The sequence below is a fragment of the Corynebacterium sp. HMSC077G07 genome, from assembly GCF_001809225.1.
In the GTDB taxonomy this organism is placed as follows: domain Bacteria; phylum Actinomycetota; class Actinomycetes; order Mycobacteriales; family Mycobacteriaceae; genus Corynebacterium; species Corynebacterium jeikeium_D.
Genome location: NZ_KV796535.1, coordinates 1 through 57,671 on the forward strand (window position 1 = coordinate 1; position 57,671 = coordinate 57,671).

The following is a 57,671-nucleotide window of genomic DNA, read 5'->3' on the forward strand; positions in this document are numbered from 1 at the left end:
AAAGTCAGACACACTTTTTGCTACTTAACCCCAGGGTTCGGTCACTTATCGATGGTTTCTCGTGGCCTGTCGATGGTTTTGCGCCACTTATGCGCGCGCTGTGGGTGCTACGTGTGCACTTGTCGATGCGCTGTTCACTTGTGGCCAGGCTATAGCGAATCGATAGGTGAACTATGCATCGATAAGACAACGAACCAGCTCCCTTGCTCCAGCAACGCGCAGCAACAGGTAGCAAAGCGCAGCAACAGGCACCAACCCGGACCTGCCGACCGACTCGCCACCTCCCTGAGCCGCCACGGCCGTACCTCCAACACCCCCGCGCAGCCTTTGCCCGGCTGAATCCGATTAGCCTGGCCTTGTACTTGGTCAATCGGGGCTTCCGCCCCGCGCCGCCTCGCGCCGCCTCGCACGCCGGGGGACATTTTCCTATCCTGAACAGTTGCAATAGACTTAGACCCCGGTTGCCCTCCCCGTATTTCGATAGGAGCCTTGATGGACGCCCGTCTAGCCGTTCGCCGTAAGCCCGAGTTCCGCAATGAGGAAGCTACGCTGCTGTCCTCGATCGGCCAGGACGGCGAGGTGGCAATCTACTATCTCTACGATGCTTTCGATGCGACGGAGGAGGATCTTGTCGCGCTGCGTGAGTCGGTAGTTGCTGATTCGCGTGTCGACGAGCTGGTCGAGCTCCCGGCCCCCGCCGAGCTGGGGAACTACCTTGCTGTCGAGCCGCTGCCTGGCCAGTACGACCAGCGTGCCGATGCCGCCGAGCAGGCCCTGCGCCTGCTCCGCCCGGAAACGCAGGCGCAGATCACCTCGGCAACGCTGTATGTTTTCGATGCTCCGGTGAATGACGCCGTGCGCTCCTTCCTCATCAACCCGGTCGAATCGGGGGAGAAGAACCTGAGCGTCCTGCGCCGTCCGAGCATGGGCGAGATTGAGCCGCTGAAGGAGTACCCGGGCTTCACCGAGCTGGATGACGAAGGCCTGGCCGAGCTGCTCGCAGCCGACGGCATGGCCATGTCGCTGGCCGACCTGAAGACCATCCAGGATTACTTCCGCTCCGAGGGCCGCACCCCGACCGAGGTAGAGCTGTCCGCGCTGGATACCTACTGGTCGGACCACTGCCGCCACACCACCTTCAACACCGAGCTGACCTCCATCGAGAACAACGAGCCGCGCTTTGCCGCACAGCTCGACCGCGCGCTGCGTCGCTACGACGAGCTGCGTGAGCTCAACGGTCGCACGCACAAGCCACGCTCCTTGATGGACATGGGCACCATCATGGGCCGCGAACTGCGTCGCACGGGTGTCATGGATGACCAGGAAGTCTCCGAAGAAATCAACGCCTGCTCCGTCTACGTCGACGTCGAGGGCGATGACCGCAAGTGGCTCCTCATGTTCAAGAACGAGACCCACAACCACCCGACCGAGATCGAGCCATTCGGTGGTGCCTCGACCTGTCTCGGTGGCGCAATCCGCGACCCGCTGTCGGGTCGCTCGTGGGTCTACCAGGCCATGCGTCTATCTGGCGCAGGTGACATCAACACTCCGCGCGAGCAGACCCTCGAGGGCAAGCTGCCGCAGCGCGATATTTCCTCCCGCGCCGCAGCCGGCTACTCCTCCTACGGCAACCAGATCGGTCTGGCCACCACTGGTGTGCGCGAGCTGGTCCACCCGGGATACGTCGCTAAGCGAATGGAACTCGGTGCCGTCGTCGCCGCTGCCCCGGCAGACAACGTCAAGCGCCTCGAACCTGCGCCGGGCGATGTGGTGATCATGCTCGGTGGCCGCACCGGCCGTGACGGTGTCGGCGGTGCGACTGGCTCGTCCAAGGCTCACGATGAGGACTCGCTGGGCCGTTCCGGTGCCGAGGTGCAGAAGGGTAACCCGGTCAACGAGCGCAAGATTCAGCGCCTGTTCCGCCGCGAGGACGTCGCCACCAAGATTGTCCGCTGTAATGACTTTGGTGCAGGTGGCGTGTCCGTTGCGGTCGGTGAGCTGGCTGACTCCATCGACATTCACCTCGAGCGCGTGCCGCTGAAGTACGCCGGTCTGAATGCCCGCGAAATCGCGATTTCCGAGTCTCAGGAGCGCATGGCGCTGGTCGTGCGCCCGGAGGACGCCGACTTCATCATCGCCGCCGCTGCCGAAGAGAACATCGAGGCCGTCGCGCTGGCAGACATCACCGACACCGGTCGGCTGCGCATGTTCATGGGCGGCGAGGTCGTCTTCGACCTCTCCCGTGAGTTCATCGACACCAACGGCGCTGACCGCGCCCAGAATGTCGAGATGGTTGCTGCGGAGGGCGGCGTCGTAAAGCAGGCACCGGCGAGCGTGCTGGAGTCGCTGCGTGCGGCGACGGCGGGCTCCCAGGAGGGCATGATCGAGCAGTTCGACTCGACCGTCGGCCGCTCCACCGTGCTCATGCCGTACGGTGGCGCGACGCAGAAGACCGACGAGCAGGCGTCGATCCAGACGCTGCCGGTCGATGGCGGCACGAGCACCGCGTCCGTCATGACTTGGGGTTACTCGCCATCGCTTGCCGACGAGTCCCCGTACCTCATGGGCTCCTACTCCGTCGTGGAGGCACTGGCTAAGCTCGCAGCGGCCGGTGGCGATCCGCGCGGTGCCTGGCTGAGTGTGCAGGAGTACTTCCAGCGCCTGGACCAGGATCCGCAGCGCTGGGGCGAGGTTGCGCAGGCTCTGCTTGGCCTGCTGGAGGCTCAGGATGGCTTCCAGGTTGCGGCCATTGGCGGTAAGGACTCCATGTCCGGCACCTACGGCGAGGATCTGCACGTGCCGGCGACACTGGTGACCTTTGCGGTCGCTGCAATGGACGAAACCGACGCTGTGTCCGCTGCAATCCCGGCCGGTAACTTCGACCTCTACCTGTTTGCGCACAAGCCGCTCGAGTCCGGGGAACCGAACTACGAGCAGCTCAATGAACTGTTTGCTGCTGTGCGCGAGCTGCGTCCGGCTGCTGCTTCGGCTGTGACCAACGCGGATCTGGCCGCGACTCTGGTCAACATGGCTGTGGGCAATGGCGTGGGCCTGGAGGCATCCCTTCCGGAGGCTCCGCTGGGTTCCATCGTTGTGGCTGTTCCAGCTGGTCAGGCTGTTGAGGGTGCTGTTGAGGGGGCCATTGCGGGGGCCGTGAAGATTGGTGCCACCGACGAGTCGGGTACCTTGCGCTTCGGTGCGGAGTCCTTCACGGTCGCTGAGGCTCTGGAAGCGATGGAGTCCGGTTACCGTGACGTCTTCCCACTCAATGAGTACGAGGGCGAGGCCCTGCCGGAGTTTGCCAACCAGGTAAACGAAACCGAGACCGACCTGCAGAGCCCGGGCAAGAAGGATGTCCACGTGCTGCTGCCGGTCTTCCCGGGTACCAACTCCGAATACGACATGGCCGAAGCATTCGTCGCAGCTGGCGCTACCTACGAGTTCCACGTTATCCGCAACCTGACCCCGGCAATGCTGGCGGAGGACACGAAGGCGTTCATCGAGAAGCTTCAGGACGCCGACATCCTGGCGTTCTCCGGTGGCTTCTCCCTGGGGGATGAGCCGGACGGGTCCGCCAAGTTCATCGCCGCGTTCCTGCGTTCCGACGATGTCGCAGCCGCCGTCAAGGAGTTCGTGGCCGACAACGGTCTTGTGCTCGGTATTTGTAACGGTTTCCAGGCGCTGGTCAAGTCCGGCTTCCTGCCGTACGGCGACCCTGCGCAGCTCCGCGAGGACTCGCCGACCCTGGCCCACAACCGCCAGCTGCGTCACGTTTCCCGCATCGCTACTACTCGCGTCGCGACCGTGAATTCCCCGTGGCTGCGTGGTTTCGAGCCAGGCCAGACCCACCTCATGCCGGTTTCTCACGGTGAGGGCCGTTTCGTGGTTTCCGAGGACGAGGCCCGCCGCCTGTTCGAGGCCGGTCAGGTCGCTTTCCAGTACGTCGATGCCGACGGCGATGCCGAGGGCGTGCCGACGATGACAGCGCCAGCCAACCCGAACGGTTCTTCCTACGCCATTGAGGGCATTGTCAGTGCTGACGGCAGGATTCTGGGCAAGATGGGTCACCCTGAGCGTTTCCGCGAGGGCTTGATGCGCAACATTCCGGGTATTGGTGAGCAGGACATCTTTGGCAACGCTGTCCGCTGGGTCCGCGGCGAGTAGGACTGGTCTGGTGCTGTGCGGCGGATAGTCTCCGCCGCGCGTACAGCTTACGCTGCCACCCGCAGCTATAGCGGGTGGCGCAGTTGCAGCCTAAGACTCTTCCCGGGTTGCCCGGATTATGCCTCTGAACAGCGGATTTTGTAAAACTCCGCAGGATGAGTAAAGTATCTATTCGTTGCAGGGGCCGAGGGAATTACCCCAGAGTCGCTGAATAACAACAAAATGCGCCCGTAGCTCAACGGATAGAGCATCTGACTACGGATCAGAAGGTTAGGGGTTCGAATCCCTTCGGGCGCACAATGCAGACCCGCACCGATAAGGTGCGGGTCTTTTTGTCTGCCCGACTTATCGATGGTTTTCCGGCACTTACGCGCGCGGTATTGGCTCTGCCTGCGCTCATATCGATGAGCTATTCACTTGTGGCCAGGCTATAGCTCATCGATATGTGAATACCTCATCGACAAGTGAATACCGCCCACGAGCCACCCATGAGCCCGTCCATCCACGAGCCACCTCAAACCCCAAAACCCAGCGCCTCAGTATTCGAAGCATCTCAAACTCGCAATATCCGCCTAACGGTCTAGACTGTGGAACCATGATTCGTACTGAGTCCATTCTTGACCTTGCTACCGTAGCCTCGGGGCAGTCCCACGCAGACGCCCTACAGGGCTCCATCGATTTGGCGCAGACAGCGGAAAAGGCTGGTTATCAGCGTATTTGGTACGCAGAGCACCACAATATGAACTCCATCGCGTCCTCGTCGCCGGCAGTTCTTATCGCAGCCGTGGCTGCAAAAACCGAGAGCATCACCCTCGGCTCCGGCGGCGTCATGCTGCCGAATCATGCACCGCTGACGGTCGCGGAGCAGTTCGGCACGCTCGCGAATCTGTACCCGGATCGCATCGAGCTGGGGCTTGGTCGTGCGCCGGGCACGGACCAGGCCACTATGCGCGCCCTGCGGCGTGACCCGCGTTCGTCCGATTCCTTCCCGCAGGATGTGCAGGAGCTGCGCGGTTACCTCTCCGACGAGTCGCTGATCAAGGGCATCAACGCAATTCCGGGTCGCGGCACCCATGTGCCGCTGTACATCCTGGGCTCCTCGCTCTTTGGTGCTCAACTCGCAGCGGCGCTCGGCTTGCCGTACGCGTTTGCTTCGCACTTCGCTCCGGACGCGCTTCGCGATGCCATCGCGGTCTACCGCGAGCAGTTCCAGCCTTCTGAGCAGCTGGATAAGCCGTACGCTTTTGCGGCCATGAATGTGATTGCGTCGGAAAGCGAAGAGGACGCGCAGCAGCAGTACTTCGCTACCCGCAGGAACATGGTCGGGCGGTTCCTGAGTCGCGGTGGGCATCACCTCACTGACGATGAGGCGGAGGTTCTGATGGATACTCCGCAGGGGCGCCAGGTGCAGAATATGTTCCGTCACACGGCAGTCGGCACGGTGGCGCAGGTGCGTGAGCAGATTGCGCAGTTCGGTGAGTACTCGACGGCGGATGAGCTGATTGTGGCTCATCAATCGCTGAAGGTTCCTGACCGGCTGCGTTCGGTGGAGCTCACCGCAGAGGCCGCGGGGTTGACCGCGTAAGGCTCCAGGCCCCGACCCCCGAGGCGCGCGGCCTTAAACTGACCCGCTTACTTCACTGCAGCCAGCGGCAGCGACTTTTCGCTGGCAAGCTGCATGATTTCGGCGTTGGTGCGCTCGCGGAGGAAATCCGCAAGCTCCTCGCGGTTGCTCGCGCGTGTGGCCTCGGTCAGGGCGGCGGCAAAGTGCGGCTCCAGCGCTGCCACGGCCACGTAGCCGTCGGCGCTGGGGTAGAGGCCGTACGTCCACAGGCCGCCACCGAGTAGTCCGCCGGGCGCCGTCATGCCGTACTTCAGCGGCGCGGCACCGGCCTCGCCCGCCTGCTTCAGGCCAATGCGACAGTGCAGTCCAGGCTGCTTTACGACGTCTGCACCCGCACCCGCCCGCTTAATCAACCCGGCAAGGGCAGCGGTGACCGCAAAGTGTGCACCCAGGATGTCGCCCAACAACACCGACGGCATGGCTGGAGGCGTGAGAGTTCCGGCCTCCGCCTGGTAGGTCAGGTCATGGCCAGGTGTTTCTGGAGCTTTGGTATCACCGACAATGTCGATATGCACCGGCCCATTCGGGCGCTCGTGGAGACCCGCCAGCCCCATGCGTTCCAGCGCGGAGGGGCGAACCGAGGTGATGACCACATCGGCCTCATCAATCAGCGAGCTCAGCTGTGCGCGGCCCTCATCGCTCTTCAGATCCGCCTGGATAATCTCGTGACCTGCGGACATAGCTTCATACCAGGGGCGGCCGAAGGAACCGAGCGGGTCGCCTGTGGGTGGTTCGACCTTAATCACCCGGGCGCCTAGCTGGCCCAAGTGCTGAGCGGCCAGTGGTCCCGGAACGTTAATGGCGAAGTTGACGACAGTGATGCCGGCGAGGCTGGTGTGCAGCTCGGGGGAAAACATAGTTCCACACTAGAACACATCTACCTGGCCGCCGACGCTTTCGGCCAACTTCAACTGGTTGATCCAGTCGCCCTCGCCGACGCGCAGTCGGAAAATCGGGCGGTGAGCGGGGCGGGCCTCGTAGCGGACACGGGCAATCTGACCGGTTTTGGCCAGGTCCATAGCGGTTCCCTCGGTGGCCAACTGGGTGCGCGCGGCGGTGAGGCGCTCGATGACGTCGTCAAGCGCGGCGAGCACGGGTTCGGTGTTGTTCTCACACCAGGACATGACCATGTCGGGAGCAGCGGCGGCGACGCGGGTGCAGTCGCGGAAAGAGCCGGCCGCCAGCGAAATGGCCAGAGGGCCACCGGCTTCACCGGCGGCGGCAATTGCGTAGGCTGCCAGGTGTGGCATGTGGGAGATGCGGGCGACGCTGGCATCGTGGTGGTCGCTCAGCGCTGGAATGAGCTGACTGCCAAGAGCTGCTCCCAAGTTGGCGACCTGCGAAAAGACCTCAATCCAGCGCTCCGGGACGGGCTTGCCCGCAGCGTCGGCAGCAGCTGCTAGGTCGTAGGTGATGACCCAGGGGGCGCCGTCGAAAAGCCCTTCGAGCGTGGCGGACCAGCCCGCCTGCGCGGACCCCGCCATTGGGTGCGCGCCGACGAAGCGTTCCTCCATCCCGCGAGCGGAGACCTCGGCGGCGACGGCCGCCTTCACGGAGACCACATCCGTAATGCCACAGCTGGGGGCGTGCTCGTTGATGGCGTCGAGCATCGTGCCGACGACTGTCATGGGGGTGCCGATCACGATGAGCGCGCGGCTAGCCTCAGCACGTTCGAGCGTGGCCTGAAGATCTGTACTGGCGTCGAATCCCTCCTTCGTGGCTTCCTCGACCGTTGCGGACGAGCGATTCCAACCGAAGCATTCGACATTATGAGCCCGCAGATCGCGCATCATGGAGCCACCGATGAGGCCCAAACCGAGGATGCATACGGCGGGTAGTTGTGCAGCTGACAGGAAGGACGAAGCAGGGGAGGGGGACTCGAAATTGCTCACCTGACAAGCATGACATACAGCGACTAGCGTTGTGGGTTATGAGCACGACCTTTTCCGGAGGGTACACCTCCGATGACGACCGCTCCTTCGCGGTTGCCGTAACTATGGGGGAGCGCGGTTGGCGCGTCGTCGACCTCGGGGACGACGCCACCGATTCGCTCGCTGACGCCGCACAGGCGCTGCGCAATCTGCGTTCGGAACGCGCTGCTGTCGGAATGCTCAATATCGACGACGACTACTTCATTCTCGTGCGCCAGGGAGTTGGGTCGCTGCGCGTAGTGCTTTCCGACGCTACCGCTGCCGTGACCGATGACATTGCGGCAGATGTGTTCGACGAGCTGGATCTGGATATCCCCGACCTCGACGAGGACGAGCTCGACGATGTCGATGCCTGGGCTGAGGGGGACATGGATATCCTCGCTGACCTGGGCTGTTCGGAGGAAGCCCTGGAGTCCATCTGTGACGATCAGTCGCTGTGGGCGTCCGAGCAGCTTCTGGCCATCGCTGAGGAGTTGGGGTGTGCCGAGGAGCTAGCCGATGTCGCCGACCTGGATTACGACGGCGACGATGACGACTACGACCCCTATGACGACTAACCCTGACAAAGGTCACCTGACCGAGCGGCCAAGCGCGCTACCCCGTCGAAAACAGGACATTCTCGACGAAGAGTGGATGCGCCTGGCTATTGCCGAAGCTGCTCACACGGCACCCGGGGATGTGCCGGTGGGAGCCGTGGTCGTGGATGCCGAGGGCAAGGTTGTAGGCCGGGGTTCAAACCGTCGGGAAGCTGATGGTGACCCGCTTGCCCACGCCGAAGTCATTGCGTTGCGCGAGGCCACCCGCGCTGTTGGTGACGGCTGGCGGCTGGAGCAGTGCACGTTGGTCGTGACGCTGGAGCCGTGCGTGATGTGCGCCGGCGCGTGCGTCATGGGGCGCGTGGGGCGCGTGGTCTTCGGCGCGTGGTCGCCCAAGACCGGCGCGTGCGGCTCTATCGCCGATGTCATCCGCGATCCCGCCCACGCATTCACGCCGCAGGTGCGCGGGGGTGTGCTTGCCGACGAATGCTCCGTTTACCTGCGGGAATTCTTCGAACGGCAACGGCAGTTGGAAGCGTGAGCGGGGTCACAGTTAGGTCACAATTCCCGTCGTGGCCGTGACGAGCCTTCATTTTCACGTACCGTCGGAACTAGTGGAGCTGCTAGACGGTGGCTCTAGAGAATAGATAAGTCGTTTACATAGGAGGCTTACATAATGAGCGAGCTGCAGAACAAGGCCGACGAGTTGGGCGGCAAGGTTAAGGAAGCTGCCGGCAACGCCGTTGGCAACGACGACCTGGCAAACCAGGGCAAGGGCGAGCAGGCTGCTTCGAAGGTCAAGCAGGGTGCTGAGGACCTGAAGGACAAGGCCACTGAGACCCTGGGCAAGCTGACTGACAAGTAAAGCGCTTAGTTCTCGGGTAGAGATAACCCCAACCGTCTCCGCGTCTGATACGCGGAGGCGGTTGGGTTCTTTGTGTTTCGATGGCCGGCTGCCAGCGTTGGGGCTGGCTACAGCTTCTGGGCCACCAGGTCATCCAGTGGTTCGGCGGACAGCAGGTACGGGGCGATCTCGAAGACGGTACGGGCACCGGTCTCGCCAGCCTGCTTCAGGCGGTAGGCAGCGCGACCGTAGGCAACCTGGACAGCTGCGGTGAAGTCGGGGTTGCGATCCAGGTCGAGGCCGAACTCGATGACGTGACCGGACGTACCGGCCTGGCCGCGGGTAATGACCTGGCCACCGTGCGGCATGCCCTGGTGATCGCGGTCGAACTCCTCCTCGGAGATGAAGTCCACGATGGTCTCGTAAGGGGCAAAGTAATCCGGCATGGTCACGATGGTTTCGCGGATCTGCTCCTTGAGCTTGGCGTCCTCGTCGGCGTTGCCGGTCTCTTCAGCGACGACGAAACAGTGGCGCAGGTGGCATTCGTTGCCCTTCAGGTCTGCGCCCTCGCCCTTCTTTACGGCCTCGATAGCTTCCGGGTTCGGCTTGGTGTACTGGACACCCTTCTTCACTCCCGGCACACGACGCACGGCATCGGAGTGACCCTGCGACAGACCCGGTCCCCAGAAGGTCATCTGGTCTGCGCCCGGCAGGATAGCAGCGCCCAGGACGCGGTTCAGGGAGAACAGGCCCGGATCCCAGCCGGTCGAGATCATGGCGATGTTGTCACCTTCGCGGGCGGCGGCGTCCATGGCCGCGCGGTGCTTCGGAATCTCGTGGTGGTTGTCGTAGGTGTCGACCGTCGTAAAGTTCTTTGCCAGCTCAGGAGCCTGCTCCGGGACATCGGTGGCCGAGCCGAGGCACACGAACAGTACGTCTACCTCATCCTTGTACTTTTCGACATCCGCCGCCGGGAGTACGCGGGCCTCAGTGTCCAGCGAATCGCGACGGGAGAAAACGCCGACGAGTTCCATGTCCGGCTGGTCAGCGATGACCTTTTCGACGCTGCGGCCCAAATTGCCGTAGCCGATGATGGCGGAACGAATCATGAGGGAGAACCCTTTCTGTGTGGCTGTACTTCTGTGTTTAAGTTTCTAGATTTCAAGCTACAGACTATTCCTTCATATCTCAGCGGGCGTTGGCCACCCCGAATAGCGCGGTGGAGGGTTGAGGGGCTTGGGGGACGCGGGTTGAAGTGCGCCGTGAACTGCTTGGCGAAGGCCTGGCTACTCTGACCTGGGGATTTGGTAGATAAAGGGGCTACCTGTAACGTTTTCTAGCGGTGACGTGTCCGAGCGGCCGAAGGTGAAGCACTCGAAATGCTTTGTGCGGTAACCCCGTACCGAGGGTTCAAATCCCTCCGTCACCGCCAATAAAACCCCCGGTGGTTCCTTTAAATAGGAGCCCCGGGGGTTTTGCATTTAATCGGCCCTGATTGTCTGGGTGTGGTGGAGGTGTGGGAGGTGTCCGTCGTAAAGCGGCAAATGGTGAGGCACCCGACCTGGAGCGCCTAAATCACAAAAATAACATCAGTAACACACACCCCATTGTTCACGTTTATCCGGGAAGTCCGCTACTCTTAGCAAAAGTATTTCCGGTTTTTATGTCGTGCCCGCCCTCAATGACCATGTCAGCGCCAGAGTTGATGTTGGCCAATCCGGGGTGGTCGCTAGCATCGGAGTAGCGAAGAGGCTTCAAACTGCAGGTGGAGTCCGAGGGAGTGCTTGGTTAGCGCGAACTTGGGGAAGCTGCAGTTGGGGCGGTCCAGGCGAATATTAGACGTAAGGGAAACTTGACATGGCAAAGGCCTTGTTCAAACTCGGCAGGTTCTCCTACCTGCATAAATGGACTGTGATCATCGCGTGGTTCCTGATTTTGGCGGGGCTGGGCGGTGCAGTTGCCGCATTCCAGAAGGGATTCATCGACCAGTTCTCGATCCCCGGCATGCCGTCGGCAACGGCTTCGCACGTGATTGAGGAAAAGTTCCCCGATGTTCCGAACCCAATTCGAGAGCAGCGTATCTATGTCGCCTTCGAGGCCCCGGAGGGGCAGAGGCTCGATGACCCACAGAATAAAGAAGCTGTTGACCAGGTCATTAACGGCATCCGCGACAATGTCGGCCAAATCTCCGATGATTTGCAACTTCACAACCCGGTAGACCTCAATCCGAAGATGCAGGCGATGGTCAAGGAACAGGGCATGGCCGCCGGCCTGCCCAAGGATGTTGCCGAGGCCGATGCCAATGCCCTGCGTACCGTGTCCGATGACGGTCGCTACGGTATTTCCACCTTCGTTTTCGACGCCAAGATGCCGCAGGACATCGAACCGGAGAATATGCAGGCGCTTCTCGACGCAATGCAGGCCGGTCGTGACGCCGGTATCAAGGTCGAGGCCTCTGGCCCGGGCATGCAGCCCGCGATTGAGGTAGCTCCGACCTCGGAGATTATCGGTGTGACCGTGGCATTTATCGTGCTGGTTGTCACCTTCGGATCTCTGGTCGCTTCGTTCCTGCCTATTGTGACGGCGGTAGTGGGCATTATCATCGGTGTCTTCGGCGTGACATTGATGACCGCATTCACCGACGTCAACTCGATTACCCCGGTACTTGCCGTCATGTTCGGCCTGGCTGTCGGTATTGACTACGCACTGTTCATCCTCTCTCGCTACAGGGCAGAAAGAGCCCGAGGGATGACCAACGAAGACGCCATCGGCATGGCTACCGGTACGGCTGGCTCCGCTGTGGTTTTCGCCGGCCTCACCGTGATTGTCGCTTTGGCAGCGCTGACGGTCGCCAAGGTGCCGTTCATGTCTCTGATGGGTATTTCGGCGGCAATTACGGTGGCCTTCACAGTGCTGGTCTCTCTGACCCTGCTGCCGGCAGTTATGTCTCTGCTGGGCGACAAGGTCTTCGCTGGTCGCGTGCCCGGTGTTGCTGGCAACCCCTCGCGTAACCCGCGCAAGGAACGTCGCTCTTCCTTCTTCGGTGAGATGACGATGGGGCGACGTTGGGTCACTTTCGTGCACAAGGCCCCAGGGTTGTTCCTGGTCGGCTGTATCGTCTTGCTGTTGGCATTGGCCTACCCGGCCATGCACTTGAAGCTGGCGCTGCCGTCCGACTCTACTGCGGCTAAGGACAGCACGAACCGCAAGGCCATCACCATGATTGAAGAGGGCTTCGGTGCGGGACGTAACTCTCAGCTCATCATTATTGCCAAGTCGGACGATGTGAAGCCCGATGCACCGGTGCTCAAACCACTTATCGAGTCCCTGAGACAGACCAACCCGGAACTCTCTGACATCGAGGCCGCCCGCAAGGCTTCCTATAGTTACGCTGTCGACCAGTTCAAATCCAACGTCGGTGTCGAGCACATCCAGATGATTGGCATGAATCATGACGGCACTGCGGTCAAGATGATTATGACCCCGAAGTCGGGTCCACTCGATCCTGCGACCAAGCAGCTGATGAACGCGGTGCGCGATCAGCAGAAGCAGATTGAGCAGACCACCGGCCTATTCACCGGTGTCACTGGTCTGGTTCCTATTGAAATTGACATCACCGACCGCCTCCAGGGCGCAATGCCGCTCTACTTGGGCGTTGTCGTGGGTCTGGCAGTGATCCTGCTGCTGATGATTTTCCGTTCCCTGATGGTGCCGTTGACTGCGGGTGTGGGCTTCTTGCTCTCTGTCGCAGCCGCATTCGGTGTCACAGTGGCATTTTTCCAGGACGGCCTCTGGGGCGTGATTAGCACTCCGGGTCCGCTGGTCAGCTTTGTGCCAATCTTCCTCATCGGCGTGACGTTCGGTTTGGCCATGGACTATCAGGTCTTCCTGGTTTCCCGCATGCGCGAGCATTACACCCACAACAAGGGTGAATCCTCACCAGAGTCGAAGTACAACGCGGTCGAAGAATCGGTCGTTGAGGGCTTTACTCTCGGCGCTCGTGTGGTCACTGCCGCTGCGATTATTATGATCTCCGTCTTCGCGGCTTTCGCCGGGCAGCCCCTGGCGATTATTAAGGTATTCGGCTTCGCGCTGGGTGCCGCAGTGCTTTTCGACGCCTTCGTTATTCGCATGACCTTCATCCCGGCATCCATGTTCCTGCTTGGCCGCGCTACGTGGTACATGCCGAAGTGGCTGGACAAGGTGTTGCCTTCTGTGGATGTCGAAGGCTCTGCCCTGGAAGAGGTTTCCGAGGAGCTGGTGGAGAAGGGCCGCCGCGAGCGTATGGCTCGCGGTGAGTCCCTGTTGCCCGAAAGCGAAGGTGCTGGGCGTGGCTTTGGCGACACGGACGCTGACGAGGACGAAACAGACAGTGCCGATGGTGAAGTTGGTGCTGGTGCAGCCGCTGCGGCGGGCGCGGCGGGCGCGGCGGGCGCAGCAGGTGGTACCGCTGTGGCGGTTGCGACCAAGAAGCGTAACCGCTGGATTCCGAAGCGGAAGAAGGCAAAGCTGGAAGAGCTTGAGCCCGCTGACCAGGCGGAGCAGGCCGAACGCTCTGAGCAGGCCGAACTGTCCGCCCCTACGGCGCCTTTTGATCCGGAGCAGCCGGCACAGCCAGAGCAGCCAGAGCAGGCGGAGCCGACCGAACAGCTCATGCAGCCCGCGCCAGCTGAACCAACCGACGCCCAGCCGAACCCGGAAAATGCCAAGGACGTCGAGGTCCGCCCGTACTACAGCCCGGCTCGTAAGCGGAAGAAGATTACGGTTGCGGAACTGATGAAGCGCGAAGGACTCGAAGAGGAAGCGCCACGTCGTAGCCGCGCCGTGTGGGACCCGGAAAACGCTGCCCAACCCGAGGAAAACGACAGCGCTGAGTAACTCGCGAATAGCACCCAGGTAACCTCAAGGCATTAGCACTGGACCACAACCAAGGAGCTTCATGTCGCAGTCGAGGACGACGGGCTTTGACGTCGTAAAGCAAATCGAAGGCGCGCGCGGACGTGCTGGCACCATCCACACCCCGCATGGCGATATTGCTACGCCGGCGTTCATTCCGGTCGGCACGAAGGCGACCGTGAAGACGCTCACGCCCGAGCAGGTGCGATCCACCGGCGCGCAGGCCATGCTGTCGAACGCGTACCACCTGTACCTGCAGCCCGGCGAGGAAATCGTCGACCAGGCCGGCGGGTTGGCAAAGTTCTCCAACTGGAACGGCCCGACATTCACCGACTCCGGCGGATTCCAGGTGCTCAGCCTCGGCGCGGGCTTTAAAAAGACCCTCGCGATGGACGTCACCGGCATGCAGAAAGATGACATCGTCGCCGAGGGCAAAGAGCGCAACGCGTTCGTCGACGAGGACGGCGTGACTTTCCGCTCGCACATCGATGGCTCCGAGCACCGCTTCACGCCGGAGGTGTCCATGCGTATTCAGCACGCGCTGGGCGCCGACATCATGATGGCGTTCGACGAGCTCACCACGCTGATGAACACCCGCGGCTACCAGGAGGCATCCGTCGAGCGCACGCACCGCTGGGCGCGCCGTTGCCTGGAGGCTCACAACGAGCTGACGATTTCGCGCGGTCAGGTCGATGCGCATGTTCATTCGCTTGACGACGACCAGTTGCCCATCCAGCAGTTATTCGGTGTCGTGCAGGGTGCGCAGTACGAAGACCTGCGCCGCAAGGCCGCCCGCGGGCTGGTGGAGCTCTCCCGCGAGTTCGAGGATGCCGGCCAGCTCGGCTTCCACGGCTATGGCATTGGTGGGGCGATTGAGAAGCAGAACCTGGGCCTGATCTGCGGTTGGGTCAACGACGAGCTTCCCGACGACCGCGCCCGCCACCTGCTGGGGATTTCCGAGCCGGACGATATTTTCGCCGCTGTCGAGGCCGGTGCCGACACCTTTGACTGCGTGGCTCCGACCAGGCTTGCCCGCCGTGGTGGTGTGTACACGCTCGATGGCCGGATGACCTTGACGAATGCCCGCTTCAAGAACGACTTCCGCCCCGTGGATGCGGAGGTGCCCTCCTACACTTCGCTGAATTATTCCCGGGCCTACCTGCATCATCTGTTGAAGGCCAAGGAGTACCTGGCTGGCACGCTGTGCACGATTCACAACCTGTTTTTCATGGTGCAGCTGGTGGAGAACATTCGCGCTGCGATCCTGGAGGACCGGTTCTTCGAGTATCGCGATGAGTTCATGGGCCGCTACTACGCCAACGGTGGTCGTGCGGTGGGGAATTAGGGGCCGGCTGGGCTGGGGCTAGGCTTCTGCCTTTTCGCACTTCACGACAGCCATGTCACCTCGTGCCATCTGTGGAGGTGGCATGAGGTGACACCAGTGGCGTGAAGTGGCAGGGAACACCCGAATCAGTCCAGTGGCGTGAAGTGGCGGCTGGGCGGGCCCGGGGGAAGCCCAAAACTAGACCTAGCTCTACTGCGCGAGGCAGTCTCAACCGGCATCATGGAGGACATGATCACGGTTGAACGACTCAGCAAGAAGTACGGTTCGAAATTAGCCGTCGATGACCTGTCCTTCACCGTTCCCGACGGTGTAGTGACAGGTTTTCTCGGCCCAAATGGCTCCGGCAAGTCCACCACCATGCGCTGCATGCTGGGCCTCGATACCCCGACCACGGGCCAGGCCTTGTTCACCGGGACGGATTCCCAGGGCAACACCTACAGCAACCAGCCCTTTTCCACGCTGAAGAATAAGCCCAGCATCGCCGGTGCAATTCTGGATGCCGGTTGGCACAACAAGGCTCGTTCGGGCCGCGCTCATCTGCGGGCCCTCGCCCGCGGCGCCGGCATCCCCGACACCCGCGTGGAAGAGTGCCTTGAGCAGGTCGGCATGACCGAGGCGGCGAAGGACAAGGTCGGCGGCTACTCGCTGGGCATGAAGCAGCGTCTGGGAGTGGCAGCGGCTCTGCTCGGCAAGCCGCAGCATCTGATTTTGGATGAGCCGGTCAACGGCCTGGACCCCGAAGGCGTCTCGTGGATGCGCCACACCATCAAGGCGCTGGCCGCACAGGGCTGCGCTGTCCTCGTGTCGTCGCACCTCCTTTCCGAGATGCAGCTCACCGCCGACCGCATCGTCGTCATCGGCCGCGGTCGCATGATCGGCGAGTACAGCATGGATGAATTCCTTTCCGACGGCACGGTCATCGAAGTTGAAGTCGATGACCCCGCTCGGCTGCTGCAGGCGTTAGGGCCGGTCGCGCGTGGGGTTGACGTCGATAAGCAATTGCGCATTCCGCTTTACGACGGCATCAGCGAGCAGCAACTCCGCCGCGACATTGCGGCCGCTGCTCTGCGTGAGGGGCTGTTGGTGACGCGGTTGCACACGAAGCGCGACAACCTGGAGGAAAAGTTCCTGGCTGCGACCCAGGAATCGCAGGAATACCGCGCGCAGGCGATTGGGCAGTAGGGGAGTGACTGAGATGAGTTTTGGAAACGCTTTGCGGTCGGAGTGGACGAAGCTAGCCAGCCTGCGTGGCACGTGGGTGTATGTGGTGTTGTTGGTGGGCTCGATAGCTGGGCCGATGGCGGCTTTCAGCATGGCGGCGGACGCTGGTGCAACCGCTGATTGGGAATTGCTGCTGTTGGGGACCGTGATCTTCAACATGATCGTGATTGCCTTTGGTGGCTCCACCCTGGCGGGTGAGTACAACGATCAGATGAATGCGCATGCGTTCTTGACGCAGGACCGAAGGAGCCTGTGGCTTTCGGCACGGATGACGCTGACCCTTGTGCTGATTGCTGTCTGTTGGGTCATTGGTGTGGCGCTTGCTTGGCTATCGGTGACGGTTTCCCCGCGCGTGGAGTTCAAGGGCGGCGACGCTGCCACGGACATGCTCGCCGGAGTGCTTGGCTTTGTAGTGTTTGGACTAATCGCGATGTCGCTGGGAGTGCTGACGCGCTCGCGCGTGGCCGCTGTCGCTATTCCGCTGGTGTGGATTCTGGTGGTGGAAAGCATGCTGGAGTTCGCGGCGCTGGCGTATGCGATTTTCCGGCCATTGTGGCTGGTCACGCCGGGTGCACGCATTCAGCAGTTGTCGACGCAATTGGGCGGTCTGATGGCAAATCCGGAGAATCCACGCATCGGGTTTGAGGCCGGCATGACGCAGCCGATGTGGTTCAACATCGTGGTGCTGGTGGCCTGGATTGTTGTGGCTGTTGGCGTTGCTCATTGGGTCAATGCCAAACGGGATGTGAAGTAAAAGCAAAAAGTGCCGCGACTACTCGCTTCTCAGGCGAGGTCGCGGCACTTTTTTCGTCGTTAAGCGGGAACGCGCGTGTCGTAGTAGCCTTCGCGGCGCTTGACCCACGCGATGACGGCGTAGGTGACTGGCATGACTACAATCTCGACGGCGGTCTTCCAGATGAAGCCGACGATGACGTAGTTGACGAAGGTACCCCAGGTATCGATGCCGATAGCGGTGGCGGCGATGGAGCAGAAGATGAGCGTATCGACGAACTCGCCAACCACAGTCGAGCCCATCAGTCGCGCCCAGAGAGCCTTTTCACCAGTGCGCTTCTTAATGGCGTTGAGCGACCAGGCGTTGAGCAGCTGACCGACGACATAACCGGCCAGACCTGCGAGAACAAGCTGCGGGACGGTGCCCAGCACAGTGGCGAAGGCTTCCTGATTCTCGTACCACGGTGCCGCCGGGAGCTTGATGGCGGCAAAGAAGCAGAGCATTGCGCCGGCGAGGATGGCGAAACCGGTCCACACGGTGCGGCGGGTGGCTTTGTAGCCATAGCACTCGGAAAGCACGTCGCCGATGACGTAGCTCAAGGGGAAGAGGAAGAAGGCACCGTCGGTGGCCAGGCCGAAGATTTCCACGCCCTTGGTGGCGGTGATGTTGGAGACAATCAGCACGCCAATGAAAATGGCCGTGAACATCGGGTACAGCGATTTCGGTACCGGGATGTGGCGTGGCGTGGTTGCTGTGGATTCGGACTTAGTTGCGTTCTCGGGCGCGTGCGAGGTGCTCACAGCGGCAGTCTCGGCGTTGCCCGGCCCAGACTTGGGCAGGTTTTCGTTATTTGTCACGGGAGGGAATGTTACCTGCCGCTCAGGGCTCCAAGCGAGTGCCGATGAAGTCTTCGAGGCCGACTCTGCCTCTCATCCTCTAACTCCTGTGGGTTTGAGTCCGCAGGAGTTAGAGGATGAGCGGGTTTAATTATTTGTTTTCTTAGCTCCACGCTTACTGCGCATTCCGTTAACAATAAATGTAAAACAGCTTACAATCAGGCTGGCAAGAGCGATTAAGCAGTAGAGCAGCGCGCGATCTGTCTTTGCCGTAATAGCTGCTGTACTCATAACGGCAGTCTGGTTAGCTAGTTTGCTCAATGTGTACATCCCATTTGCGATGCCCAGGAGACAGAGGAGGCTCACGACTAGTCCGATAATGGAAATCGATGCTAGCCAATTTACGCGCAAACGTGATGACATTGTTCTCCTCTAAAAGATCCGCTTACAAAAAGTCACGCATACATTAACCCTTGATTTTATTGAGAGGTCATGAATGCCTTTCGAGTAATAGATGAATTTCCTCCAAGATGATTTGAATTATTCAACCGGAGATCTTTCCCCAAGATTTCAACTATCATCTTGGGGTCTCGCTAACATATTCCTGTGACCAGTTCCCAACGGTTGACTAATTCCACTTTACCCACCGGCCGCTACGCCCCTTCGCCGACCGGTCGGCTGCACCTGGGAAACCTGCGCACCGCGGTTCTCGCCTGGGCGCACGCCCGCGCGCAGGGCGGTCGCTTCATCGTGCGTATCGAAGATATCGACCGCCAGCGCTCCCGCCCCGAGTATGAGGCGCAGCAGCTCGCCGATCTCGAGGCCATCGGCATAGACTGGGATGGCGCCCCGGTCCGCCAGTCAGAACGCTCTGACCTGTATGAATCCGCGCTCGCCGACCTCACGCAACGCGGCCTGACTTATCCCTGCTTCTGCACGCGCCGTGAAATCCTCGCCGCCTCCTCCGCGCCGCATGGCGTGCCAGGGCAGTATCCCGGCACGTGCCGTTCGCTTGACGACGAGCACCTCTCCGCGAAAAAGGCCGAATTTGCGGCGGCGGGGAGAAGGCCGTCGATACGCCTGAAATCGCAGGTGAGTGAGGGGGCCGCGACCGATGAGCTGTATGGCGAGATTGCCGCTCCGATCGATGACTTTGTCCTTCAGCGTGCCGATGGCATGTGGGCCTACAACCTCGCGGTCGTCGTCGATGATGCCGAGCAGGGTATCACTGAAGTCGTGCGTGGTGATGACCTGATGTCCTCCGCCCCGCGCCAGACGTACTTGGCTGGTCTTTTGGGGTATGCGGCGCCTTCGTTCGTGCACGTGCCACTGGTGGTGAACTCTAAGGGGCGCCGATTGTCCAAGCGGGATGGCGACGTGACTCTCGGCGAGGTGTCCGTGGGTGCAGCGCAGCGGTGGATTCTGGATTCGCTCGGTGGCGGTGTTGGTAGCGATGGTGGCGATGGTAGCGACGGTGGCGATAGTGGCGCAGAACTCGGCTCCATTGCCGACCTCCCTGAAGCCCTGCGTGCGGGTCTGGAAATTCCTCGCGGACAGGTGATTTTCTAGGGCCCGCCGAGAACTACGGCTAGTGCATACGTTAGGGGCAAGAGTGCGAATGCAACTAGTGCCGCTACGATTGTCAAACCGTTTGACCGGGCTTTTAGCGCTGTTAGGAAGCTGATTAGGCCGAATCCGAAGACGCCGACAGCGAGGGGTATTGTCCAGGCATCGGAGAGTGCAGTGCTGACGAAAAACAGTCCAATGTAGCAAGTCAGGGCTAAGAGGAGTGCGGCAGCTGCGAAATTGCGGAAGCGATTCATGGTACGAGGCCTAGGACTCCGCTAGAGGATCTTTGCCACCTAATTTCATTTCGAAGCGCTTGTAATCCTCGAGGGAAGCGAAGTGGCGAGAATAGATGTCGATGTCTGTATCGACGCGACCGTTAAGAGCGGGGGCGACATCTACGATGTGGCGCAACGTGACAGATCCTCCCGAGTGGGAAGGCTCTTCTGGGGCTGATTCATTTTCGTGGGCTAATGCTTCGACCTGCGCGTATGCGGCGCTATCAGAATCGGCAAAGACAATGTATAAGTCCTCACGGAAGAAGCTCTCATTCGCCGAGGTTGAATCTCTTTGCTTTGTTAACTCAAAAACTGCAATTCCGATGTATGGTTCCATCTATTTTTCCGTTCTTCGATTGCCGCCTAGTTCAGTACGAATTTGAGGCTTTCTTACTGGACGCCACGTTTACTCGAATTGATAAACATTGGATTGTTGCTGAAACCTGCGCTTACCCTATCACTGCCGATACCCTCGGGGCATGCCTACTCTTCTAGTCGTCCACCATTCCCCGACCCCGCTTCTGCAGGAAGTCTTAAGCCATGCGCTCGAGGGGGCCAACGACCCCGCGCTAGAGGGCGTGGATGTCAAGGTCGTCGAGGCTCTCGACGCCACCATCGATGACCTGACCAGCGCTGACGCTATCCTGCTCGGCACCTCCGCCAACTTTGGATACATCTCCGGCGCGCTCAAGCACTTCTTCGACACCACCTTCCGGGAGGCGCAGGAAGTTACCAAGGGGCTGCCATTTTCCTACTGGATCCGCGGCGGCTTCGACACCACCGGGGCGGAAAACGCCATGAAAACCATCACGACCGGCTACAAGTGGGAGCTTGCGGCCGAGCCCGTCGTGTTTGTCGGTTCGCTTGACGACGACATCTCCGACCGCCTGGTAAATCTCGGTGGCACCATGGCTGCCCAAATTTTGGGCTGATTGAAGATTTAGTGTCGAGGCCGTGAAATAATGGCCGGGTGAATGATTCAGGGGCACAAGGGTCGCAAGTGACGTCGTCAAGCGAGAAAAACCGCAAGCCCATGATGAGTCTGCTGGGGCCTGCTTTTGTGGCAGCGATTGCCTACGTGGACCCCGGAAATGTGGCTGCGAACCTGTCTGCGGGCGCGAGCTACGGGTATCTGCTGCTGTGGGTGTTGGTGGTGTCCAACCTCATGGCGATGGTTGTGCAGTACCTGTCGGCGAAGTACGGCCTGGTGACGGGGCGGTCGCTGACCGAAGGTGTCGCCGACCGCTTCGGTTCGAACCGGCCGGGGCGGCTGGCGTACTGGGTGCAGGCCGAGATTGTGGCGGCAGCGACGGATGTGGCGGAAATTATTGGTGGCGCCACGGCGCTGTACCTGCTCTTTGGGACGCCGATGCTGCTTGGCGGTGTCATTGTTGGCGTGGTCTCGCTGGGGCTGTTGTTGCTTCAGGGTGGGCGTTCGCAACGCACTTTTGAGGGCGTGATTGTGGCGTTCCTGCTGGTCATTACGGTGGGGTTCCTGGCCGGGCTGTTTGTCACGGGCCTGAGTCTCGGGGAGATGGCCAGCGGAATTCTGCCGCGCTTCCAAGGCGCGCACACCGTGGTGCTGGCGGCATCCATGCTGGGTGCGACCGTGATGCCGCATGCGGTCTACCTGCACTCCGGGCTGGTGCGCGACCGCGAGTACAAGGTGGAAGATGACTCCTCGCTGCGCCAGCACCTGCGGGCCACGCGCCTCGATGTCTTCGGTGCCCTCGTGCTGGCTGGGTCGGTGAATATCGGCATGCTGTGTCTGGCGGCCGAAGCGCTTCCGGGAGTGGAGGGGACTGACTCCATCGAAGGTGCTCACGCCGCCGTGACCAGCGTGCTTGGTCCCGTGGTGGGCGTGCTCTTCGGTGTTGGGCTGTTGGCCTCCGGGCTGGCGTCGTCCTCTGTCGGTTGCTACGCCGGTGACCTGATTATGCGCGACCTGCTGAAGGTGCGTGTGCCACTGCTGGTGCGCCGAATAGTCACCATCATTCCGGCGCTGCTCATTATCGCCAGCGGCGTGGAGCCGACGTGGGCGCTGGTGCTCAGCCAGGTGGTGCTGTCGATTGGCATCCCGTTTGCGCTGGTCCCGCTGGTGCGCATGACCTCCTCGCGTGCCGAGATGGGCATCTGGGCCAACACCCCACTACTGCGCCGGGTCGCGTGGGTTATCTGCGGGCTCATCATCGCGCTCAACGTGGCGCTGGTGGTCCTGGTGCTGACGGGGAAGGGGTAGCTTCCGGGAGGGGGAGGTGGGGGCCTCGTCGTAAAGCGTGCGGGAGATGGTAGACAAAGCTGTCTAGTTGGTGTTAGGGTGGGCGGCACGATCACAAGATATCGACGAGAAATGGCCTTTGACAGCGTCGATAGGCAACCGCCCGATTCGCGGACCCGGTGCCCCAAAGGAAGATCAGCCCCACAGACCGCCTGCGGGGAAGAGCGAATAGGAGCGCCAAATGCACACCACAATAAGCGACGTCCACATCATCCATCTCAGCCGTCACACCGCTGACCTTCTCGTCGACGGCCGACCCGTCGCCATCCGGCTGCAAGAAGCCGACATCGACCCCCACTCCCGGAATCTCGTCCAACTACCCGTCGACCCCGCCTTCTACGCCACCCTCCGCGGCCAGCAACGCGCCGACTACCTCAGCGCCCACGTCCGCGACGGCGTACGCTACGGCCGCATACTCTGGCACGAGCTTGACGACGGTCGTCACTTCCTCACCATCCCCACCATCGGCGGCTACCATGTGCACCAGGTCTTTGAGGTCCGCCGCAGCCGCGAGGGAGTGTGGAGCCGGCACTGAGCTGGTTGCGTGAGCGTGCCTGGCGTGATGAGCGCGGCGCGGATGCGAGCGGGAACCTCTCCGCCTAGCCTTGGGCTATGCAGGTACGAGACTCCGCAACACCCCCGTTCTGGCCCACCGAAGGCGAAGGCGACTTCTACACCGACGCCGCCGCAGCCGTCGACCGGCTCACCGAAATCCACCGGGCAGGGATGGCCTACCTAGTCGAGCAGTACACCGCCGCCACCGAAGGAAATTCCGGGAGTGGGCCGGTGCGCGCCTACTACCCCGAACTACGCTTCACCGTCCCGGCCGGCAGCGCCGTCGAGGATGTCGACCCCTCCCTGTCGCACGGCTTCGTCGACCGCCCGGGAGTGTATGCCACCACCATCACCCGCCCGGTGATGTTCCGCACCTACCTCATCGAGCAAATCAACGACCTGCTCGCCAATCACGGCGGCGAAGTCGAGGTGCGCGTCTCCGACCAGCCCATCCCACTCCGGATGTGCCGCGGCTTCGATGCGGCTGCCGAGGAAGCGGCGGGGAGGGAAGGGGCGTCGGCAAGCATGCTGGCGGCAGTGGAGAAGACGTTTACCCCCATCGACTCCGCCAGCATCGACGACACCATCGCCGACGGCGAAGCCGACTACCTGGGCCTGCTCATCAAACCCTTGAGCCTCTTTACCGCCCAGCGCATCGACCTCGCCCTCCAGCGCCTCGAGCACTACACCGGGTCGCACGCCGCAAACATCCAGCGCTTCGTGCTGTTCACCAACTACCAGCTGCACACGGACGTGTTCCTCGAATACGCCGCCACCCTCACTCCCGGAAATCCGCACGGGTACACGGCGCTGGCGTGCCCGGGTGGGCAGCGCTACGACATCGGCGCCATCCCCACTCCCGGAGTTTGCCGTCAGCACGCGCACGCCTCGCAGATGCCGGCGTACCACTTGCTCCGCGACGACCAATGCGGCATCACCATCATCGACATCGGCGTCGGCCCCTCGAACGCCAAAACCATCACCGACTGTCTCGCCGTCACGCGTCCGCACTGCTGGATGATGGTCGGACACTGCGCCGGCCTCGACGGCCGCATGCGCATCGGCGACATGATTCTCGCCAACGGCTACGACCGCGCCGACGGAGTCCTCGACAACTACGTGCCCCTGGAAAAGCCCATCCCGCCGATTGCGGAAATTCAGCTCGCCGTCACCAATGCACTCGCCCGCGTCTCCGGACTCACCGGCGATGAGCTGAAAAAGCGCCTGCGCACCGGCACCGTACTGTCGACCTCCGACCGCAACTGGGAGTGGCGCTCCCAGGCCGACCTCTACCGGGAGCTGCAGAAATCCACCGCCATCGGCGTCGAAATGGAATCCGCCACCATCGCCGCCAACGGCTACCGCTTCCGCGTGCCCTACGGCGCGCTGCTCAGCGTCTCCGACATGCCGCTGCACGACAAACCCAAACTCCCGAAATCTGCCCGCGAGTTCTACCAATCCTCCAAGGAAGAGCACCTCATGGCCGCCGTGCGCGCGTGCGAGGACATGGCCGCGGCTCCCGACACCCTCCACTCCCGGAAGTTACGTCGGCCGGTGGGAGAGGTCGCGTTCCGGTAGGGCACTTTCGGGAGTGCGTCGTCAAGCCCGTTTGTGCAGATTGTGCATGCTTTACGATGGCTGTGGACAACGCCAAAAAGCGATTGAAGCCGCCCACTCCCGGAAACTAGCCTTAGCCCCATGACGACATTGGGACTGCTCAGCGCGCTGGCGACACGGGGTATTGACGTGCTCGCCGACCTGCGCGCCGCACTCCCGGAAAAATCCACCGGGCACCGGGAGTTGGCAGCCAGCATCGGCTTCGACCCCTTCCGCCTCAAGCGCCTGCTGCGCTGTGCCGAGCGGCTGTTCGGCACGGTCGAGGGCGATATGGATGTCGAATCCCGCGACAAAGCCGTCGCGATCGCCCGGGAGCTGAAGCTGTCGCTGGACACGGTCATGCAGATCGACAAGCGCTCCGGGCAACTCAACAACGTCGAAATCCGGGAGTACTACCGCCTGGACTTCACCCGCGCCGCCGCAGCATACGACTTCGAGGGCCTCGACACCTACATGCGCACCAAGGTCAAGGAGCTCAACCGCACCGACGAGCCGCCGCAGCACCTGCGCGCCCACGTCTCCCGGAATCCGGACATCCGCGGGATGAAGCATCTGCAGGTCACCGGTCCGGCGAACATGATTGACGACCTGGTCGCGCCGCTGACCGTGCGCGCAGCTGAAATCGCCAAAGCGCACGAGGATTACACCCGGGATCGGTGTGTCGGTCAGGCGCTGGCAGAACGCTTGGCACACGGGGCGGAGGGGCCGCTTGACGACGTCGACAAGCTCCGTTACCAGCCCGCGCTCATCGTAACCGCGCAAGACATCGTGGAGTACAGCCCGCGGTTTGCGGCGACCTCCAACGGCTCCGTCCTCACTCCCGGACAATTCGTCGAGGCATTGCTCGCGGACACCGGCTGGGTGCTGGTCTACGACGAGCACAACACGCCGACCGACCTACTCCCGATACACAACCCGCGCCTGGCGACGGAGGAACAGCGCATCGCGATGATCCTCGACAACCCCATCTGCGCGTGGCCCGGGTGCCCGCGCCCCGCCCACGCTGGGCAGGCCCATCACCTGGTCGCCAGGAAAAACGGCGGCGCCACGACTATGGAAAACATGGTCATGACCTGCAAAGAACACAACGCCGCCAACGATGACGACAGGCAAGGCCTCAACGGGCACCTCGAGCGTGACGACGGCTCCGGCGCGGTCTACCGCCACCCGCCGTCTCCGCACGCGCCGCCCGAATTCAACCTTGCCTTCCCGACAGCTCTCGCGGGGCGGGCCTACTCGGGCTACCGTCAGCGCGAATAGCTTTACAGATATACCCATAGGGGGTATATATTGGGGTATGGCTAATCAAACTTTTACTGTTACTGGCATGACATGCGGACACTGCGAGGCATCGGTGCGGGAGGAAGTCTCTGAACTCCCGGGAATCACTGATGTCCAGGTTGACCGCTCCCGGAATTTCCTTTCCGTGACCTCGGATGCAGACATTGACACCGCTGCCGTAATCGCAGCAGTGGATGAAGCTGGCTACAAGGCGGTCGCAAACTAAACCCCCAAAGAGGAAAGCGGATGTCTGAGCAGCAACTTCTCACCCTTGATATCCCCGTCGGCGGGATGACGTGTGCGTCGTGCGCAAACCGTATCCAACGCAAGCTGAACAAACTTGATGGCGTTAACGCGAGCGTGAACTATGCGACCGAGAAGGCGCATGTGGAGGCGCCGGCGGACATCAACCCGCAGCAACTGATCGACACAATCGTGGCAGCGGGGTACACCGCTGAGCTTCCGCAGGAGGAGCCCGAACAGGAACCGGGTGCTGCTCCCGAAGGGAAAGACCGGGAGCTGGAAGACCTGCGCAACCGAGTCATCGGCGCTGTCATCCTCACTGCTCCCGTCATCGCAATGTCGATGATTCCTGCCCTCCAGTTCACTAATTGGCAGTGGCTGTGTCTCACGCTCTCGGCGCCGGTCTTTGTGTGGGCCGGCTGGCCGTTCCACCGCGCGACACTGAAGAATCTGCGTCATGGCGAGGTCACCATGGACACGCTAATCACTATGGGGACGACCGCTTCGTTCCTCTGGAGTGTGTGGGCGTTGTTCTTCGGGCGTGCCGGGCTGCCGGGGCTCAAGCACGAGTTCCACTTCACGGTCACTCCTGGTGATGCCGATATGAACATCTACCTCGAGGCGATGGCCGGCATCATCATGTTTGTGCTGATTGGTCGTTACTTCGAGAAGCGCTCCAAGCGCAACGCCGGTCAGGCACTCCGGGAGTTGATGAAGCTTGGCGCCAAGGATGTCTCCGTTCTCGAAAGTTCGGGAGTGGAGAAGCGGCTGCCCGTGGAACAGCTCCGTCCGGGAGTGGTGTTCGTCGTTAGGCCTGGTGAGAAGATCGCGACGGACGGCGTTGTCGTGGAGGGCGCGTCGGCGGTGGATGCGTCGATGCTGACCGGCGAACCGATGCCTGTCGAGGTCGGCCCTGGCGATGAGGTGACGGGAGCGACAATCAATACGTCAGGGCGGCTGCTCGTGCGGGCGACGCGCGTGGGCTCGGAGACGCAGTTGGCGCAGATGGCGGCGATGGTCGAGGCGGCGCAGACGGGTAAGGCGCCGGTGCAGCGGCTGGCGGATCGGGTTTCGGGAGTGTTCGTGCCCGCCGTCATCGCGATCGCCGCGGTCACGCTGGGCGCGTGGTTGCTTACGGGGCACGGCGCGAGTGAGGCGGTCACGGCTGCGGTCGCCGTGCTCATCATCGCGTGCCCGTGTGCGCTTGGCTTAGCGACGCCCACAGCGCTCCTGGTCGGCACGAGTGAAGGTGCCAAGGCTGGTGTGCTGCTGCGTGGCCCGGAGGTGCTGGAGTCGGCGCGGAAGGTCGACACGGTTGTGCTGGATAAGACCGGCACGGTGACTACGGGTGTGATGGAGTTGACGGAGGTCCCTCCCACTCCCGAAAATCTGCTGCCGCTTGCCGCTTCGGTGGAGGCGGCGTCGCATCACCCGATTGCGCAGGCTATTGTGCGTGCGGCGGATCCGGATTCTCTACTCCCGGTTTCGGATTTCCGGGATATTCCGGGAGTGGGGGTTGAAGGCACCGTGGATGGCCACCGCATCGAGGTCGGCCGCTCCGGGGAAAATTCCGGGAGTGGGGGGACGGTGGTTGCGGTGCGCCGCGACGGCGAGCTCCTGGGCACGTTGGAGGTGTCGGATTCGGTGAAGCCGACGTCGGCGGCTGCGGTCGCGAAATTCCGGGAGTGGGGGGTGCGGCCGATTTTGCTGACCGGCGACGCCGCCGGCCCTGCGTTTCGGGTTGCGGATGAGGTCGGTATTGCTCGCGAGGATGTGATTTCGGGAGTGATGCCGGAGGATAAGGTCGCGACGATTGAGAAGTTGCAGGCGAGCGGCGCGTCCGTGGCGATGGTCGGCGATGGCATTAATGATGCTGCGGCTCTGGCGCAGGCGGATTTGGGCATGGCGATGGGCACGGGCACCGATGTGGCGATGGAGGCCGCGGATATCACGCTGGTGCGTGGTGATTTGTTGGCGGCTGCGGATGCGCTGCGGTTGTCTCGCCAGACGCTCCGCACAATCCGTTCGAATCTTTTTTGGGCGTTTTTCTATAACGTTTTGGCAATTCCTGTCGCCGCGCTGGGGTTGTTGAATCCGATGTTGGCTGGCGCTGCGATGGCGTTTTCGTCGGTTTTTGTGGTCGGCAACAGTCTGCGTCTGCGCGGTTTTTCTCCGAGTCAACTAGATAACCAAAAGGAGTAACTCATGAGTGAGTCTTGTTGTTCGTCTCAATCGCATTCGCTTGACGACGATTCTTGCTGCCATAACGCCAGTGATCCCGGTTATCTCGCGGAGAAGCGGCGTTATGAGTCCCGTATTCGTCGCATTGAGGGGCAGGTTCGTGGCATTGGTCGGATGATTGAGAACGAAGAGTACTGTATCGATGTTTTGACCCAGATTTCGGCGGTGAATTCGGCGTTGAAGTCGTTGGCGTTGACTCTTTTGGATGCTCATCTTCATCACTGTGTGGTGCATGCGGCTGAGGGCGGCCAGGAAGAGTTGGATGCCAAGTTGGAGGAGGCATCGGCGGCAATCGCTCGGCTGGCTAAGTAACTCCCGGAAAAATTCCGGGAGTGGGGGGCGAAACGGCAGTCGGCAGTCGGCAACCGGAGTTGGTTGCTGTTGGTGGCACCGATTGCGAAGAAGTACCGCTTAAATGCCTCGTTTTCCCTGGTAGGGGGCGCGTTTTGGGAAAATGGGGTTTGTTGGGTAGTCTTTAACGACGTTGGAGGATTCGACTAGCGGCCTATGTCACACGCCTGGAACGCGTGCGGGAGTCACATCCCTCGTGGGTTCAAATCCCACATCCTCCGCAGAGTGAAGACCCCCGGTTTACGCCGGGGGTTTTCTTGTATTTATGCAGGTGAGTGGATTTGCAGTGTATGCCGGGGGCTGCGGGGAGGCGGGGAACTGTCATGAAAGCTGTCATGAATGCTGTCACGAAACTGGTGACGAATCCGTGGTGGCAGTGCGCTGATTAGTGTGGCAGTTCTTCGCTGAACGGTGCGGCGAGCGCTAGCAGTGTGACTTTTTGCCTGGGCCTGTAGTAGGCTGTCTTCACGGATCCCATGTGGCGTCCATCTCGTGAACTCCCCCAGGGCAGGAATGCAGCAAGGGTCAGCGAGCTCTGACGGGTGCGTGGGGTCCCCTTTTTTTAACCCCAGCGTTCTTCTGGCACTTGTGGCAAGGTTTCGGGCACTTGTCGACGGTTTCCTGTGACCTATCGATGTTTTTCGGCACTTATCCCCGCGATATTGGCCAGGCCATTTCACCTATCGATGAGCTATTCACTTATGGCCACGCTGCAGCGCATCGATAGGTGAATACCTTGGCCACAAGTGGTCGCGTTTCGCGTTCGCTGGTCTGGCAGAATACTGTGCATGAGCGATGCAGACGACACGCGAGTGCCACCACAGACAACACGAGAACCGCTAGAAACTCCAGGACCACCAGAAACCCGAGAAACCCCAGCGCCAATGGGCGTGTGGGACTCCTTCCGGTTCGCAGTTTCTTCACCGAAGCGCCTGCGCACCGAGCTGCTGGCCGGTGCTGCGGTGTCGTTCGCGCTAATCCCCGAGGTCATCTCGTTTTCCATCCTGGCGGGCGTGGACCCGGCGGTGGGGCTGTTTAGCTCGGTGATTATGGCCATTGTGATTGCCTTTACGGGTGGCCGCCCGGCCATGATTACTGCTGCCGCTGGTTCGGTTGCGCTCGTCGTCGCGCCGTTGTCGCGGACGTACGGGATGGATTACCTCATTCCAACGGTGCTGCTCGCGGGTGTGTTGCAGATTGCTTTTGCGGCGCTGGGTATCGCTAAGCTGCAGCGTTTCATTCCGCGCGCGGTCATGATTGGCTTTGTTAACGCGCTGGGTATCCTCATTTTCACTGCGCAGCTCGAGCATCTCATCGATGTGCCCTGGTTGGTGTATCCGCTGGTCGCTCTGGGTATTGCGATTATGGTGTTCCTGCCCCGCGTGTTCACCGCGATTCCGGCTCCGCTGGTAACGGTGATCGTCGTCACGCTTGTTGCGGTGTTGGCGAATTGGCGCGTGCCGAACGTGAGCGATATGGGCGAGCTTCCGGAATCCCTCCCGCAGCTGCTGATCCCGAATGTGCCCCTGACCTGGGAGACTCTGCAGCTGATTGCGCCGTATTCGGTGGGCGTGGCGATTGTCGGCATCATGGAATCGCTGATGACGGCGAAGCTCGTGGACGACATCACGGATACGCATTCGGACAAGACCCGCGAGACGTGGGGGCTGGGTGTGGCGAACATCGCGGGCGGTTTCTTCGGCGGTATCGCTGGCTGCGCGATGATTGGTCAGACGATGGTGGGTGTGAAGGAATCGTCGGGACGCACTCGCTTGACGACGCTCTTTTCCGGTGTCTTCCTGCTCATTCTGGTCCTTCTGCTCAGTTCTGCAGTTGGAGTGATTCCGATGGCGGCGCTGGTTGCGGTGATGGTCGTGGTGTCGGTGGACACGGTCGATTGGCGCTCGATTTCCCCGCGGACGTTGCGCCTGATGCCGCGTTCGGAGACGGCGGTGATGCTGGTGACGGTCATCGCCACGCTGGCGACGGATAACCTCGCCATCGGGGTGATTTTGGGTGTGGTCGTGGCGTCGCTGATGTTCGCGCGCCGTGTCGCTCACCTGGTCAGGATTGAAGTGCTTGACGACGACCCCAGCGCCCACTCCCGGACGTACAAGGTGCGGGGTCAGTTGTTCTTCGCCTCCAGTAACGACCTGGTGTACCAATTCGACTACACCGATCCTGCGCAGCGGATTGTCATCGATATGTCTGAGGCTGAGATTTGGGATGCTTCCACGGTGGCGGCGTTAGATTCCGTGCGGGTCAAGTTTGCTGACCGGGGCAAAGAGGTAGAAATTATCGGCTTGGAGGGGCCGAGTAAGCAGCGTCTGGATGCGCTGTCGGGGAAGTTGTAGAAATCCCAATCCGGGGTATGCCTTACACTTGGTTGCAAAGCCGGATGCGGCGCGGGGAAAAAGCTTTCCGTGCCAGTTTTGTCAGGTTTTAACTTATGTCCGATACCTGGGAGGGTGCGTACACCATGGCCGTGGATTCCTTCGATGTTCAGCAGTTGGCGGCACACAAGGATGAGTTTGCGAAGGCATATGAGGAACTGAAGTCCCGCAACCTCGCACTGAATTTGACTCGTGGTAAGCCGTCGTCGGAACAGCTTGATTTCGCAAACGCCCTGCTGGGTCTCCCGGCGCCGGATTACATTTCGGCTTCTGGGGAGGATGTCCGCAATTACGGCAACGCCAAGGGCATTACTGATATCCGCGCTATCTGGGCGGAACTGATGGATCTGCCGGTGGAAAACGTCCTGGCGCAGGATGCTTCCAGCCTGAACATCCAGTTTGACCTGATTTCGTGGGCCATGCAGTTCGGCAACGTGGACTCGGAGCGCCCGTGGAACGAGGAGCCGGTGCTGAAGTGGCTGTGCCCGGTTCCGGGGTATGACCGGCACTTTGCTATCACGCAGCACTTCGGCATTGAAATGATTCAGGTGCCGTTGAACGAAGACGGTCCGGATATGGATGTCGTGGAGAAGCTGGTTGCCTCCGACCCGCAGATTAAGGGCATGTGGAATGTCCCGATGTTCTCGAATCCGACGGGTGTGACCTACAGCGCTGAGGTCTGCCGCCGTCTGGTTGAAATGGAGACCGCCGCTCCGGATTTCCGTCTGATGTGGGATAACGCCTACATGGTTCACACGCTGACGGATGAGTTCCCGGAGATTCACAACGTCATTAAGTGGGCGGAAGAGGCCGGTAACCCGAACCGCGTGTGGGCATTCGGCTCGACCTCGAAGATTACCTTCGCAGGCGCTGGTATTGCTTTCTACGCTTCCTCGGACGCCAACTTGGAGGATTACCTCAAGCACGCTGGTATCCGCGGCATTGGCCCGAACAAGGTCAACCAGTTGGCTCACGCCAAGTTCTTCGGTGACGCGGAGGGCGTGCGTGAGCAGATGCGTCGTCATGCAGGTTCGCTGGCTCCGAAGTTTGAGAAGGTTCTGCAGATTCTGGATGAGCGCCTGTCGGAGTACGGCGTGGCAGAGTGGTCGAAGCCGACCGGCGGTTACTTCATCAACCTCGACGTGGTCGATGGCACTGCTCGTCGCGTGGTGGAGCTGGCCAAGGAGGCCGGCATTGCGCTGACCGGTTCTGGTTCTTCCTTCCCGCTGAAGCAGGATCCGAATAATCGCAATATCCGCCTGGCACCGTCGCTGCCTCCGATGGAGGAGCTCGAGGTTGCTATGGATGGCGTCGCTACCTGTGTGCTGCTCGCCGCCGCTGAGAAGGCGACTGCGTAGGTTAAGCAGGCCAGGTAGGTCGGGATAGGACTATATGAACTTCGAAGAGACGAAGTTTTGGATCTCCGGGCTTTTCCCCGGAGAACCCCAGGTCAGCGAGTATGTGACGGAGCTGCCGGGCAGTGGTCGGCACGGGCAGGAACACGATTCGGCTCCGCTTCGGGTCGCTGAGTTCTCACTTTACGACGGGCCGGACGGCCAAGCGAACGAGCGTCGTCCGGAAACGGCAGCCGCCACCGTGGAGTTGGGCCGCAACTACTGTGGCCTGACCGGCGCAGCAAAGACGGATATCCGCGTGGAGCTCTTCTCCGTCGCATACGCTGATTTTCCCGTGGCCACCATGGTCGCGGCCGCGGGAGCGCTGGTGGAGGAAGAACCGGAGTTCCTGTCGCCAATTCCGGGCCGTGTCATCCCGAATGCGGTGCGGCTGGCGGCCGATCAGGTGGCCGAGGTAGGGGAGTCGTCGTCAAGCGCGGCCTTTACCGTGGCGCACGTGCTGTGCACGGTGCCGTACGTGTGGAGCGACGGGGTGCCGAATGTGTCCGAGATGCCGGGCAAGATCAGCCTGCATGAGGGCGATGTGGAGTCGCCGCAGGGACGCATGACCACGATGACGCAACTGGTGCCAATTACGGATGCGGAGCTGGTGTTTTATGAGCAGCAGGGTCCGCAGGCGCTGATGCAGAAGTTGGCCGAAGTGGACGCTGACCTGCGGGATTGGTGCCGCGAGTCGGTTGTTTCCCAGGAGGGTTCGAACTAGCCGATCCGGGGTGGAAGGTAGGCTGAGCACGTGGCTCTGTATAGGAAGTATCGTCCGGCATCGTTCGCCGAAGTGGTGGGGCAGCGGCACGTAACTGACCCGCTGTCGGCGGCGTTGGAATCTCGGGATGCGCAGGGGCGTCCCAACCGCATTAACCATGCGTATTTGTTCTCCGGGCCGCGTGGCTGTGGCAAGACCTCGTCGGCGCGCATTATGGCGCGCAGTTTGAACTGTGCGGAGGGGCCGACGGCCACACCGTGTGGCCAGTGTGCGTCGTGTCGTGCGCTAGCGCCGGGCGGTCCGGGCAATTTGGACGTTATTGAGCTGGACGCGGCTTCCCACAATGGTGTGGAAGATATGCGTGAGCTGCGGGAAAAGGCTATCTTCCAGCCGGCGGAGTCGCGCTATCGCATCTTCATTATTGACGAGGCGCATATGATTACCGCTTCGGGTTTCAATGCGCTTTTGAAGATTGTGGAGGAGCCGCCGGAGCACCTCATCTTCATTTTTGCGACCACGGAGCCGGAGCGTGTGCTGCCGACTATTCGTTCGCGTACGCATCACTACCCGTTCCGGTTGTTGACTCCGCCGGATATGCGCGGGCTGCTTGAGCGTGTGGTCACGGCCGAGGGCGTGCGGGTAGAGCCGGACGTGTATCCGCTGGTCATCCAGGCCGGTGGTGGTTCGCCGCGTGACTCGCTGTCGGTTATGGATCAGCTCATTGCCGGTTCCGGCACCAATGGCGTGGATTATGAAACGTCTGCGGCCATTCTCGGTGTCACTGACAGCGTGATCATCACGGATGCGATTGAGGCGCTGGCAGCGGGCGATCGTGCGGCCATGTTTAGCGTGGTCGGGCGTGTGATTATGTCGGGTCAGGATCCGGCGCGGTTTGCCTCGGATCTGCTTGGCCGGGTGCGTGATTTGCTGGTGCTGTCCGCAGTGCCGAATGCGCTGGAGCAGGGCTTGGTGGAGATCCCGGAGAGCCAAATCGACGGTGTCCTGGAGCAGGCCGGGACAATTCCCCCGGCGACGCTGACGCGCTTCACGCAGGTGCTCTCTGATGGTCTGCGGCACTTCCGCGGCGTGACGTCGCCGCGCCTGCTGCTCGAAGTCCTCTGTGCGCGCATGCTCCTGCCCGCCACCGAAGACTCCGTGGAGTCGCTGCTGCAGCGCGTAGAGGCGTTGGAACACGGCAGGCCCGCGCTTGCCGACGGCTCGGGGGCCGCAACCCCCGCATCGGCACCGGTGTCTTCCGATGCGGGGCCGGGGTCGGGTGCGGCTGAGGCCGATGCTTCGCCGATGCAGTCTGGCCAGTCGGCTCGTGAGGCATGGCGCCAGCGGAATGCCCAGCGTAAGAAGGGTGCGCAGACCCAGGGCAGTCGTGCTGGGCAGGCAGCGCCAGCGCAGACACCGTCGCAGCCTCAGTCCCAGCCTGAACCTGTTCAGCAGCAGCCTGCACCAGCGGCAGCGGCACCGGTGTCGCAGGAGTCGGTGACTGAGCCGCAGCCTGCACCAGAAGCACCTACTGCGACCGCTGAACAGCCTGAACAGCCTGAACAGCCTGAACAGCCTACGCAGGCCGAATCAGTTGAACAGCCTCAGCAGGCCGAACAACCGCAGCAGTCTGAACCGGCTGAGCAGCCGATGTCCGAGGAAGAAGCTCAGGCGGAGAAGATTCGTGAGTTCCGTCGGAAGATGGCGGAGCATGCCCGCATCAGCGAGCAGCAGACTCGGGCGCAGCTTGCGCAGGAGCGTGAGCAGCAAACCCGCGAGCGTGAGGGGGAAGGCGGCTCGATGTCGATTGTCGAGGAAGAGCCAGTTGTCTCTGCCTCGACAGCTCACTCTGAACAGCCAACTCAGGCCCCACAGCCGGAGCAACCAGCACAGCCGGAGCAATCAGCCGAGTCGGCACGGCCAACTCAGGCCGCCCAGCCCGAGCAGCCTGAACAGCCAACGCAGACTACTCAGTCGCCAGAATCGCAGCCGGAACCGCAGGTTCAGCCAGCACCAGAGCCAGCACCGCAACCGGAACCAACACCACAGCCGGAGCCCGAACCTGCACCCGCCGGTATCGAGCAAATCCGCGAGCGCTGGCAGGACATCCTTGCAGCTGTTGACGGCCCGCACGCGTTCCCCATTCGCGTGCTGGCTGAACAGGCAGTGCCACTCGATGTCGAAAACGATACGCTCATCATCGGCCACAGCACAGGAGCGCTCGCTACCAGGCTCAATACGCCTGATTACGAACAGGCACTGTCTGCTGCCGTAAAGCAGGTGACGGGTTTCAACGGCCAGGTGCACTGTGTCGTCGGTACGCGCCCGCGCGCACCGCGTTCAACAGCTACAGGTGGCGTTGCTGGGGAGGATGATTCGTCGTCAAGAGGTTCGTCCTCGCCGAACGACACCGCCCCTGCACCGACACCAGCAGCATCGGCACAGCCGAAAGCACCCGAGCCCGAGAAGCCGACGCAACCGGAACCGCAGGCGCAGCCAGAGCCCGCACCGCGCCCTCAGCGGTCGTCGGCCTACGCATCTGTTGCGGAACGCCGCGCAAAAATCGAGGCTGCCAAGCGTGCTGCGATGGGTCACCAGGCAGGTCACGACCAGCCAGCGCAGCCACATCAGCAAAGCCAGCCAAGCCAACCGACTCAGCCGAACCCGAACCCGGTCCATCAACAGCCGCAACAGCAGCCAAACCAGCCGCAGCCGCAGTCGTTCCTGCGCGCGGCGCAAGTCAATGCCCAGGCAAATGCCCAAGCTCAGGCCAATCAGGATTCGGGCTTCGGCGGCGTCCCGCTGCCACCAGAGCCCATGGAGGAGTTCGCTCCGCCAGAGGGCGCAGAGGGCGCAGGGGGCTACGGTTCGCGCACCCCGTCCAACGCCAACACCACCTACAACCCGGTTTCCCAAAACCTGCAGGACAACAACTACGAAGAGGACACCTCCGAGTATTTCGAGGCCGCGAACGAGGTCGGGTCGCTCGATCACCGTTCGCTAAAGGACGTGGTCATGGAGATGCTGGAAAAGGAGCTGGGAGCCAAACCGCTAGAAGACCGCTAGAGCCGTTAGAATGGGGCGGCGATGCGCGTCGTAAAGCAAGGGCGATGAGCCTTTAAGCGTGCGCGTAACTATAAATCAGCACGTAAAAAGCACAATAGTTAGGAAAGTTAGTTATGACTCAGCCAGATATGAACGCAATTCTGCAGCAGGCACAGCAGATGCAGGCGCAGCTGCAGGCAGCACAGCAGGAGATCGTCGCCTCCACCATCGTCGGTGAGGCCGGTGGCGGTCTGGTCAAGGTGACTATGCAGGGCTCGGGCGAGGTCACGGACATCGCCATTGATCCGAAGGTCGTAGACCCGGAGGATGTCGACGGGCTGCAGGACCTGGTCCTCGCAGCTTTCCAGGACGCTACCGCTAAGGTGCAGTCGCTGGCAGAGCAGAAGATGGGCCCGCTGTCCCAGGGCTTCGACGGTCTCGGTGGCCTCGGTTTCTAAATTAGCTTTTCAGACCAGTAATTGTAGGTAATTATCATTGTTCGAGGGACCACTCCAAGATCTCATTGATGAGTTCTCGCGCCTGCCGGGCATCGGCCCGAAGTCAGCTCAGCGTATCGCTTTCTACTTGATGAAGGCGGAGCCGGAGGACATCGGGCGACTCCAATCCGCGCTGGGGCGGGTGCGCGAGGGTGTGCAATTCTGCCGGGTCTGCGGCAACATCTCGGAAAGCGACGTGTGCCAGTACTGCTCGGACACACGCCGCGACCGTGGTCTGGTGTGCGTCGTTGAAGAGGCGCGCGATATCCAGGCCATCGAGCGCACGGGGGAGTACAACGGTCGCTACCACGTGCTCGGCGGGGCGCTCGATCCGCTCGGCGGCATCGGTCCGAACGAGCTCAATATCCGCACGCTGCTGCAACGTATCGCCGGCGTGCTTGACGACGTCGACGAGACCGAGCCCCCCGAAATCCACGAGGTCATCATCGCGACTGACCCCAACACCGAGGGCGAAGCAACCGCGACCTATTTGGCCCGGCTGCTCCGGGACTTCCCGGATCTCGAGGTCACTCGGTTGGCCTCCGGCATGCCGCTCGGCGGTGACTTGGAGTTCGTCGATGAACTCACCTTGTCCCGCGCGCTGACGGGCCGGCTGAAGGTCTAGGCCCGCCAACCGGCCGCTGACCAGTCAGCTCGGCCGGTCGCGCGAAACCACAAAAACTAGCGCTCGCTCTTCGGACGCGGCTTGGACAGGATGCGTTCTTCGCGCAGCTTATCCACTACCTCGAGGTCTAGCGGAGCCAGGCTCGACAGGTCCTGGTTGGTCGCGCGGGCCAGCAGCAGATCAGCCAGCTGCGGATTGCGAGCCAACACAGGTCCGTGCAGGTAGGTACAGATAATCGAGCCCTGCACCGCGCCTTCGACGCCACCGGTCGGTGTGAGTGCAGAAACATCCACTCCCGGAGCAATCCCGGAGTCCGCCTGCTCCACTTCCGGGCCGGTATTGCCCACGCCACGGACAACCCGACCAAGCGGCTTCGCATCGGCACCCAGGGTCGTGCGACCCATGTGGTTTTCGAAGCCAGTCAGTGGGCTGGCGTCGACGTCGTCAAGCAAACCGTTCGTGGGATCGACGAGCGTGCAGATTTCGCCGATCGCGCGCGACTCGAGTGAATCAGTGGTGCAGTCGACAAGGCCGAGACCTGCGACGTCGCGTCCGCCCGCGCGGAAGGAATTGCCGAAGATCTGGAAGCCCGCGCAAATCGCGAGGATCTGCTTCCCGGCCTCGGCTGCCTTTTTGATGCCGCCGTCATTGATCAGATGCTCCACCGCGATGGTTTGTGCGACGTCCTCGCCGCCGCCGACGGTGTAGATATCCAGGTCGGTGGGGACGGCATCGCCCAGCTTGATCGGGACAATCTCGGCGTCAATCCCACGCATCCGCGCGCGTTGCCGCAGCACCAGCGCATTTCCGTCATCGCCGTAGGTGCCCAGCACGTCCGGGAGGATCAGGCCGATAGACAGCTCGCTCATTTACTTTTCCTCCTGTGCTCGTTCGATGTCGCGCTTCAAATCGCGGAAGGCGGTGTAGTTCGCCAGCACCTCAACTCGGGTGACGCTTGACGACGACCCCCGCGCCTCACACGACCGGATCGCCTGCAGCGGATTTGCGACCAACCTCGCATCGATGCCCGCATACAGCAACCGCACCGCGAGGTCAGTTCCGCGTTCGCCCGCGGACAGCACATCCATGCCGTCGAAGTCCTCGAAGCGGACATCCCACAGCCAGGACAGATCCTCGCCGTCAGCGACGTGACCGTTGACTGCGATGACCACTGCATCTGCGGTGCGGTCGACCATGGACAGCGCCTCCTGCCAGCCGGCCGGGTTCTTGGCCAACAGCATGCGCACGTGCTTCTCGGCGCCTTTGTCATCTCTCACAACCATGGTGGAGTAGCGGCCCGCAACGTTGTCGACGGTCTCGGTGGCCCGGAGGGACTTCCCCAGGTCCGCGCCCATATCGACAGCGCCCGCGATTGCCAAGGTGGCGTTGCCGCGGTTGGCGTTGCCCGGCAGCGTGAGGTTCATCGGCAGGGTGTCGCCAGCAGGCGTGATGACTCCCTCCGCAGTGATGCGGTAGTCCGGCTCAGGGCGCTTAAACTCCGAGCCGTCCGGGAGTGGCTTCACGGCATACCAGTCGTGGCCGTCCTGGATGATAGGGCCGCCGGTGCGCGGGGAGGAGGTGGCATCGTTGGTCCAGCCGCCGCCCGCGGAGACCCAAATAACCTTCTTGGCATCCCACGCAGCCGATGCGATGAGTGGGTCGTCGCAGTTGGCGATGACCGTCGCCTGCGGGTTAGCGTCCACCGCAGCGCGGAGTGTGGCCTCAATCTTGTTGATCTCGCCGACGCGGTCGAGCTGGTCGCGGGAAAGGTTCAGCAGCACCAGGACCTGCGGTTTCAGATCCTCTGCGATGTGCGGGACGTGCAGCTCATCGACTTCCAGGACCAGGCTGTCCGCATCGGGAGTAGCGAGCAGCGCGGAGATGATGCCCGCGTCCATGTTGTCGCCGCCTTCGTTGGTGGCCACGTTGTGGCCAGCGGCGCGCATGGCGGCCGCGAACATACGGGTGGTGGTGGACTTGCCGTTGGTGCCAGTGATGATCGCGGCCGGGCGTCCCTTGCCGAGGGAAGCCAGAATGCGCGGGTCAATCTTCTGCGCAATCAGGCCACCAATCATGCCACCCGCGCCGCGACCGGACTTCCGGGAGGCCCAGGTGGCGGCGTGAGCGGCGGATGTGGCGAGGCCGGCGCGCAGGCGGGCGCCGGTGCCGCGCAGGCCACGAGAACTATTCGAGTCGCGGGAGCCACTCGAAGCAGTACCGTGCGGGCTGGCATCCGCGCTATCAGCGGAATGCGATTGCGGAGAGGTGCCATTTGTCATGTGTGTAAATATTACGCGCACGAAAGGGCTAGGCCTAAGAAGCAGGCCTGTGAGGCCTGATGGGATTTGTGGGAGGTCTCCCTGCGGAGCCTTGAAATCTGAACTTTGAGGTGATTGCGATCATGTTGATCTTCGGGGATTAGGCGGTCATGCGGCGGAAGAGAGGAAGGAGATTACCGAGGTGAGAAAGCGTATTTGAGGAATCGAATTCAAGCACTGAATCAAAGAATTATTGTTTTGATTCATGTGTTGCCCTATACTGTCCACTAGCAGATAAGGGGGAAGAGGTATGGCTAATACAGAAAGCAACTTCTTCGGCGCGCGCTTGCATCAGTTGCGCACAAATCGTGGCATGACCACACGTGATTTGGCTGACGCCACCGATGGTGTGGTGTCGCAATCTGCAGTCAGTCGCCTGGAAAATGGCAAGGCGACTTACTCACTTGAGCAGGTTATGGCGCTTGCGTGGGCTCTTGGCGTGCCGTTGGATGAACTTGTGGAGGAAAACCCGGTCAGCCAGCGTGTGCAGGCCGTGGCCCGCACTTCACAGGATGGCGCGAGTGTTAAGGGAGCGCGGGAGATGCTTTTGCCTTACCTGCAGCTTCGAGTGCTGCTAACTCAAAATTAAGGAGGGTTCCCCATGTGCAGTGCGAGCAAGGAGGGGCTCGACCTTGCTATAGAGTTCCGCAAGAAGCACACCCTAGGAAATGATCCAATCGCCGACATCGCTGGCTTTATGCAGTTGGTTAATGCAGATTTTATGATTCTGGATTTACCAGCCAATGTTGATGCACTTGCTTTGCGTGACCCCGTGACGGGAGCGACAGTCATTGGAATTGCGAAGTCATCCGTTCCTTACCGTCAGCGGTTTACCGTTGCGCATGAAATTGGGCATTTTGTTTCCAATGATTTCGAGTCCTCGAAAATCGTTGCAGATGATGAGCACTCTGAGCCTGGAATATACGCCTGTGGCAAGCGTGATTATCAGGAAGTTCGTGCTGATGCCTTCGCTCGTAATGTGCTCTGCCCAACTGATGGGTTGAAAACAGACCAGAACCTCGGCGAGCTTATCGGTGGAGGTGACGTCCTTGCTGCGTTGTCCCATGTCGTTCGCAAGTATCAAATTTCGCCGCGAGTCGCACTTATTCAGATGAGGCGCGCAGACCTCATTAGCGAAGGGCAATCGGAAGAACTGAAAGGTGTATCAGCTCCCACGCTGGCTGCCCGGTATGGCTGGAAAGCTGACTATGACCGCGCGGGAAAGGTCTCCGAACTAGTGCAACCATCAGCGCGGTTGGTGAAAGACGTATATCGCGCTTACGAACAGGGGATAGTCGACCTTCCCAGCATTGCTTTTGCTGAAATGAGCAGTGTCGATGAGGTGAAGGAGCTGATAAGTGCATCGCAGTCACAGTTACCGCCATTGAGGCATGATGCGAATGTGCAGAATCAGGATGCGGCTGACACGGAAGCAGATCCCTTCGCGGAACTAGACGCTTTCTTCGGCGATGGTCCCGATAGTTTAGAAAGCGCCCAATAAACGATGGCTGGTTACCTCCTAATAGCTGATACAAGCGTACTTCTTAATTTCGTATGTTCGAAGAATCACCAGTATTTGCTCGACTTCGCAGGCAAGATGACCATCAGCATTCCAGGAGCAGTCAAAAATGAAGTCGAACGCAAATTGGATAAACGGCGCTTCAACTGCGGAAAGAGACACTGGGATTGGTTTCTGGGGCACCCGAATGTCGAAGTTCTCGACGATGACCACAAAAAACTTTATCCCTATGTTCGCCTCTATTCTGGTCCTGGCTATACCTTTCAAGGGGGCAAAGCTAAACGCCTGGGAGAGTACATCGCTATCGCCCATTGTCTTTATGCGAAAGATCAGGGTAAGGGCGTAGCCACTGCGCTCATCATGGATGATGGTGATGCCTGTGAGCTAGCGCGGAAGCAAGAAGCTGGATACATTTTCAATACCGAGCACGTGCTACTGCAATGCGTGAAGTCGGGCTCTATTGGGTCGCGCGGGCAAGCCAAGGAAATTTGGGAAGACCTCCAGAAATTTGATGTCCTAGTCAATTTTGAGCACACCAAACTTAATGGCAAGAGTCTGTATAAAAAGGCCGCCGAAAAATGATGAACCCTGACATCACTTTCTACTACGACCGCGATTGTGGGTTCTGCGAGGCAAGCGTGACCCTTCTGGCCAAACTCAGTGGTGTCCGCATGATTGGTGCTAGTCCCGAAGACCAGTCCTTGCCAGAGGAAGTTCGTCAACACATCTCAGCTGAGGCGGTCGCCATGCTTCCAACCCCGGCGGTCGCCACAATCCCAGCCGAAGCAGCAGTCGGTGAACCTGGTGCTAAGAGCGGCCGAGAATTTCGGTACGGCCACGAGGCGATAGGTATCGCCTTGCGTGAGGGCGGCACCAAGGCACTATTCCGATGTGCGGGCACATTCCTGCTCTTCCCGCCACTGACAAAACTGTGGAGCTTTATCTATAAGGTTGTCGCTTCCAACCGTCACAGAATCAGCGCGGTCCTGGGGCTTAACGCCTGCAAACTAGACTCCACAAGATGACTATCCGGCAGGCCCGTTGCCCCAGTGCCACTGCAATTACCCAATGAGCAGCCACCGAGTCAGCCGTTAGCCTCGTCCTTCACAGCGGCCGGCGACATCTCTCCGACCAGTCGCAAGAATGCCTCATCGGAAACGATCGGAATGTCCTTCCGGTGGGCATGCATGGCCTTGCCCGTCAGTTGATCCGGTGTCACATCCGCAGGTCGGTTACACACCAGCACCGATGACTCTCGCGTGACCTTCTCCGAGTACGCCAGCCCAGCCCGCACGCCCGCCGCAATCAGCTCATCCGGGTCCAGCGACACCTCTGGCGCCACGACGAACTCCATGCCCGTCGCGAGCTTCCGCCCCGGCGTATAACGGCCGGGGTTCTCCACGGGGCGCGGCGCTTCCATCGCGTCGACACGCACTACCGAGCGCTGCAGGCCCACAATGTCCTCGCGCAGCTGGTCGGGCGTGTACATGTTCAGGGTTGTACCCTCGTCGAGCCCGCCCTGTGCGCGGAAGAGCGCAAGCGTGGTGGTGACGTCATCCAACGTCCGCACCCGCTCCGGCACCGAGATGCCGGCAATCGATGCCTCGGGTGAAGGCACATCGAGGCCGTAGGCGCGCGCGACGGCGCGCAGGCGAGCGTCGTCAAGCCGTTTGCCCTGGCGGCGCGCCGTTTCCAACGTATCGGCAATCCGTGCGGGCGCCGGAATTCTCGCGACGCGAGTGCGCGTACGACGACGCCCCCGCTTATTCCGCGCGGATCGCTCACGATTCGCTTGACGACGGGCCCTCTTGGCCTCGGCAACTATAAAACCCCAGACCAGCGGTGCATTATGAGCAACCAGCGTGCGCCCATCGAGCGCGTGCGCGAGCTTGGCCTGGATCACCCCGAACTTCGGGGCTCCCTCGAAGTCCGCGGGCTCGAGGCCGTGAAGGTGCGTCGGGCCGGGATCTTCTGTGGGATCGATGACGACATGCCAGGTGTCCACGATGTTGCCGCTGCCGTCGGCGGTAGACACTCCCAGGCTGACCAGCCGAGACGTCTTGGGATGGATGCCCGTGGCCTGGATAGACACGATTGCGTAAGGAGCTTCCTCAGCCGACGAGAACTGTTTGTGCTCGTCAGCAGCCTTTGTCGCAGCGGTCTCGGCTGTGGCCGGTGTGGTTGTGGCCGTTGTGGGTGTGCCAGCGGTACTCGCGCCGGTTGCGATTGCGCCGGTAGTAGCCGCGTCGGTGGTGGCTGCGTCCGTTGTGGTGGAAGCCGGTGCTGTTGGTGGTGTTTTCGCGCCCGCTGCCGACGCGCGTTGAGAACGGCGACGATTCCGCCGCCGCCTCTTCGTCTGAGAAGAGGTCCCAGTCGCTTTGCGCTCCTCGCGCGCCGATTCAGTCATGCCTCAAGACTAGCGGGTGCGCTCACCCGCGGAGAAAGTGACTAGGTTTATGACACTTTGAGCACAAAATTTGCCACGAAAGTGTCATAAACCTAGTCAGTAACTTGGGCACTAGCTCGGCCTCAAGCTCAGAAGGACCGTGGGGCACGGTCACACGGGTCCCGTAAACCACGCAAACTACAAAAACCACGCAAGGCCCAAAAGTTTTCCCCCGACTGGGTGCTCAGCCGAAAAGGAATGGAACCGCGAGGGCAATTTCCGCGCCTTATTAAATAGGGGCCACAAAACAGTGCCACAAGCCAAGGCCACAAATAGCGCCACAAATAGAGCCACAAAACAGCGCCACAAAAATAGGGACGAAATAACTACCACGGGGCAACAGCCACAGGACAACAACCACGGGGCGGGGGAGAAATGGTCAACAAGAAACGCAAGCAACTGGTGGCGGACCAGTTTGGAATCATTAGGCCGGATGACCAGCCGGGGAATGGATACCGCGAGGTCGCAAGGCAAGCGCGGGCCGGTTATCTGGAGCGGCTTTGCCGAGGTCACTATGTAGTCGCGCACGCCTGGGAGGGGCTCCACCGCGAGAAACGCCTGGCTATTACTGCTTTGGCGGTGGTCTCCGAGACGTCGTCAGGCATTATTTCGGGAGCTGCAGCGCTGGCCTTGCACGGTTCGTGGGTGCTGGTGCGCGATGCGAAGATTGTGGTCGTGGGCGGGAGTCAGGAGTTCCACGGCATCGACTATTGCATGCGCTTGCGCTCGGAGATCCATCTGGATCACACGCAGGGGCTCGCGGACCGGCGGATCGCGGTGCTCGCGCGTGCGGCCTTTGATGAGTGTCGCGTCCGGTTCAGGCAGAAGGGGCCGGAGTCCGTGTCGTGGCGGGCGGCGGTGTTGGCTGTCGAAGGTGCGCTGCGGCATGGCGCCACGCGCGATCAGCTGGAGGAGCTCCCGGTGCATTATCCCAGCGTGCGGGGCCAAGAGCTGTTTCACCGTGCGCTCGCGGTCTGTCATGGTCGTTGCGAAACGCCCGGTGAGGCGCTGACTAAAGCCGCGCTTCTCGAACTCGGCCTGAAATTCCACGAGCAAGCCGAAATCTGGTCGCGTGGCACCAGCCACGATCCGCCGCACTTTCTCGCCCGCGTGGATTTTTATATCCCTGACCTGCTGCTTGTCGTGGAGTTCGATGGCCACATCAAGTATTCGGCGAGCGAGGTCGCGCCGACGCCCGCGGCTCAGTCCGAGCTCCTCACGCGGGAGACTTACCGCGAGCGTTCGCTGCGCGCAACGGGGCTGGATGTCGCGCGGGTGGTGTGGAAAGAGGTGGAATTGCACGCAGTTCGCTTATCGACGCTCCGTTCAATCCTGATCGAGCGCGAACGCGTGGTAGCCGCAGGTGGGGTGACTTTCCGTGCGGATGTGCGCAATGCCGGCCCGTTGATTGGGTAGTGGGGCCGAGGGGCCGCTGGATAGTTTGTCCCAAAGAGAAAGTGACTAGGTTTATGACACTTTGAGCACAAATTTTGCCACGAAAGTGTCATAAACCTAGTCAGTAACTATGTGGAGTTTAAGCCAGTGCGCGGTTGACCGCGCTGGTGACTGCCTTCAGCGATGCGTAGGTGATGGAACCAGCGATGCCGGAGCCCCAGACCTTGGTGCCGTTGACATCTGCGAGGACGTAGGCCGCAGCCTCGGCGTCGTCACCTGCGGTGCGAGCGTGCTGGACGTACTCCTGAACCTCGACGTTGATGCCGAGCTTCTCCAGGGCGTTGGCGTAAGCGGCCAGCGGGCCGTTGCCGACACCCTCGACGGTCTGCTCTTTACCCTCGTAGACGATGTGAGCCTTGATCTTGGTGGCATCCGACTCGTTCTGAGGGGCATCGACAGTCAGGGCAATCTGCTCGAGCGGAGTTTCGCGGTCCAGGTACTCACCTGCGAAGATGTCCCAAATCGCCTTGGAGTTGACTTCGCCGCCCTCGGCGTCGGTGACTGCCTGCACGACGGAGGAGAACTCAACCTGCATGGAGCGCGGCAGGTTCATGCCGTGGTCCGTCTTCATGATGTAGGCCACGCCGCCCTTGCCGGACTGGGAGTTCACGCGAATAACGGCCTCGTAAGAACGACCGACGTCCTTCGGGTCGATAGGCAGGTAAGGAACTTCCCAGGTCACCGCGCGCAGGTCCTCGTCGGAAAGCTCCTTGACGGCAGCGCCCGGGCGGACCTTGTCTGCCATTGCGTCGAGGCCCTTGTTCACGGCGTCCTGGTGGGAACCGGAGAAAGCGGTGAAGACCAGGTCGCCGCCGTACGGGTGGCGCTCCGGAACGCGCAGCTGGTTGCAGTACTCGACGGTGCGGCGGATCATATCGATGTCGGAAAAGTCGATTTGCGGGTCGACTCCCTGGGTCAGCATGTTCAGGCCCAGGGTGACCAGGCAGACGTTACCGGTGCGCTCGCCGTTGCCGAAGAGGCAGCCCTCGATGCGGTCGGCGCCGGCCATGTAGCCCAGCTCGGCGGTGGCGATGCCGGTACCGCGGTCGTTGTGCGGGTGCAGCGACAGGATGATGGAGTCGCGGCGGTTGAGGTTGCGGTGCATCCACTCGATGGAGTCTGCGTAGACGTTCGGAGTGATCATCTCCACGGTCGACGGCAGGTTGATGATGATTGGGTTCTCCGGCGTCGGGTCGATGACATCAACCACGGCGTCGACAACTTCCTTGGCGTACTCAACCTCGGTGCCGGTGTAGGACTCCGGCGAGTACTCCCAACGCCAGTTGGTGTCCGGGTAGTCCTTCGCGATGGTCTTAATCAGCTCTGCGGCGTCGGTGGCAATCTTCTTGATTGCGTCCTTGTCCTTACGGAACACAACATCGCGCTGCAGGATCGAGGTGGAGTTGTAGAAGTGAACGATGACGTTCTTAGCGCCGGCACATGCCTCGAAGGTGCGGCGAATCAGGTGCTCGCGAGCCTGAACCAGAACCTGGATGGTGACGTCGTCCGGGATCATGTTCTTCTCAATGATCTCGCGCACGAAGTTGTAGTCAGTCTGGGAAGCGGACGGGAATCCGACCTCAATTTCCTTGTATCCCATCTGGACCAGCAGCTCGAACATGCGGCGCTTGCGCTCCGGGCTCATCGGATCAATCAGTGCCTGGTTGCCGTCGCGCAGGTCGACGGCACACCAAACCGGTGCCTTAGTAATGCGCTTGTCCGGCCAGGTGCGGTCCTTCAGCTGGAAGTCCTGAACTTCCTGGTCGTAAGGCAGGTAGCGGTTGGTTGCCATCTGGGAGTTGCGCTGCTTATTCCAAGCAGGCTGTCCTTCCGGAATCTCGCCAGCAGGAGTGGAGATTACAGAAGGAGCGGAAATAAAAGCGTCGGAAGGAGACATGTTGTGGGCCTTTCTAATTCGGACTTTTCTTGTAGGCCGGCACAACTAACCCCGCGACGGGGAGCCGGCCTTAAACCCAAGCCCCGCCGCGGCATAGAAGCAGTAGTCCGCGTTGCATGTGATGTACCTTACCCCTTTGTTTATATGATTTTCATCATTCGGGGGTTTTAGTGGGGGAAATATGCGCGGGTTTCTGTGCCGTAAGAGTTCTGCGTCGTTAGGGGCTGTGCGGTGGGGCTCCGTGCAGTGAAAGGCGTTGCCGACGGCCCCGCCCATCGATAGTTCTAAAACTAGTACCAATGTATTTAGCGGATTAAAGATGATAGCGTCCTTAAGGTGCAAACTAGCTGGTCTATTCTTAAGCGAGACTTGCGCCGTCTCCGCAATAGCCCAAGAGTGTGGGTAATCGTCATCGGCGTGATGATTACCCCTGCCTTGTACTCCTGGTTCAACATCCCAGGCTTCTGGGATCCGTACGAGCACACCGAGAACATTGGCGTGGCAATTGTGAATGAGGACAAGGGCGCGAGTTCCTCGGTTACCGGAAGCCTCAATATCGGTAACCAGGTGGTCAAACAACTAAAACAAAATCATGAACTGGGCTGGCAGTTCCCCGATGCCGAGAAGGCAGACCGAGACCTAAAGCGCGGCAAGGTCTATGCCGAAATCACCATTCCGCCGAATTTCTCGCAGGAAATGGTTGACCTGATTCAAGGGCAGGGGCATCCAGCAAAGCTGAAATACCGCGCTAACCAGAAGATCAACGCGATCTCGCCGCACATCACGGCGCAGGGCGCGTCCGGTATTGATGGTCAGATTTCCGCTTCCTTTAATAAGGAGATTGCGAAGGCGGTCACCGAGGAGGTTAAGGAAGCTGGCGGCCTGCTGCAGGGGCGGTTCGATGCGGCTCGTCTCAATTCCGCTGACGCTTTCCAGGATGTCGCCGATGCGGTTGCCAATAGCCGCGATGAAGTCGGTGCTATCCAGGAGCAGATTGGCGATCTGCAGCCGACGATTGCGCAGATCAAGAAGACTCTCGGCAGCGTGGACACGGCCCTCGATGACGCCCAGGATGCGTTGACGCAGGTGCAGGCGATTACTGGTGAGCTCAACAACGAGGTCCTGAATTTCTCCGCGGATCTCAACGACGCCTACCTGCAGGGCAGTACCGCCCTGGTAGAGGGCACCGGTAACGCCAACGCCGCGATCGGCGCGATGACTGGCAATCTGCAGGGCGCAATTTCCCGTTCGGATTCCGCGACGGCTGCGGCGGAGGACATCGTCAAGCAGGCGGATCAGGTCATTGGCGGCCTGAATTCCCTGTTGGATGCCAGCCCGCTCAACGGCCCGGATAAACAGGCAATCCAGCGCACAATCGATGCGCTCGACGAGAGCAACGCCACCAATAAAGAGCTGGTGGAGGGTCTGAAGAACGTCTCCGGCTCGGCGCAGGGAACTCTCGACTCCCTCAACGCCACCAGCGAGGCATTGGCGCAGGCCACTAAGGACGGCAAGGCCGCCTCGGATCAGATTCGTCAGGCGTCCCAGGACTCACTCCCGCAGTTGAGCAAGGCGCTTAATCAGCTCAACGCGCGCGTGGGTTCGTACGCGGCGGCGCTTGGCGCGCAAAAGGACACCGTCAAGGAAACGTCCGCGCTTCTCGACGCTACGAGTGGGCAGCTTTCTGCTGCGGATCAGGTCCTCGAGAGCTTCAAGGCCGACCTTGATGGTGTGCGCGATGGCTTGGAAACTGCGCGTCTCGATGTTCTTACCCTGGGCACCACCGAAGAGCGCGAAGCCATGAACATGGTCAACGACCTCGATCCTGAGGGTATCTCGCAGTTCCTGAGCGATCCGGCTGAGGTTAAGACCGAGGCCGTGTTCCCGGTGGATCACTACGGCTCGGGTATGGCGGCGCTGTTTACCAACCTGTCGTTGTGGATTGGTGCGTTCATTCTGATTGTGATTTTCCGCGTGGAAGTCGACGCGGAAGGTTTCAAGGAAATCACGGTGGGCCAGGCGTACATGGGCCGCACATTGCTGCTGGGCATCATCGCTACTTTCCAGGCGCTGATTGTCTCTATCGGTGACATCGTCATTGGTGTGCAGCATGTCAGCGCGGTTGCGTTCGTCCTCACCTGTGTCGTGGTGGAGTTGTGTTATCTCGCCATTATTTACAGTTTGGTGTCGGCGTTTGGCCACGTGGGACGTGGTATTGCCGTAGTGCTCGCGTTTATTCAGATTCCTGGCGCCGCCGGTCTCTATCCAATTGAGATGACCCCGGACTTCTTCCAGGCGCTGAATCCGTTCTTGCCGTTGACCTACGGCATTGATGCTCTCCGCGAGACCATTGGTGGTTTCTACTCGAATTACTACCTGAAGAACATGCTCACCTTGATGGCCATGGCAGTGGTCGCCTACGTGGTCGGTTACTGGCTGCGCCGCAGCCTGTCCTCGGTCAATGTCTTGGTTAACCACCAGCTTGAAGAGGGCGGACTGGTCAACAACGAAGAAGTCCACCTGGTCGGTAGCGGATACAAGCTCAGTGACCTCGTCTTTGCGCTGCGTAACCGCGAGGAGTACCAATCGCGAGTCGACGAGCGGATGGAGAATCTGCGTGGCAGCTACGCGCTGTTCATGCGCATTGCCGTTGGTGTCTCGTTGGCCGCCCTGGTGGTGCTGGGTATTTTGGCCCGTAACTACCCGGATCAGAAGGCCCTGTTCTTCGGTCTGGCTTGCCTGTTTGTGCTGCTCTGCCTCGCCTACATCGCGGTGCGCGAGTACGTCAAGCAGTCTGTGATTCACGCCCAGGAGCTCAGCGAGCTGTCGGAGGAGGAGCTGCGCGCCTACATGGAGCACCAAACTTCCCATCCGCATGCGTACTCGCTGGAAAATGCTGGTGATTCGGTTGAGCCACAGGCGAAGGTGTCGTCGGCAAGCGTGAAGACTTCCTCAGAAGGTGAAGCCTAATGAGAAACGTTCTTGAAATTGTGCGGAATGACTTTCGGGTAATCCGCCAGAACACGATGACCGGCATCATGGTTTTCGGTCTGGTGCTGATTCCGCTGCTGTTCACCTGCTTTAACGTGCTGGCCAGCTGGGAGCCGTTTGAGAACACCGAAAAGCTGAAGATTGCGGTCGCCAGTAATGACCGTGGTCATCGCACGGATATCGGTGCGATTGACGTGAACTTGGGCAATGAGGTGCTGTCGAAGCTGAGCCGTAATCACGACATCGACTGGCAGATTACGGATTCTGAGGACGCCATCGACGGCACTAAGTCCGGTGACTACTACGCGGCAATCGTGCTTCCGGAGAACTTCAGTACCGAACTGATGACCTTCTACGTCCGAGGCACCAAGGCGCCTAAGCTGACGCTCTATACGAATGAGAAGAAGAACGCGCTTTCGTCAATCATTACGAGTAAGGGCGCGAGTGGCGTTATTCAGGAGATTGACAAGAACTTCACGCAGGTCGTCGCCAGTGTTGGGCTGGGCGTGATCACCTCGCTGGATGAGTATCTAAACACCTCCGACTCCAAGCAGGCACTGACGCGCGTGCAAAACCGCGTTGATGACACCGCCGCGCGGCTGCGCTCCGGTGCGCAGACTGCTCGTTCGCTGTCCACGCTGGTGGAGACCACCGTGCCGCTGGTGGAGACCGCGGATTCCATTTTGGAAAACGCTGGTGCGCGGATGGACATTCTGCGCAATGGTTCGGGTGACGGCAACGTCGCAGGCGATCTGGAAGCCGCGGTCGGCAATGTTCGCGACTCGGTTAGCACGGCGCTCGACGCAACGCAGTCGAGCTACGAAGGCGTGCGCGACCGCGTCAACGAGCTTGTCGACGGCACCCAGGCCACCAGCGGCGCGACCGCGGATACCTTCGATGCGATGGCGGCCAAATTCGGCCAGCAGGCCGACGGTCTGACTGCGATGCGCGACCGCCTGGAAGACACCGTGGGGGCAGTGGTTCCGGGTGTCGCTAAGCCGGGCTACGACCGCGCGATTTCCGATCTGAACACCTCGATTGCTCGCACCCGTGGGCTGCAGGAGAGTTTCTCCGCCGTGGCGGCGGATTTGCGCGGTGGCCGGGATACGGGATCGTCGATAAGCCAGGCGAAGGACGCTTTCACGGCTGCGATTGCCGCTGTGGAAAATGCCAAAAACTCCTACGAGCAGAACCTGCGCCCGCAGATCGACGCACTGTCGGAGCCGGTGTCGCGTCTGAGCAACGACATCGAGGTCATTGGCGAGGACATTCGCGGCATCCGCGGTACGATTTCCGGCTCGCCGGTGGACACGCTGCGTAAGACCAGCGCCGCCACGATGGGTCTGAGCAACCGTTTTGATGATCTGGCCGCTCGCTTCGACGAGATTCACAACGCGCTGGAAGAGGCGAAGGACACCGGGGACCTCTCGCGAATTGCTGAGGCCGTCGGTGATGACCCAAGTGCCCTGGCAGCGCAGTTGGCCGCGCCGGTGCAGGTCGAGGAAGACCCCGTCTTCCCAGTCCAGAGCTTCGGTGCGGGTATGGCGCCGTTCTATGCGACCCTCGCGCTGTGGATCGGTGCGCTGCTGTCGTCGGTGCTGATCCGCACCACGGTCCGTAGCCGCGGCGGTCAGAAGGTCGGCGATGATGAGGCCGAGAATGTGGTCAGCGATGCAGTCGATGATGCGCAGGGCGATGCAGCCAGCGATGAAATCGACGAGCCGACCAGTGACGCACAAATCAACGCTGCGCAGGCCGATGACTACACCCGCGTCGAGAAGTACTTCGGCCGGTTCGCCACCTTCGCCAGCGTGGGCCTGGTTCAGTCCACACTGATGGTGTTGGGACTCCAGGTGTACGTGGGCATCGAGCCCGCGCACCGATTCCTGATGCTGCTGGCCGGCTGGGTGATTTCGCTGGTGTTTATGATGATCGTCTTCTCGTTCGTCTTCACCTTCGACAACGCCGGCAAGGCCATCTGCGTGCTGTTGCTGGTGATGCAGGTCTCGGCCGCAGGTGGCGCGTATCCGCTGCCGCTGGTGCCACAGTGGGTCCAGAACATTAGCCCTTGGCTGCCGGGTACCTACGCGATCGATATGTTCCGCAGCTCCATCGCCGGTATCTATGAGGCAGACTACTGGAAGCTGATGTTCATGTTGGCGCTGTTCATCATCCCGTCGCTGATTCTGGCGCTGGGCCTTCAGCGCATCTTTGAAAAGGGAATCAACGAGATCAAGAACGCAATCGAGGAGACGAAGGTGATGGCGACTTCGTAAGGGGGCCTAATCCTCCGCCTCGTCATTCTCTGTCTCGTCGCTCTCGCGCTCGGCTTCCGGCTCGCCCTTGCCGTCGCGCGAGAGCTTCCGCAGCCACCAAATCAGCAGCGCAATGATCACCGCCGCTGCTGCCAGGATGGCCCACATCCACCACTGCCACTGCGAACCGCTGCCGTCGAACACGGACTCCTCGTCAGGATCCATCGGCACCTGATGCCCCGTCACCAGCAGTCGGTGCGTGTTAATGCCGTAAGGCGTGCACGTAATCAGGGTGATCAGGTCTTCTCCGGGGACGCGTCGTAAAGCATCGGTTTCATCCGGCTTTACGACGGCTACGTCGTGGACCTCATACTTCAACTTGTGACCCGCGACTGCGATGTAGAACGCGTCGCCCTTCTTGACCTTGTCGAGGTTGTCCCACAGCGTCGCATTTTGCAGACCCGTATGCGCCGACAGCGACGCGTGACGACCTTCACCCTCGCCCACTCCGCCGACCGGGAAGTCGGTGCCGTAGAGGTGACCGACACCGCGCGAGAGCGACTTTTCCGACGTGCCGTGGAAAATGGGCAGGTCAGAGTTGATGGACGGGATGACGATGCGGCCGAGCGCGTCGGTCTCGCCAAGCACGTCGAGGTAGTGGCGGTAGCGCTGGTACTCCGGGGAAGACTCGTCATCGGAGGTGGTCCAGGCGTCGCCGGGATTGACCTCGCCGAGGCTGGCGTTGTACTCGTGGGCCTCATTCCAGGCGGTGTCCAAGACCTCAGGAGGAGCGGATTTCTCCAGCTTGGAGTATTCATCTGCGGCGCGGGCCTGCAGGAAGTTGTTCCACTGCGTTGCGACAACCGGGTACAGCAGCACTCCCAAACCACCAATGATCAACAGCAGGGCGATGATGGTGTTCGAGTTGAGCTTCTTGCCTTTTTGGGGCTTTGCTTGGGTTTTGGATGCGGCGCTGGCGTTAGTATCGTTTGCGCGTTCGGACTTCCGCTTAGATGTCGGTTTAGATGCCCGCTTGGAAGTTGCCCGCTTGGAATGGGAATGACGCCCCATCGAGTCCTACCTTTGGTGACCTTGTGCATAGCGGCCACGGGTCTTTCTCACCAGGGACAGTTCCCGGGCAGGGATAGCCAGGCCGACAAATCGCTAACGACTTAATAAGTGCACATACCAATTTAGGTCATGCAACCCGGGAGAGCTGAACTCTACTCACCGTGCTGTGGCATCGGTGGAATCTGTGGTGGTGTTTGCGGTGCTTGTGGTGTCGGTGTCTGCGGTGTTTGCGATGCTTGGGGCGTCGGTGGTCGCGGTGTCTGCGGTGTTTTCGGTGCTTGGGGCGCTTGTGGCGCTTGTGGAGGTCGCCTCTGCCGGCCGAGCCGCCAGGGCAATAGTGGCAGAAATCATGGTCACCAGTGCGATAAACAGCGCCACCCACTGCACACCAACCGCCTGGAAGCGCTCACCAAGAACGATGTATCCCAAGCTGAAGGCAACGATCGGCTCCACGACGGTCATAGCTGGCAGCGAAGCCTGCAACGGTCCCGCGTTAAAAGCCGCCTGCTGCAGGCCGACGCCAATAACCGCCAGTGCCACCAGCAGCCAGAGTTCCCAGGAGAGCAGGAGTTGGACGAGTCCGTCATTGACATAAGTATCGACCACCGACTTAGACAGCAACGCGACGAAGCCGTACAGCCAGCCGGTTGCCGTGCCGAGCAGTAGGGCCTTCGGGTTCTGGCGCAGCACTCCGCGCTGTTTGGTGTCTGAGCCGCCGCCGGCGCCGGTGCCGGTGTTGGGCCACTGAACTGCAGCGGCGTAAAGCCCGCAGGTGACCACGCCACCGACGGCGAGAGCCCATCCCCACAGGTAGGTGGGGATATCGGTGGAGCCGGCAGTCGGCTTGCCGAGCAACACCAGCGTCGCCACCGCAAAAGTAAGCGCCACGGACCAGATCATCTCTGACCGCGAAATCCGCCGACCGTTGACCTTCGCTGCCAGCGGGAGCGTGAGCATCAGCTTCATGACCAGCAACGGCTGCACCAGGAGCAACGTGCCGAATGCCAACGCCGTGACCTGAAATACATACCCGGCAATCGCCAGGCCCGAGCCCAGCCACCAGCGCGGCAGCTTCAGGGTCTTCGCCACTCCGCGAAGTGTGCTGGTGCCCTCTTCCAGTGTTCCGGAGAGGTTGTGGCGGATGACGGTTCCCCACGCGATGCTGAGTGCGGACAGCAGTGCCAGTATCGCTGCGAGAAGGTCATTGTTCACGTAGGAGATGCTAGGCACGCAACACTTGTCATGTCCACTTCGCAGGGGTTGGGCGGGGCAGTGCTTGGTGCCCGCAGCGCCTCGGGAATTAGCTGGTTCGGCCAAGAAGCTGACTGAGCCCGGAGTGGAGCTGGCTGAGCCCGGAGTTCTTGGCACAGTACCGAGAGTTACTGACTAGGTTTATGTCAGTTTTGACAAGTTTCAGGGCATATTTTTGTCATAAACTTAGTCAGTTTCACATTTGCAGCCCGCAGCAGCGTCCGATCCGCACCCAACCCATGCCCAATAACCCCGCAACCCCTACGCAACCCGATCCAAACCCTCCACGCAACCCCCACAAGCTACGTTTTGGTAACCCACTATGTAATTACGAATGCAACTCAAGTAAATTGAGTCAATAATAGTTACTTGCATATAGTTGCCTAGTTTTTGGAGGTTGCCGACCATGGCACTGGTTGTGCAGAAGTACGGTGGTTCATCCCTGGAGAGCGCCGAACGCATTCGTCGTGTTGCAGAACGAATTGTGGAAACCAAAAAGCAGGGCAATGACGTCGTGGTTGTCTGCTCGGCAATGGGCGACACCACCGATGAGCTTCTGGACCTCGCTGAGCAGGTCAACCCGGTCCCGCCGGGACGCGAGATGGATATGCTCCTGACCGCCGGTGAGCGTATTTCTAATGCACTGGTCGCTATGGCGATTGCAAGCCTCGGCGCCTCGGCTCGGTCTTTCACCGGTTCACAGGCTGGCGTGATTACCACGGAGCGCCACGGTAACGCCCGCATTGTCGAGGTCACTCCGGGCCGTGTCCGTGAGGCTCTCGATGAGGGCCATATCTGCCTAGTGGCCGGTTTCCAGGGTGTAAACCGCGAGACCAAGGACGTCACTACGCTGGGCCGTGGTGGCTCGGATACCACTGCGGTTGCCCTCGCGGCAGCCCTAGAGGCGGACGTCTGCGAGATTTACTCCGACGTGGACGGCGTGTACACCGCGGATCCGCGCATTGTGCCGGACGCACAGCGTTTGGACAACATTTCCTTCGAGGAGATGTTGGAGATGGCCGCGGTTGGCGCGAAGATTTTGCAGCTGCGAAGTGTCGAATACGCCCGTGCGTTTAATGTCCCGTTGCGTGTGCGTTCGTCGTATAGCAATGAACTTGGCACCCTTGTTGATGGATCGATGGAGGATATTCCTATGGAAGAAGCAGTGTTGACCGGTGTGGCGCATGACCGCTCCGAGGCGAAGGTGACCGTGCTGGGCATTCCGGATGATCCGGGCCAGGCGGCGAAGATGTTCCGTGCTGTTGCGGATGCGGAGATCAACATCGATATGGTGCTGCAGAACGTCTCCACCGTCGCGGATAACCGCACTGACATTACTTTCACGTGCCCGCGCGAGGATGCTCCGAAGGCGATGGCGTTGCTGAAGAAGCTGCAGGCTGACAACGACTGGAAGGACGTGCTTTACGACGATCACGTGGGCAAGGTCTCCTTGGTCGGTGCTGGCATGAAGTCCCACCCGGGTGTGACTGCGACGTTCTGTGAGGCGCTCGCTGATGAGGGTGTGAATATCGATCTGATTTCCACTTCTGAGATTCGTATCTCGGTGCTGGTTAATGACCAGGATGTCGACAAGTCTGTGAAGGCCCTGCACGACGCTTTCAATCTCGGTGGAGACACTGAGGCTGTTGTTTACGCTGGTACGGGACGTTAAGGAGTTTTCATGACCACGATTGCTGTTGTTGGTGCCACTGGCCAGGTTGGTCGTGTGATGCGCACTCTTCTGGCGGAGCGTAATTTCCCGGCCGATAAGGTTCGTTTTTTCGCTTCTGCTCGTAGTGCGGGCAAGGAGTTGGAGTTCCGCGGCGAGAAGATTGTTGTCGAGGATGTCGCGGCTACTTCTGACGAGGATCTGAAGGGCATTGATGTCGCGGTGTTCTCCGCTGGCGGCACGCTGTCGAAGGAGCAGGCTCCGCGTTTTGCGGCTGCTGGCGCTGTTGTTGTTGATAACTCGTCGGCGTGGCGTAAGGATCCGGAGGTCCCGTTGGTGGTCTCCGAGGTCAACCCGGATGCTTTGCAGGACATCCCGAAGGGCATTGTCGCGAATCCGAATTGCACCACCATGGCCGCGATGCCGGTTCTCAAGCCGCTTCACGACGAGGCCGGGTTGCAGCGTCTGCGTGTGTCCTCCTATCAGGCGGTCTCGGGTTCGGGCCTTGCTGGTGTGAATACTCTGGCTGGCCAGGTGCGCGAGAACGTCGACAACCTGGAGAAGCTGACCACTGATGGTTCGGCTCTGGTTGCGGAGGACTTTGGTCCGTATGTCGCCCCGATTGCTTTCAACGCGCTGCCGGTGGCTGGAAACTTTGTTGATGACGGTTCACTGGAGACTGATGAGGAGCAGAAGCTCCGCAATGAGTCCCGCAAGATTCTGTCTATCCCTGAGCTGGCTGTTGCTGGTACTTGTGTGCGCGTTCCGGTGTTCACTGGCCACACGCTGGTGATTCACGCTGAGTTTGAGAATGCTCTGTCCGTAGAGAAGGCAACCGAACTGCTGGAGTCCGCGCCGGGCGTGAAGGTCGTCGACGTTCCGAATCCGCTTGCCGCCGCTGGTGTGGATGAGTCCCTGGTGGGTCGTATCCGTGTCGATCAGTCGGTTCCGGAGGGGCGTGGCCTGGTGCTGGTTGTCTCTGGCGACAATCTGCGTAAGGGCGCTGCTCTGAATACCATCCAGATTGCGGAGTTGTTGGTCGCTGACCAGTAGTTGAGCGCAGTACTTAAAAGCGCAAAAAGTTAAGCCTCGGCACTTAGCGAACTTCGTGCTCTCAATGGCAACTACTCCCCACTAGTCGGTAACTGATTTCTCAGTCCAACTAATGGGGAGCAGTTCACATTTGTTGCGGTAGGGGGCCTATTTTTTCTTATTGACGCCCACGCTTTCCGCTTGGCTGCAGCGCCAGCGGAATGTGAGATTGTGCGAGCGCAGTGCTGGGGGGGGGATTGCGTCACGGGAGGCGCCGGCGCCCTATTTGGCGGCGTGAGGATGTGCAGATGTCGCTAGACCGGGAATGCGTGGCCGACGGCGCCGTTTTTGGGGCGCTAGCAGGGGTGAATGTCGCTAGACCGGGAATGCGTTAAAGACACTGATTTGCAGCTCCGCAAAACTGCAGGTCAGGGAATTGTCGCAAAATTCGGAGGCGCGCCTGTGCTGACAGATTCCCGTTCTAGCGACATTTCGACCTTCGAAGTGCAACTTTTCCGACAGTTGGTGCCACGAGTTGCAATAGCGCGAGCA

General features: G+C 60.8%; 45 protein-coding genes, 3 tRNA genes, 1 other RNA gene and 1 riboswitch. Of the genes, 37 read left to right on the plus strand and 12 right to left on the minus strand.

The genetic code is table 11. The features are described from left to right. The first annotated feature begins 492 nt into the window (after positions 1-492). The 3 genes from HMPREF2562_RS05745 (at position 493) to HMPREF2562_RS05755 (ending at position 5,749) form a co-directional block, all read left to right on the plus strand. Positions 493-4,164 carry a phosphoribosylformylglycinamidine synthase gene (locus tag HMPREF2562_RS05745; RefSeq protein ID WP_070549748.1) on the plus strand — a complete coding sequence of 1,224 codons (3,672 nt, stop codon included), beginning with the start codon at positions 493-495 and terminating at the stop codon, positions 4,162-4,164. A gap of 224 nt (positions 4,165-4,388) precedes the next feature. Further along, positions 4,389-4,461, plus strand: a tRNA-Arg gene (locus HMPREF2562_RS05750). Positions 4,462-4,759: 298 nt separating this feature from the next. Further along, a complete protein-coding gene (locus HMPREF2562_RS05755; RefSeq protein ID WP_049190204.1) occupies positions 4,760-5,749 on the plus strand; it encodes an LLM class flavin-dependent oxidoreductase in 990 nt (329 codons plus the stop codon). Positions 5,750-5,796: 47 nt separating this feature from the next. On the opposite strand, the gene HMPREF2562_RS05760 is transcribed toward HMPREF2562_RS05755, so the two are convergent. Beyond that, positions 5,797-6,645, minus strand: coding sequence for a CoA transferase (locus HMPREF2562_RS05760; protein ID WP_049190202.1), 849 nt, complete (start codon positions 6,643-6,645; stop codon positions 5,797-5,799). A gap of 9 nt (positions 6,646-6,654) precedes the next feature. After that, positions 6,655-7,680, minus strand: coding sequence for a prephenate dehydrogenase (locus HMPREF2562_RS05765; RefSeq protein WP_049190201.1), 1,026 nt, complete (start codon positions 7,678-7,680; stop codon positions 6,655-6,657). Positions 7,681-7,718: 38 nt separating this feature from the next. On the opposite strand from HMPREF2562_RS05765, the gene HMPREF2562_RS05770 reads away from it, so the two are divergent. The 3 genes from HMPREF2562_RS05770 (at position 7,719) to HMPREF2562_RS05780 (ending at position 9,120) form a co-directional block, all read left to right on the plus strand. Further along, positions 7,719-8,276 carry a tRNA adenosine deaminase-associated protein gene (locus HMPREF2562_RS05770; protein ID WP_005510946.1) on the plus strand — a complete coding sequence of 186 codons (558 nt, stop codon included), beginning with the start codon at positions 7,719-7,721 and terminating at the stop codon, positions 8,274-8,276. Next, positions 8,218-8,796 carry a tRNA adenosine(34) deaminase TadA gene (gene tadA, locus HMPREF2562_RS05775; protein ID WP_083295706.1) on the plus strand — a complete coding sequence of 193 codons (579 nt, stop codon included), beginning with the start codon at positions 8,218-8,220 and terminating at the stop codon, positions 8,794-8,796. Before HMPREF2562_RS05770 ends, tadA begins: the two co-directional genes overlap by 59 nt. A 135-nt stretch (positions 8,797-8,931) precedes the next feature. Further along, entirely contained in the window at positions 8,932-9,120 is a 189-nt protein-coding gene (locus HMPREF2562_RS05780) for a CsbD family protein (protein ID WP_049190198.1), read from the plus strand. A 107-nt stretch (positions 9,121-9,227) separates the two neighbouring features. Here HMPREF2562_RS05780 and HMPREF2562_RS05785 read toward each other — a convergent pair whose 3' ends face one another. Then, positions 9,228-10,208 (minus strand): diaminopimelate dehydrogenase, encoded by a 981-nt coding sequence (locus HMPREF2562_RS05785; protein ID WP_048732160.1) that lies wholly within the window; start codon positions 10,206-10,208, stop codon positions 9,228-9,230. 232 nt (positions 10,209-10,440) lie between these two features. Here HMPREF2562_RS05785 and HMPREF2562_RS05790 point away from each other — a divergent pair. The 5 genes from HMPREF2562_RS05790 (at position 10,441) to HMPREF2562_RS05810 (ending at position 17,315) form a co-directional block, all read left to right on the plus strand. Continuing rightward, positions 10,441-10,531 (plus strand) — tRNA-Ser (locus HMPREF2562_RS05790). A 425-nt stretch (positions 10,532-10,956) separates the two neighbouring features. After that, positions 10,957-13,977 (plus strand): MMPL family transporter, encoded by a 3,021-nt coding sequence (locus HMPREF2562_RS05795; protein ID WP_070549749.1) that lies wholly within the window; start codon positions 10,957-10,959, stop codon positions 13,975-13,977. Positions 13,978-14,038: 61 nt separating this feature from the next. Beyond that, positions 14,039-15,340 carry a tRNA guanosine(34) transglycosylase Tgt gene (gene tgt, locus HMPREF2562_RS05800; RefSeq protein WP_016421849.1) on the plus strand — a complete coding sequence of 434 codons (1,302 nt, stop codon included), beginning with the start codon at positions 14,039-14,041 and terminating at the stop codon, positions 15,338-15,340. A gap of 228 nt (positions 15,341-15,568) precedes the next feature. Next, the gene (locus tag HMPREF2562_RS05805) at positions 15,569-16,522 is read left to right on the plus strand and encodes an ABC transporter ATP-binding protein (RefSeq protein WP_049190213.1); all 954 of its coding nucleotides are present in this window, start codon (positions 15,569-15,571) and stop codon (positions 16,520-16,522) included. A gap of 13 nt (positions 16,523-16,535) precedes the next feature. Beyond that, positions 16,536-17,315: an ABc transport system integral membrane protein gene (locus tag HMPREF2562_RS05810; protein WP_049190211.1), complete on the plus strand. Its 780-nt coding sequence runs from the start codon at positions 16,536-16,538 to the stop codon at positions 17,313-17,315. 59 nt (positions 17,316-17,374) lie between these two features. Here HMPREF2562_RS05810 and HMPREF2562_RS05815 read toward each other — a convergent pair whose 3' ends face one another. Next, a complete protein-coding gene (locus tag HMPREF2562_RS05815) occupies positions 17,375-18,151 on the minus strand; it encodes a queuosine precursor transporter (protein WP_049190189.1) in 777 nt (258 codons plus the stop codon). A gap of 126 nt (positions 18,152-18,277) precedes the next feature. Beyond that, positions 18,278-18,421, minus strand: a complete 144-nt coding sequence (locus HMPREF2562_RS10740) for a hypothetical protein (protein ID WP_224783815.1) — start codon at positions 18,419-18,421, stop codon at positions 18,278-18,280. Between the two features lie 315 nt (positions 18,422-18,736). Here HMPREF2562_RS10740 and gluQRS point away from each other — a divergent pair, with 315 nt between their 5' ends. Beyond that, the gene (gluQRS, locus tag HMPREF2562_RS05820) at positions 18,737-19,699 is read left to right on the plus strand and encodes a tRNA glutamyl-Q(34) synthetase GluQRS (RefSeq protein ID WP_053087286.1); all 963 of its coding nucleotides are present in this window, start codon (positions 18,737-18,739) and stop codon (positions 19,697-19,699) included. A 264-nt stretch (positions 19,700-19,963) separates the two neighbouring features. Here the strand turns inward: gluQRS and HMPREF2562_RS05830 are convergent, their stop codons facing one another. Next, the gene (locus HMPREF2562_RS05830) at positions 19,964-20,311 is read right to left on the minus strand and encodes a DUF4288 domain-containing protein (protein ID WP_070549750.1); all 348 of its coding nucleotides are present in this window, start codon (positions 20,309-20,311) and stop codon (positions 19,964-19,966) included. Positions 20,312-20,453: 142 nt separating this feature from the next. On the opposite strand from HMPREF2562_RS05830, the gene HMPREF2562_RS05835 reads away from it, so the two are divergent. The 16 genes from HMPREF2562_RS05835 to recR all read left to right on the plus strand — a co-directional run bounded on the left by HMPREF2562_RS05835 (position 20,454) and on the right by recR (position 37,215). Continuing rightward, a complete protein-coding gene (locus HMPREF2562_RS05835) occupies positions 20,454-20,906 on the plus strand; it encodes a flavodoxin family protein (protein WP_016421860.1) in 453 nt (150 codons plus the stop codon). A gap of 68 nt (positions 20,907-20,974) precedes the next feature. Beyond that, a complete protein-coding gene (locus tag HMPREF2562_RS05840; RefSeq protein ID WP_070549751.1) occupies positions 20,975-22,213 on the plus strand; it encodes an Nramp family divalent metal transporter in 1,239 nt (412 codons plus the stop codon). A gap of 89 nt (positions 22,214-22,302) precedes the next feature. Beyond that, positions 22,303-22,423, plus strand: a riboswitch (SAM riboswitch). A gap of 10 nt (positions 22,424-22,433) precedes the next feature. Then, the gene (locus tag HMPREF2562_RS05845; RefSeq protein WP_016421862.1) at positions 22,434-22,787 is read left to right on the plus strand and encodes a hypothetical protein; all 354 of its coding nucleotides are present in this window, start codon (positions 22,434-22,436) and stop codon (positions 22,785-22,787) included. Positions 22,788-22,864: 77 nt separating this feature from the next. Continuing rightward, the gene (locus tag HMPREF2562_RS05850; protein ID WP_049193843.1) at positions 22,865-24,385 is read left to right on the plus strand and encodes an AMP nucleosidase; all 1,521 of its coding nucleotides are present in this window, start codon (positions 22,865-22,867) and stop codon (positions 24,383-24,385) included. Positions 24,386-24,505: 120 nt separating this feature from the next. Continuing rightward, positions 24,506-25,684 carry an HNH endonuclease signature motif containing protein gene (locus tag HMPREF2562_RS05855; RefSeq protein WP_049190169.1) on the plus strand — a complete coding sequence of 393 codons (1,179 nt, stop codon included), beginning with the start codon at positions 24,506-24,508 and terminating at the stop codon, positions 25,682-25,684. 37 nt (positions 25,685-25,721) lie between these two features. Continuing rightward, positions 25,722-25,931 (plus strand): heavy-metal-associated domain-containing protein, encoded by a 210-nt coding sequence (locus HMPREF2562_RS05860; RefSeq protein WP_049172422.1) that lies wholly within the window; start codon positions 25,722-25,724, stop codon positions 25,929-25,931. 20 nt (positions 25,932-25,951) lie between these two features. Next, positions 25,952-28,150: a heavy metal translocating P-type ATPase gene (locus tag HMPREF2562_RS05865; RefSeq protein WP_070549752.1), complete on the plus strand. Its 2,199-nt coding sequence runs from the start codon at positions 25,952-25,954 to the stop codon at positions 28,148-28,150. 3 nt (positions 28,151-28,153) lie between these two features. After that, on the plus strand, positions 28,154-28,501 hold the full coding sequence (locus HMPREF2562_RS05870) for a metal-sensitive transcriptional regulator (RefSeq protein WP_049190165.1): 348 nt from the start codon (positions 28,154-28,156) through the stop codon (positions 28,499-28,501). Between the two features lie 174 nt (positions 28,502-28,675). Then, a tRNA-Ser gene (locus HMPREF2562_RS05875) sits at positions 28,676-28,761 on the plus strand. A gap of 245 nt (positions 28,762-29,006) precedes the next feature. Continuing rightward, positions 29,007-29,101, plus strand: an RNA gene (gene ffs / locus HMPREF2562_RS05880) — signal recognition particle sRNA small type. 323 nt (positions 29,102-29,424) lie between these two features. Next, entirely contained in the window at positions 29,425-30,894 is a 1,470-nt protein-coding gene (locus HMPREF2562_RS05885) for a SulP family inorganic anion transporter (protein WP_070438855.1), read from the plus strand. A gap of 125 nt (positions 30,895-31,019) precedes the next feature. Continuing rightward, positions 31,020-32,291: an aspartate aminotransferase type Ic gene (locus tag HMPREF2562_RS05890; RefSeq protein WP_187269755.1), complete on the plus strand. Its 1,272-nt coding sequence runs from the start codon at positions 31,020-31,022 to the stop codon at positions 32,289-32,291. A gap of 34 nt (positions 32,292-32,325) precedes the next feature. Beyond that, on the plus strand, positions 32,326-33,051 hold the full coding sequence (locus tag HMPREF2562_RS05895; RefSeq protein WP_005511889.1) for a suppressor of fused domain protein: 726 nt from the start codon (positions 32,326-32,328) through the stop codon (positions 33,049-33,051). A gap of 30 nt (positions 33,052-33,081) precedes the next feature. Then, positions 33,082-36,114, plus strand: coding sequence for a DNA polymerase III subunit gamma and tau (locus tag HMPREF2562_RS05900; protein ID WP_070549753.1), 3,033 nt, complete (start codon positions 33,082-33,084; stop codon positions 36,112-36,114). A gap of 113 nt (positions 36,115-36,227) precedes the next feature. Then, a complete protein-coding gene (locus HMPREF2562_RS05905) occupies positions 36,228-36,551 on the plus strand; it encodes a YbaB/EbfC family nucleoid-associated protein (protein ID WP_005511884.1) in 324 nt (107 codons plus the stop codon). 37 nt (positions 36,552-36,588) lie between these two features. Next, positions 36,589-37,215, plus strand: a complete 627-nt coding sequence (recR, locus tag HMPREF2562_RS05910; RefSeq protein ID WP_038627355.1) for a recombination mediator RecR — start codon at positions 36,589-36,591, stop codon at positions 37,213-37,215. A 56-nt stretch (positions 37,216-37,271) separates the two neighbouring features. On the opposite strand, the gene HMPREF2562_RS05915 is transcribed toward recR, so the two are convergent. Beyond that, entirely contained in the window at positions 37,272-38,084 is an 813-nt protein-coding gene (locus HMPREF2562_RS05915; RefSeq protein ID WP_070549754.1) for a type 1 glutamine amidotransferase, read from the minus strand. Further along, positions 38,085-39,494, minus strand: coding sequence for a MurT ligase domain-containing protein (locus HMPREF2562_RS05920; protein WP_246819333.1), 1,410 nt, complete (start codon positions 39,492-39,494; stop codon positions 38,085-38,087). It abuts the gene before it with no gap. A 289-nt stretch (positions 39,495-39,783) separates the two neighbouring features. On the opposite strand from HMPREF2562_RS05920, the gene HMPREF2562_RS05925 reads away from it, so the two are divergent. The 4 genes from HMPREF2562_RS05925 to HMPREF2562_RS05940 all read left to right on the plus strand — a co-directional run bounded on the left by HMPREF2562_RS05925 (position 39,784) and on the right by HMPREF2562_RS05940 (position 42,077). Then, complete coding sequence (locus HMPREF2562_RS05925) at positions 39,784-40,122, plus strand: helix-turn-helix domain-containing protein (protein WP_049190157.1); 339 nt, start codon at positions 39,784-39,786, stop codon at positions 40,120-40,122. A 12-nt stretch (positions 40,123-40,134) separates the two neighbouring features. Beyond that, entirely contained in the window at positions 40,135-41,034 is a 900-nt protein-coding gene (locus HMPREF2562_RS05930; protein WP_070549755.1) for an ImmA/IrrE family metallo-endopeptidase, read from the plus strand. 96 nt (positions 41,035-41,130) lie between these two features. Next, positions 41,131-41,634 (plus strand): PIN domain-containing protein, encoded by a 504-nt coding sequence (locus tag HMPREF2562_RS05935; RefSeq protein ID WP_141744776.1) that lies wholly within the window; start codon positions 41,131-41,133, stop codon positions 41,632-41,634. Then, positions 41,631-42,077, plus strand: coding sequence for a thiol-disulfide oxidoreductase DCC family protein (locus HMPREF2562_RS05940; protein ID WP_049190150.1), 447 nt, complete (start codon positions 41,631-41,633; stop codon positions 42,075-42,077). The genes HMPREF2562_RS05935 and HMPREF2562_RS05940 overlap by 4 nt, the downstream gene beginning before the upstream one ends. Positions 42,078-42,136: 59 nt before the next feature. On the opposite strand, the gene HMPREF2562_RS05945 is transcribed toward HMPREF2562_RS05940, so the two are convergent. Then, on the minus strand, positions 42,137-43,459 hold the full coding sequence (locus HMPREF2562_RS05945; protein ID WP_083295707.1) for an exonuclease domain-containing protein: 1,323 nt from the start codon (positions 43,457-43,459) through the stop codon (positions 42,137-42,139). A gap of 414 nt (positions 43,460-43,873) precedes the next feature. Between HMPREF2562_RS05945 and HMPREF2562_RS05950 the strand changes: the two genes are divergently transcribed. Further along, the gene (locus HMPREF2562_RS05950) at positions 43,874-44,914 is read left to right on the plus strand and encodes a hypothetical protein (RefSeq protein ID WP_070549757.1); all 1,041 of its coding nucleotides are present in this window, start codon (positions 43,874-43,876) and stop codon (positions 44,912-44,914) included. A 118-nt stretch (positions 44,915-45,032) separates the two neighbouring features. Here the strand turns inward: HMPREF2562_RS05950 and leuA are convergent, their stop codons facing one another. Further along, positions 45,033-46,850 (minus strand): 2-isopropylmalate synthase, encoded by a 1,818-nt coding sequence (gene leuA / locus HMPREF2562_RS05955; RefSeq protein ID WP_070549758.1) that lies wholly within the window; start codon positions 46,848-46,850, stop codon positions 45,033-45,035. Positions 46,851-47,186: 336 nt separating this feature from the next. On the opposite strand from leuA, the gene HMPREF2562_RS05960 reads away from it, so the two are divergent. Then, positions 47,187-49,820: a YhgE/Pip domain-containing protein gene (locus HMPREF2562_RS05960; RefSeq protein ID WP_070549759.1), complete on the plus strand. Its 2,634-nt coding sequence runs from the start codon at positions 47,187-47,189 to the stop codon at positions 49,818-49,820. Next, positions 49,820-52,117 carry a YhgE/Pip domain-containing protein gene (locus tag HMPREF2562_RS05965; RefSeq protein ID WP_070549760.1) on the plus strand — a complete coding sequence of 766 codons (2,298 nt, stop codon included), beginning with the start codon at positions 49,820-49,822 and terminating at the stop codon, positions 52,115-52,117. The genes HMPREF2562_RS05960 and HMPREF2562_RS05965 overlap by 1 nt, the downstream gene beginning before the upstream one ends. Before the next feature lie 6 nt (positions 52,118-52,123). On the opposite strand, the gene HMPREF2562_RS05970 is transcribed toward HMPREF2562_RS05965, so the two are convergent. Together HMPREF2562_RS05970 and HMPREF2562_RS05975 are read right to left on the minus strand one after the other, a co-directional pair. Further along, the gene (locus HMPREF2562_RS05970) at positions 52,124-53,167 is read right to left on the minus strand and encodes a class C sortase (protein ID WP_016421881.1); all 1,044 of its coding nucleotides are present in this window, start codon (positions 53,165-53,167) and stop codon (positions 52,124-52,126) included. A gap of 156 nt (positions 53,168-53,323) precedes the next feature. Further along, entirely contained in the window at positions 53,324-54,379 is a 1,056-nt protein-coding gene (locus tag HMPREF2562_RS05975; RefSeq protein WP_231367167.1) for a DMT family transporter, read from the minus strand. Positions 54,380-54,824: 445 nt separating this feature from the next. Here HMPREF2562_RS05975 and HMPREF2562_RS05980 point away from each other — a divergent pair, with 445 nt between their 5' ends. Both HMPREF2562_RS05980 and HMPREF2562_RS05985 read left to right on the plus strand, forming a co-directional pair. Next, positions 54,825-56,090: an aspartate kinase gene (locus HMPREF2562_RS05980; protein WP_016421883.1), complete on the plus strand. Its 1,266-nt coding sequence runs from the start codon at positions 54,825-54,827 to the stop codon at positions 56,088-56,090. A 9-nt stretch (positions 56,091-56,099) separates the two neighbouring features. Next, a complete protein-coding gene (locus HMPREF2562_RS05985) occupies positions 56,100-57,140 on the plus strand; it encodes an aspartate-semialdehyde dehydrogenase (protein ID WP_016421884.1) in 1,041 nt (346 codons plus the stop codon). Positions 57,141-57,671: the final 531 nt, after the last annotated feature.

Excerpts from the sequence above, each read along its gene's own strand:
- HMPREF2562_RS05785 (WP_048732160.1), bottom strand. The coding sequence starts at position 10,208 with ATGATTCGTTCCGCCATCATCGGCTACGGCAATTTGGGCCGCAGCGTC.
- HMPREF2562_RS05915 (WP_070549754.1), bottom strand. The coding sequence starts at position 38,084 with ATGAGCGAGCTGTCTATCGGCCTGATCCTCCCGGACGTGCTGGGCACC.
- HMPREF2562_RS05935 (WP_141744776.1), top strand. The coding sequence starts at position 41,131 with ATGACCATCAGCATTCCAGGAGCAGTCAAAAATGAAGTCGAACGCAAA.
- HMPREF2562_RS05780 (WP_049190198.1), top strand. The coding sequence starts at position 8,932 with ATGAGCGAGCTGCAGAACAAGGCCGACGAGTTGGGCGGCAAGGTTAAG.
- HMPREF2562_RS05925 (WP_049190157.1), top strand. The coding sequence starts at position 39,784 with ATGGCTAATACAGAAAGCAACTTCTTCGGCGCGCGCTTGCATCAGTTG.
- HMPREF2562_RS05985 (WP_016421884.1), top strand. The coding sequence starts at position 56,100 with ATGACCACGATTGCTGTTGTTGGTGCCACTGGCCAGGTTGGTCGTGTG.
- HMPREF2562_RS05870 (WP_049190165.1), top strand. The coding sequence starts at position 28,154 with ATGAGTGAGTCTTGTTGTTCGTCTCAATCGCATTCGCTTGACGACGAT.
- HMPREF2562_RS05940 (WP_049190150.1), top strand. The coding sequence starts at position 41,631 with ATGATGAACCCTGACATCACTTTCTACTACGACCGCGATTGTGGGTTC.
- HMPREF2562_RS05835 (WP_016421860.1), top strand. The coding sequence starts at position 20,454 with ATGCCTACTCTTCTAGTCGTCCACCATTCCCCGACCCCGCTTCTGCAG.
- HMPREF2562_RS05970 (WP_016421881.1), bottom strand. The coding sequence starts at position 53,167 with ATGGGGCGTCATTCCCATTCCAAGCGGGCAACTTCCAAGCGGGCATCT.
- HMPREF2562_RS05860 (WP_049172422.1), top strand. The coding sequence starts at position 25,722 with ATGGCTAATCAAACTTTTACTGTTACTGGCATGACATGCGGACACTGC.
- HMPREF2562_RS05855 (WP_049190169.1), top strand. The coding sequence starts at position 24,506 with ATGACGACATTGGGACTGCTCAGCGCGCTGGCGACACGGGGTATTGAC.
- HMPREF2562_RS05755 (WP_049190204.1), top strand. The coding sequence starts at position 4,760 with ATGATTCGTACTGAGTCCATTCTTGACCTTGCTACCGTAGCCTCGGGG.
- leuA (WP_070549758.1), bottom strand. The coding sequence starts at position 46,850 with ATGTCTCCTTCCGACGCTTTTATTTCCGCTCCTTCTGTAATCTCCACT.
- HMPREF2562_RS05850 (WP_049193843.1), top strand. The coding sequence starts at position 22,865 with ATGCAGGTACGAGACTCCGCAACACCCCCGTTCTGGCCCACCGAAGGC.
- HMPREF2562_RS05965 (WP_070549760.1), top strand. The coding sequence starts at position 49,820 with ATGAGAAACGTTCTTGAAATTGTGCGGAATGACTTTCGGGTAATCCGC.
- HMPREF2562_RS05945 (WP_083295707.1), bottom strand. The coding sequence starts at position 43,459 with ATGACTGAATCGGCGCGCGAGGAGCGCAAAGCGACTGGGACCTCTTCT.
- HMPREF2562_RS05795 (WP_070549749.1), top strand. The coding sequence starts at position 10,957 with ATGGCAAAGGCCTTGTTCAAACTCGGCAGGTTCTCCTACCTGCATAAA.
- HMPREF2562_RS05830 (WP_070549750.1), bottom strand. The coding sequence starts at position 20,311 with ATGGAACCATACATCGGAATTGCAGTTTTTGAGTTAACAAAGCAAAGA.
- HMPREF2562_RS05930 (WP_070549755.1), top strand. The coding sequence starts at position 40,135 with ATGTGCAGTGCGAGCAAGGAGGGGCTCGACCTTGCTATAGAGTTCCGC.
- HMPREF2562_RS05885 (WP_070438855.1), top strand. The coding sequence starts at position 29,425 with ATGGGCGTGTGGGACTCCTTCCGGTTCGCAGTTTCTTCACCGAAGCGC.
- HMPREF2562_RS05865 (WP_070549752.1), top strand. The coding sequence starts at position 25,952 with ATGTCTGAGCAGCAACTTCTCACCCTTGATATCCCCGTCGGCGGGATG.
- HMPREF2562_RS05895 (WP_005511889.1), top strand. The coding sequence starts at position 32,326 with ATGAACTTCGAAGAGACGAAGTTTTGGATCTCCGGGCTTTTCCCCGGA.
- HMPREF2562_RS05745 (WP_070549748.1), top strand. The coding sequence starts at position 493 with ATGGACGCCCGTCTAGCCGTTCGCCGTAAGCCCGAGTTCCGCAATGAG.
- HMPREF2562_RS05810 (WP_049190211.1), top strand. The coding sequence starts at position 16,536 with ATGAGTTTTGGAAACGCTTTGCGGTCGGAGTGGACGAAGCTAGCCAGC.
- tadA (WP_083295706.1), top strand. The coding sequence starts at position 8,218 with ATGTCGCCGACCTGGATTACGACGGCGACGATGACGACTACGACCCCT.
- HMPREF2562_RS05845 (WP_016421862.1), top strand. The coding sequence starts at position 22,434 with ATGCACACCACAATAAGCGACGTCCACATCATCCATCTCAGCCGTCAC.
- HMPREF2562_RS05950 (WP_070549757.1), top strand. The coding sequence starts at position 43,874 with ATGGTCAACAAGAAACGCAAGCAACTGGTGGCGGACCAGTTTGGAATC.
- HMPREF2562_RS10740 (WP_224783815.1), bottom strand. The coding sequence starts at position 18,421 with ATGAGTACAGCAGCTATTACGGCAAAGACAGATCGCGCGCTGCTCTAC.
- HMPREF2562_RS05920 (WP_246819333.1), bottom strand. The coding sequence starts at position 39,494 with ATGACAAATGGCACCTCTCCGCAATCGCATTCCGCTGATAGCGCGGAT.
- tgt (WP_016421849.1), top strand. The coding sequence starts at position 14,039 with ATGTCGCAGTCGAGGACGACGGGCTTTGACGTCGTAAAGCAAATCGAA.
- HMPREF2562_RS05760 (WP_049190202.1), bottom strand. The coding sequence starts at position 6,645 with ATGTTTTCCCCCGAGCTGCACACCAGCCTCGCCGGCATCACTGTCGTC.
- HMPREF2562_RS05980 (WP_016421883.1), top strand. The coding sequence starts at position 54,825 with ATGGCACTGGTTGTGCAGAAGTACGGTGGTTCATCCCTGGAGAGCGCC.
- HMPREF2562_RS05890 (WP_187269755.1), top strand. The coding sequence starts at position 31,020 with ATGGCCGTGGATTCCTTCGATGTTCAGCAGTTGGCGGCACACAAGGAT.
- HMPREF2562_RS05770 (WP_005510946.1), top strand. The coding sequence starts at position 7,719 with ATGAGCACGACCTTTTCCGGAGGGTACACCTCCGATGACGACCGCTCC.
- HMPREF2562_RS05905 (WP_005511884.1), top strand. The coding sequence starts at position 36,228 with ATGACTCAGCCAGATATGAACGCAATTCTGCAGCAGGCACAGCAGATG.
- HMPREF2562_RS05805 (WP_049190213.1), top strand. The coding sequence starts at position 15,569 with ATGATCACGGTTGAACGACTCAGCAAGAAGTACGGTTCGAAATTAGCC.